The sequence below is a fragment of the Parvibaculum sedimenti genome, assembly GCF_009184905.1.
Lineage (GTDB): Bacteria > Pseudomonadota > Alphaproteobacteria > Parvibaculales > Parvibaculaceae > Parvibaculum > Parvibaculum sedimenti.
In genome coordinates, this window is record NZ_WESC01000005.1 from 169678 (window position 1) to 225489 (window position 55812).

54 protein-coding genes, 1 tRNA gene and 1 riboswitch (2 of these 56 cut by a window edge) are annotated in these 55812 nt (G+C 62.2%); of the genes, 35 read left to right on the top strand and 20 right to left on the bottom strand.

Going from position 1 to position 55812, the window contains the following annotated elements; all coding sequences use genetic code 11:
• The 12 genes from ruvA to F2P47_RS07160 all read left to right on the top strand — a co-directional run.
• Nucleotides 1–490, top strand: the 3' portion of a protein-coding gene (ruvA, locus tag F2P47_RS07105; protein ID WP_152215648.1) for a Holliday junction branch migration protein RuvA. The gene continues 140 nt to the left of window position 1, outside the view; only the last 490 of its 630 coding nucleotides appear in the window; its start codon lies beyond the left edge, outside the window; the stop codon is at nt 488–490.
• Complete coding sequence (gene ruvB / locus F2P47_RS07110; protein WP_152215649.1) at nt 487–1530, top strand: Holliday junction branch migration DNA helicase RuvB; 1044 nt, start codon at nt 487–489, stop codon at nt 1528–1530. The genes ruvA and ruvB overlap by 4 nt, the downstream gene beginning before the upstream one ends.
• Nucleotides 1527–2000 carry a YbgC/FadM family acyl-CoA thioesterase gene (locus F2P47_RS07115; RefSeq protein WP_152215650.1) on the top strand — a complete coding sequence of 158 codons (474 nt, stop codon included), beginning with the start codon at nt 1527–1529 and terminating at the stop codon, nt 1998–2000. Before ruvB ends, F2P47_RS07115 begins: the two co-directional genes overlap by 4 nt.
• Before the next feature lie 220 nt (nt 2001–2220).
• Complete coding sequence (gene tolQ / locus F2P47_RS07120; protein WP_152215651.1) at nt 2221–2967, top strand: protein TolQ; 747 nt, start codon at nt 2221–2223, stop codon at nt 2965–2967.
• Nucleotides 2968–2970: 3 nt separating this feature from the next.
• Entirely contained in the window at nt 2971–3435 is a 465-nt protein-coding gene (gene tolR, locus F2P47_RS07125; protein WP_152215652.1) for a protein TolR, read from the top strand.
• A gap of 8 nt (nt 3436–3443) precedes the next feature.
• Entirely contained in the window at nt 3444–4298 is an 855-nt protein-coding gene (locus F2P47_RS07130) for a hypothetical protein (protein WP_152215653.1), read from the top strand.
• Nucleotides 4299–4461: 163 nt separating this feature from the next.
• Nucleotides 4462–5769: a Tol-Pal system beta propeller repeat protein TolB gene (tolB, locus tag F2P47_RS07135; protein ID WP_152215732.1), complete on the top strand. Its 1308-nt coding sequence runs from the start codon at nt 4462–4464 to the stop codon at nt 5767–5769.
• Nucleotides 5770–6100: 331 nt separating this feature from the next.
• On the top strand, nt 6101–6601 hold the full coding sequence (pal, locus tag F2P47_RS07140) for a peptidoglycan-associated lipoprotein Pal (RefSeq protein ID WP_152215654.1): 501 nt from the start codon (nt 6101–6103) through the stop codon (nt 6599–6601).
• 217 nt (nt 6602–6818) lie between these two features.
• Nucleotides 6819–7742, top strand: a complete 924-nt coding sequence (gene ybgF / locus F2P47_RS07145) for a tol-pal system protein YbgF (RefSeq protein WP_152215655.1) — start codon at nt 6819–6821, stop codon at nt 7740–7742.
• A gap of 43 nt (nt 7743–7785) precedes the next feature.
• Complete coding sequence (gene tilS, locus F2P47_RS07150) at nt 7786–9102, top strand: tRNA lysidine(34) synthetase TilS (RefSeq protein WP_152215656.1); 1317 nt, start codon at nt 7786–7788, stop codon at nt 9100–9102.
• Between the two features lie 194 nt (nt 9103–9296).
• Entirely contained in the window at nt 9297–11213 is a 1917-nt protein-coding gene (gene ftsH, locus F2P47_RS07155; RefSeq protein ID WP_152215657.1) for an ATP-dependent zinc metalloprotease FtsH, read from the top strand.
• A gap of 64 nt (nt 11214–11277) precedes the next feature.
• Nucleotides 11278–12030 (top strand): GDSL-type esterase/lipase family protein, encoded by a 753-nt coding sequence (locus F2P47_RS07160; RefSeq protein ID WP_152215658.1) that lies wholly within the window; start codon nt 11278–11280, stop codon nt 12028–12030.
• Between the two features lie 62 nt (nt 12031–12092).
• Here F2P47_RS07160 and F2P47_RS07165 read toward each other — a convergent pair whose 3' ends face one another.
• Entirely contained in the window at nt 12093–12416 is a 324-nt protein-coding gene (locus tag F2P47_RS07165; protein ID WP_152215659.1) for a 2Fe-2S iron-sulfur cluster-binding protein, read from the bottom strand.
• Between the two features lie 22 nt (nt 12417–12438).
• Nucleotides 12439–13698: a cytochrome P450 gene (locus tag F2P47_RS07170; RefSeq protein WP_152215660.1), complete on the bottom strand. Its 1260-nt coding sequence runs from the start codon at nt 13696–13698 to the stop codon at nt 12439–12441.
• 179 nt (nt 13699–13877) lie between these two features.
• Here F2P47_RS07170 and F2P47_RS07175 point away from each other — a divergent pair, with 179 nt between their 5' ends.
• The 4 genes from F2P47_RS07175 to thiD all read left to right on the top strand — a co-directional run bounded on the left by F2P47_RS07175 (nt 13878) and on the right by thiD (nt 17644).
• Complete coding sequence (locus F2P47_RS07175) at nt 13878–14501, top strand: TetR/AcrR family transcriptional regulator (RefSeq protein ID WP_185680995.1); 624 nt, start codon at nt 13878–13880, stop codon at nt 14499–14501.
• Nucleotides 14502–14546: 45 nt separating this feature from the next.
• Nucleotides 14547–15365 (top strand): dihydropteroate synthase, encoded by an 819-nt coding sequence (gene folP / locus F2P47_RS07180; RefSeq protein ID WP_152215662.1) that lies wholly within the window; start codon nt 14547–14549, stop codon nt 15363–15365.
• A 105-nt stretch (nt 15366–15470) separates the two neighbouring features.
• Complete coding sequence (glmM, locus tag F2P47_RS07185; RefSeq protein WP_152215663.1) at nt 15471–16817, top strand: phosphoglucosamine mutase; 1347 nt, start codon at nt 15471–15473, stop codon at nt 16815–16817.
• Nucleotides 16814–17644: a bifunctional hydroxymethylpyrimidine kinase/phosphomethylpyrimidine kinase gene (thiD, locus tag F2P47_RS07190; RefSeq protein ID WP_152215664.1), complete on the top strand. Its 831-nt coding sequence runs from the start codon at nt 16814–16816 to the stop codon at nt 17642–17644. Before glmM ends, thiD begins: the two co-directional genes overlap by 4 nt.
• Nucleotides 17645–17650: 6 nt before the next feature.
• Here the strand turns inward: thiD and F2P47_RS07195 are convergent, their stop codons facing one another.
• A complete protein-coding gene (locus F2P47_RS07195) occupies nt 17651–18130 on the bottom strand; it encodes a GNAT family N-acetyltransferase (protein ID WP_152215665.1) in 480 nt (159 codons plus the stop codon).
• A 114-nt stretch (nt 18131–18244) separates the two neighbouring features.
• A complete protein-coding gene (locus F2P47_RS07200) occupies nt 18245–19669 on the bottom strand; it encodes an aminotransferase-like domain-containing protein (RefSeq protein WP_185680996.1) in 1425 nt (474 codons plus the stop codon).
• A gap of 129 nt (nt 19670–19798) precedes the next feature.
• Here F2P47_RS07200 and F2P47_RS07205 point away from each other — a divergent pair, with 129 nt between their 5' ends.
• On the top strand, nt 19799–20599 hold the full coding sequence (locus tag F2P47_RS07205) for a PhzF family phenazine biosynthesis protein (protein WP_152215667.1): 801 nt from the start codon (nt 19799–19801) through the stop codon (nt 20597–20599).
• Nucleotides 20600–20680: 81 nt separating this feature from the next.
• Here the strand turns inward: F2P47_RS07205 and F2P47_RS07210 are convergent, their stop codons facing one another.
• On the bottom strand, nt 20681–22384 hold the full coding sequence (locus F2P47_RS07210; RefSeq protein ID WP_152215668.1) for an ABC transporter ATP-binding protein/permease: 1704 nt from the start codon (nt 22382–22384) through the stop codon (nt 20681–20683).
• A gap of 231 nt (nt 22385–22615) precedes the next feature.
• Here F2P47_RS07210 and F2P47_RS07215 point away from each other — a divergent pair, with 231 nt between their 5' ends.
• Both F2P47_RS07215 and serA read left to right on the top strand, forming a co-directional pair.
• Nucleotides 22616–23788 (top strand): phosphoserine transaminase, encoded by a 1173-nt coding sequence (locus F2P47_RS07215; protein ID WP_152215669.1) that lies wholly within the window; start codon nt 22616–22618, stop codon nt 23786–23788.
• Between the two features lie 133 nt (nt 23789–23921).
• Nucleotides 23922–25499 (top strand): phosphoglycerate dehydrogenase, encoded by a 1578-nt coding sequence (gene serA / locus F2P47_RS07220; RefSeq protein ID WP_152215670.1) that lies wholly within the window; start codon nt 23922–23924, stop codon nt 25497–25499.
• 88 nt (nt 25500–25587) lie between these two features.
• Here the strand turns inward: serA and F2P47_RS07225 are convergent, their stop codons facing one another.
• Together F2P47_RS07225 and F2P47_RS07230 are read right to left on the bottom strand one after the other, a co-directional pair.
• On the bottom strand, nt 25588–26172 hold the full coding sequence (locus F2P47_RS07225) for a hypothetical protein (protein ID WP_152215671.1): 585 nt from the start codon (nt 26170–26172) through the stop codon (nt 25588–25590).
• A gap of 7 nt (nt 26173–26179) precedes the next feature.
• Nucleotides 26180–27097 carry a pirin family protein gene (locus F2P47_RS07230; RefSeq protein WP_152215672.1) on the bottom strand — a complete coding sequence of 306 codons (918 nt, stop codon included), beginning with the start codon at nt 27095–27097 and terminating at the stop codon, nt 26180–26182.
• Between the two features lie 200 nt (nt 27098–27297).
• Between F2P47_RS07230 and F2P47_RS07235 the strand changes: the two genes are divergently transcribed.
• On the top strand, nt 27298–28590 hold the full coding sequence (locus tag F2P47_RS07235; RefSeq protein WP_152215673.1) for an adenylosuccinate synthase: 1293 nt from the start codon (nt 27298–27300) through the stop codon (nt 28588–28590).
• 47 nt (nt 28591–28637) lie between these two features.
• Here the strand turns inward: F2P47_RS07235 and F2P47_RS07240 are convergent, their stop codons facing one another.
• Together F2P47_RS07240 and F2P47_RS07245 are read right to left on the bottom strand one after the other, a co-directional pair.
• Nucleotides 28638–29042 (bottom strand): MAPEG family protein, encoded by a 405-nt coding sequence (locus F2P47_RS07240; RefSeq protein WP_152215674.1) that lies wholly within the window; start codon nt 29040–29042, stop codon nt 28638–28640.
• 79 nt (nt 29043–29121) lie between these two features.
• A complete protein-coding gene (locus tag F2P47_RS07245) occupies nt 29122–30186 on the bottom strand; it encodes an NAD(P)H-dependent flavin oxidoreductase (protein WP_152215675.1) in 1065 nt (354 codons plus the stop codon).
• A 101-nt stretch (nt 30187–30287) separates the two neighbouring features.
• Between F2P47_RS07245 and F2P47_RS07250 the strand changes: the two genes are divergently transcribed.
• From F2P47_RS07250 to F2P47_RS07260, 3 genes are all read left to right on the top strand, one after another.
• Nucleotides 30288–30806: a hypothetical protein gene (locus tag F2P47_RS07250; protein WP_152215676.1), complete on the top strand. Its 519-nt coding sequence runs from the start codon at nt 30288–30290 to the stop codon at nt 30804–30806.
• 35 nt (nt 30807–30841) lie between these two features.
• A riboswitch (TPP riboswitch) is annotated at nt 30842–30950 on the top strand.
• A 37-nt stretch (nt 30951–30987) separates the two neighbouring features.
• Nucleotides 30988–32856, top strand: a complete 1869-nt coding sequence (thiC, locus tag F2P47_RS07255; protein ID WP_152215677.1) for a phosphomethylpyrimidine synthase ThiC — start codon at nt 30988–30990, stop codon at nt 32854–32856.
• A 119-nt stretch (nt 32857–32975) separates the two neighbouring features.
• Nucleotides 32976–33479 carry a mismatch-specific DNA-glycosylase gene (locus F2P47_RS07260; protein ID WP_152215678.1) on the top strand — a complete coding sequence of 168 codons (504 nt, stop codon included), beginning with the start codon at nt 32976–32978 and terminating at the stop codon, nt 33477–33479.
• Here the strand turns inward: F2P47_RS07260 and F2P47_RS07265 are convergent.
• The 3 genes from F2P47_RS07265 to F2P47_RS07275 all read right to left on the bottom strand — a co-directional run bounded on the left by F2P47_RS07265 (nt 33469) and on the right by F2P47_RS07275 (nt 36863).
• Nucleotides 33469–34239, bottom strand: coding sequence for a sulfite exporter TauE/SafE family protein (locus tag F2P47_RS07265; RefSeq protein ID WP_152215679.1), 771 nt, complete (start codon nt 34237–34239; stop codon nt 33469–33471). The genes F2P47_RS07260 and F2P47_RS07265 overlap by 11 nt on opposite strands.
• 68 nt (nt 34240–34307) lie before the next feature.
• Nucleotides 34308–36038, bottom strand: a complete 1731-nt coding sequence (locus F2P47_RS07270; RefSeq protein WP_152215680.1) for an N-acyl-D-amino-acid deacylase family protein — start codon at nt 36036–36038, stop codon at nt 34308–34310.
• 27 nt (nt 36039–36065) lie between these two features.
• Nucleotides 36066–36863 carry a TetR/AcrR family transcriptional regulator gene (locus F2P47_RS07275; protein WP_152215681.1) on the bottom strand — a complete coding sequence of 266 codons (798 nt, stop codon included), beginning with the start codon at nt 36861–36863 and terminating at the stop codon, nt 36066–36068.
• Between the two features lie 131 nt (nt 36864–36994).
• Between F2P47_RS07275 and msrA the strand changes: the two genes are divergently transcribed.
• Nucleotides 36995–37666: a peptide-methionine (S)-S-oxide reductase MsrA gene (msrA, locus tag F2P47_RS07280; protein ID WP_152215682.1), complete on the top strand. Its 672-nt coding sequence runs from the start codon at nt 36995–36997 to the stop codon at nt 37664–37666.
• A gap of 118 nt (nt 37667–37784) precedes the next feature.
• Entirely contained in the window at nt 37785–38639 is an 855-nt protein-coding gene (locus F2P47_RS07285) for a hypothetical protein (RefSeq protein ID WP_152215683.1), read from the top strand.
• A 56-nt stretch (nt 38640–38695) separates the two neighbouring features.
• Here the strand turns inward: F2P47_RS07285 and rpoH are convergent, their stop codons facing one another.
• Together rpoH and F2P47_RS07295 are read right to left on the bottom strand one after the other, a co-directional pair.
• Complete coding sequence (rpoH, locus tag F2P47_RS07290) at nt 38696–39598, bottom strand: RNA polymerase sigma factor RpoH (protein WP_152215684.1); 903 nt, start codon at nt 39596–39598, stop codon at nt 38696–38698.
• 137 nt (nt 39599–39735) lie between these two features.
• Nucleotides 39736–40803 (bottom strand): RluA family pseudouridine synthase, encoded by a 1068-nt coding sequence (locus F2P47_RS07295; RefSeq protein WP_422561930.1) that lies wholly within the window; start codon nt 40801–40803, stop codon nt 39736–39738.
• Between F2P47_RS07295 and F2P47_RS07300 the strand changes: the two genes are divergently transcribed.
• From F2P47_RS07300 to F2P47_RS07315, 4 genes are all read left to right on the top strand, one after another.
• Complete coding sequence (locus F2P47_RS07300; RefSeq protein WP_152215685.1) at nt 40802–41206, top strand: hypothetical protein; 405 nt, start codon at nt 40802–40804, stop codon at nt 41204–41206. The genes F2P47_RS07295 and F2P47_RS07300 overlap by 2 nt on opposite strands.
• Nucleotides 41206–41682, top strand: coding sequence for a M67 family metallopeptidase (locus tag F2P47_RS07305; RefSeq protein ID WP_152215686.1), 477 nt, complete (start codon nt 41206–41208; stop codon nt 41680–41682). Before F2P47_RS07300 ends, F2P47_RS07305 begins: the two co-directional genes overlap by 1 nt.
• 504 nt (nt 41683–42186) lie before the next feature.
• Nucleotides 42187–42262 (top strand) — tRNA-Glu (locus F2P47_RS07310).
• 443 nt (nt 42263–42705) lie between these two features.
• On the top strand, nt 42706–43428 hold the full coding sequence (locus tag F2P47_RS07315; RefSeq protein ID WP_185680997.1) for an outer membrane protein: 723 nt from the start codon (nt 42706–42708) through the stop codon (nt 43426–43428).
• A 125-nt stretch (nt 43429–43553) separates the two neighbouring features.
• On the opposite strand, the gene F2P47_RS18035 is transcribed toward F2P47_RS07315, so the two are convergent.
• Both F2P47_RS18035 and F2P47_RS07325 read right to left on the bottom strand, forming a co-directional pair.
• Nucleotides 43554–44957 carry a DUF5666 domain-containing protein gene (locus F2P47_RS18035; protein WP_152215688.1) on the bottom strand — a complete coding sequence of 468 codons (1404 nt, stop codon included), beginning with the start codon at nt 44955–44957 and terminating at the stop codon, nt 43554–43556.
• Nucleotides 44944–45762: a DUF6502 family protein gene (locus F2P47_RS07325; RefSeq protein ID WP_204886565.1), complete on the bottom strand. Its 819-nt coding sequence runs from the start codon at nt 45760–45762 to the stop codon at nt 44944–44946. Before F2P47_RS07325 ends, F2P47_RS18035 begins: the two co-directional genes overlap by 14 nt.
• A gap of 215 nt (nt 45763–45977) precedes the next feature.
• On the opposite strand from F2P47_RS07325, the gene F2P47_RS07330 reads away from it, so the two are divergent.
• From F2P47_RS07330 to corA, 3 genes are all read left to right on the top strand, one after another.
• Nucleotides 45978–46748: a transporter family protein gene (locus tag F2P47_RS07330; RefSeq protein ID WP_152215689.1), complete on the top strand. Its 771-nt coding sequence runs from the start codon at nt 45978–45980 to the stop codon at nt 46746–46748.
• A 29-nt stretch (nt 46749–46777) separates the two neighbouring features.
• Nucleotides 46778–47206, top strand: a complete 429-nt coding sequence (locus F2P47_RS17660; protein WP_185680998.1) for a hypothetical protein — start codon at nt 46778–46780, stop codon at nt 47204–47206.
• Nucleotides 47207–47499: 293 nt separating this feature from the next.
• Nucleotides 47500–48504, top strand: a complete 1005-nt coding sequence (corA, locus tag F2P47_RS07335; RefSeq protein ID WP_185680999.1) for a magnesium/cobalt transporter CorA — start codon at nt 47500–47502, stop codon at nt 48502–48504.
• A 6-nt stretch (nt 48505–48510) separates the two neighbouring features.
• Here corA and glsA read toward each other — a convergent pair whose 3' ends face one another.
• Nucleotides 48511–49497, bottom strand: coding sequence for a glutaminase A (gene glsA / locus F2P47_RS07340; protein WP_152215691.1), 987 nt, complete (start codon nt 49495–49497; stop codon nt 48511–48513).
• Nucleotides 49498–49747: 250 nt separating this feature from the next.
• On the opposite strand from glsA, the gene F2P47_RS07345 reads away from it, so the two are divergent.
• Both F2P47_RS07345 and F2P47_RS07350 read left to right on the top strand, forming a co-directional pair.
• Entirely contained in the window at nt 49748–51169 is a 1422-nt protein-coding gene (locus tag F2P47_RS07345) for an MBOAT family O-acyltransferase (RefSeq protein ID WP_152215692.1), read from the top strand.
• Nucleotides 51170–51172: 3 nt separating this feature from the next.
• Nucleotides 51173–52285: an alginate O-acetyltransferase AlgX-related protein gene (locus tag F2P47_RS07350; RefSeq protein WP_152215693.1), complete on the top strand. Its 1113-nt coding sequence runs from the start codon at nt 51173–51175 to the stop codon at nt 52283–52285.
• Between the two features lie 3 nt (nt 52286–52288).
• Here F2P47_RS07350 and F2P47_RS07355 read toward each other — a convergent pair whose 3' ends face one another.
• The 3 genes from F2P47_RS07355 to cysQ form a co-directional block, all read right to left on the bottom strand.
• Nucleotides 52289–53152 (bottom strand): hypothetical protein, encoded by an 864-nt coding sequence (locus F2P47_RS07355; protein ID WP_152215694.1) that lies wholly within the window; start codon nt 53150–53152, stop codon nt 52289–52291.
• 130 nt (nt 53153–53282) lie between these two features.
• Entirely contained in the window at nt 53283–53915 is a 633-nt protein-coding gene (locus tag F2P47_RS07360) for a DUF1134 domain-containing protein (RefSeq protein WP_152215695.1), read from the bottom strand.
• Nucleotides 53916–54298: 383 nt separating this feature from the next.
• Complete coding sequence (gene cysQ / locus F2P47_RS07365) at nt 54299–55108, bottom strand: 3'(2'),5'-bisphosphate nucleotidase CysQ (protein ID WP_152215696.1); 810 nt, start codon at nt 55106–55108, stop codon at nt 54299–54301.
• A 103-nt stretch (nt 55109–55211) separates the two neighbouring features.
• Here cysQ and chpT point away from each other — a divergent pair, with 103 nt between their 5' ends.
• Nucleotides 55212–55812, top strand: the 5' portion of a protein-coding gene (gene chpT, locus F2P47_RS07370; protein WP_152215697.1) for a histidine phosphotransferase ChpT. It continues 53 nt past the right edge of the window; 601 of the gene's 654 nt are visible here — the first part of the coding sequence; it begins with the start codon at nt 55212–55214; the stop codon falls past the right edge of the window.

Here is a 55812-nt window from a genome sequence, read left to right on the forward strand (position 1 = left end):
TTCCATCGAAACAAAGGTGAGCGAAGACGCGATCCGCCTCGTCGGCTTCACCTCCGATCTCGAACGCGACTGGTTCAGGCTGCTGCTGAGCGTGCAGGGTGTCGGCACGCGCGTTGCGCTGGGCGTTCTCGGGACGTTGACGCCTGCCGACCTCGCCCGCGCCATCGCGCTGGAAGACAAGAAGGCTGTGTCCGCCGCGCCCGGCGTTGGCCCCAAGGTCGCCGCCCGCATTGTCGCGGAGCTGAAGGACAAGGCGCCCGCGTCGACCAGTCTCAATGCGGTTCTTGATGTCGGCGCGCCCCTCGGTGTCGAGGAAAGTGCCGCCCGCAATCATTCGGTCGCCATGCGCGACGCGATTTCGGCGCTGGTCAATCTCGGCTATCCGCAGGTGCAGGCGGCATCGGCCATTTCCGGCGCCGTGAAGAAGCTTGAGAGTGGCGCCACGGCGGAGCAGCTTATCCGGCAGGGCCTGAAGGAGTTGGCACGGTGACGGATCGCCTTATCGGCGCACGCAAGAAGGACGAGGATGAAGCCGAGCGTTCGCTCCGGCCCTTGGCGCTTGCCGATTTCGTAGGGCAGGCGCGCGCCCGCGAGAATCTCGCCGTCTTCATCGAAGCCGCCCGCTCGCGCGGCGAAGCACTGGACCATGTGCTTTTCGCAGGCCCCCCCGGCCTCGGCAAGACGACGCTCGCCCAGATCGTCGCCCGCGAATTGGGCGTCAATTTCCGCGCGACTTCGGGGCCGGTGATTTCCAAGGCTGGCGATCTTGCCGCGCTGCTGACCAATCTCGAACCGCGCGACGTGCTTTTCATCGATGAAATTCATCGGCTGACACCCGCAGTGGAAGAAATCCTCTATCCCGCAATGGAGGATTTCCAGCTCGACCTCATCATCGGCGAAGGCCCCGGCGCGCGCTCTGTGCGCATCGACCTCGCACCCTTCACGCTGGTCGGCGCGACGACGCGGACAGGCCTTCTGACCACGCCGCTGCGCGACCGTTTCGGCATTCCGGTGCGTCTGCATTTCTATGAGGTTGCCGAACTCGAACTCATCGTGCGGCGCGGCGCAAGGCTCCTTGGCATCGAGATGACGGCGGACGGCGCCCATGAGATCGCGCGCCGGGCGCGCGGTACGCCTCGCGTTGCCGGGCGGCTGCTGCGGCGTGTGCGCGACTTCGCGGCCGTCGATGGCGTGAAAACCATCGATGCCAAAGAGGCTGATCGCGCCTTGCAGCGGCTGGAGGTCGACGAGCGCGGCCTCGATGCGCTCGACCATCGCTATCTGCGCTGCATCGCCGTCAGCTTCGCGGGCGGACCGGTCGGCGTTGAAACGGTCGCGGCCGCCCTTTCGGAGCCGCGCGACGCCATCGAGGAGATTATCGAGCCCTATCTCATCCAGCAGGGCTTCGTGAACCGTACCCCGCGCGGACGTGTGCTCACGGCGGCGGCCTTCGGCCATCTGAGCCTCCCGGTGCCTGCCGGCGGCGTGGCCGGGCAGGGGGCGCTCTTCACAGGCGAGGATGAGGCATGAGCGCGCGCGAATGGCCGGACCTTGCAGGCCGAATCGAGGGGCAGACACATATCCTGCCGGTCCGCGTCTATTACGAGGACACGGATTTCTCCGGCATCGTCTATCACGCCAATTATCTGCGCTTTGCCGAGCGTGGCCGGTCGGACTTCCTCAGGGTCGTGGGCATCAGCCACACCGAACTCTTCGATGGCGAGGACCCGCTCGCCTTCGCCATCCACCGGATGGAGATCGACTTCGTGAAGCCCGCCCGCATCGACGAGCTGCTTGAGGTCCACACGCGCTACACGCGCGCAGGCGGCGCGCGACTCGAAGCGGAACAGGCGATCTACCGGCAGGCGGCCGGCGAACTCGATCCGATCTGGCGGGCGAAGGTTTTCGCGGCGGTGATCGACCTCAAGGGAAGGCCGCGGCGCATGCCTGCCGAGGTGCGCGATGCGTTGAAAACCTATGTCCAACCGGCGGTTCAATGAGCGGTTGTGCTCGCCAGGCAACAACTCGCTTTCTAAGCTCTTGAATCCGTGAGATATCCCACAAAGTGCCACCGTTTCGACATAATTCGTGGACTAACTTCGGCTTCAATTCGGAAGCAGATTTGTGGGACGAACGCGTGCCGGTGCAGCAAGCCTGGCATGAAAAGTCGGACGCAGAACGCCGCTCCGATAAAGGCCCGTGATTTCGGAGAGGCAAGGAATGGATCCGACGACCCGTATTGATACCGGCGTGAACACAGCGCAGGTCATCGCCAACCAGACCGTGAATGCGGCGCCGGTGGACTTTTCCATCTTGGGCCTGTTCATGCATGCCGACCTCATTGTGAAGGTCGTGATGCTGGGCTTGCTCTTCGCCTCCGTCTGGTCCTGGGCGATCATTTTCGACAAGTGGTGGCGCTTCAGCCGGGTCGAGCGTCTCGCCGACCAGTTCGAGCGCACCTTCTGGTCGGGCCGCTCGCTTGATGACCTCTATCAGGAGATGGGCCACCGCCCCGGCCACCCGCTCTCGGCGCTTTTCATTGCCGCCATGCGCGAATGGCGCCGCTCGCAGGAAATCGTTACCGACAGCTTCCTTGGCCTCAAGGAGCGTGTCGACAAGGTGATGCAGGTGACGATCAACCGCGAGATGCTGGGCCTCGAAGGCCGGCTCCTCTTTCTCGCCACGGTTGGTTCGGTTTCGCCCTTCGTCGGCCTTTTCGGCACCGTCTGGGGCATCATGAACAGCTTCCAGTCGATTGCCATCAGCCGCGACACCAATCTGGCCGTCGTTGCACCGGGTATCGCCGAAGCGCTGTTCACCACGGCGCTCGGTCTTCTCACCGCCATCCCCGCAGTGGTCGCCTATAACCGCTTCTCCAGCCAGGTAGGCCGTTTCGGCACGCGCCTGGAAAGCTTCGCGGACGAGTTCTCGGCGATCCTGTCCCGTCAGCTCGACGAGCGGGGCTGAACCATGGCTTTTTCCGTTAGCGGCGGCAGGGGAGGCGGGCGCAGCAAGTACAAGCGTGCGCCCATGTCCGAAATCAATGTGACGCCGATGGTCGACGTCATGCTGGTGCTGCTCATCGTTTTCATGGTGGCGGCGCCGCTGCTCACCGTGGGGGTGCCGGTCGATCTTCCCAAGACGCAAGCCGCCGCGCTGTCCGGAGACAACGAGCCGCTCACCGTCACCATCAATGCCAGCGGCCAGGTCTTCCTGCAGGAAACGCCCGTCGAGCCTGATGAGATCGTGGCGCGCCTTCAGGCGATCGCGCAGAACGGATATGAGCAGCGCATCTTTATCCGGGCCGACAGCGGTATCGATTACGGCCGCGTGATGGATGTCATGAGCCGCATCAGCTCCGCGGGTTACAGCAAGGTCGGTCTGGTCACGGATTCAGCTACCGGGTCGAAGCCTGCAAAGGGCAAAGCGAAATAACCAGTTCGATGATGCGCAACAGGCCGCTTATTTTTTCCGCCGGGCTTCACGCTCTGGTGCTGATAGCGACCGTGGTGGTGCTTCCTTCGCCGAAGGAGCTGCCGCCTGTGCCCATGCGCGTCCTGCCGGTCGAGTTGCTGACCGTCTCCGATGTGACGAACCTGAAGCGTCAGGCGAAGAAGAAGGTCGAACAGCCCAAGCCGGTCGAGAAACCGGCCGTGAAGCCCGAGCCCGACAAGCCGAAGCCTGTGCCGCAGCCGGAGCCTGAAAAGGCAGAGCCCAAGCCCGCTCCGCCGCAGCCGGACCAGAAGGCCGAACCCATTCCGGACAAGAACGCGCCGAAGAAAAAGGAAGAAAAGAAGGAACCTCCGAAGCCGGAGACGAAGAAGCCCGTCGTCGAAAAGAAGGAAGAGAAGAAGCCGCCGAAAAAGAAGTTCGACCCGAAGAACATTGCGGCGCTTCTGAACAAGATTCCCGACTCAGCGACGCAGCCCGACGAGGCGAAGGACACGAAGGAAAAGGCCGACGCGGCGGAGACCGACAATCCCGACCTGCCCATGACGGGCAGCGAGATCGACGTCATTCGTCAGAAGGTGTCGCAGTGCTGGAATGTGAGCGATCTCGCCGGCACGCCGGACGCGAACAAGCTCTATGCGCGCGTCACCTTCTCGCTCAACCTCGATGGGTCGCTGGCCGGACGGCCTGTCATAGAAGAGTCGGGTGGAGGCAGTATATCGAGGCTCTTCGCCGAGCGGACGGTGCAGGCGATCCTGAAATGCGCGCCTTATGATTTTCTGCCGGCGGAGAAATTCAATACGTGGCGAGACATGGATATCAAGTTCTCGCTGCCCGACGCATTGTGATGTGAAGTCGAGTTGGGTGATTTGAAAGCGAGTTGGCGCGCGCCAGGCGTCCGGTCGTGCGTATGTGTCCTGACGCTGAGCGATTGACCTTTTTGAAGGAGAGACGGCGATGTTTGATTTTCGTGAGCTCGGCCGCGCGGTTTTCGGCTTGAGACGGGCATTGATGCGGCTTCCTCTCGCGCTTGTTCTGGTCGCGACCGGTCTTTTCGCCGCCCCGGCGCAGGCGGCGCTGCAGATCGACATCACGCAGGGCAATACCGAGCCGATGCCGATCGCCATTACCGACTTCCTCGGCGCTCCGGGACAGGAAGCCTCGGCCGGCGCGGATATCTCGACGGTTGTGACCAACGATCTCGAGCGTTCGGGCCTCTTCCGTCCGCTTTCCAAGGCGTCCTTCATCGAGAAGATGACCGACATCAATGTGCCGCCGCGCTTTGGCGACTGGCGCGTCATCAATTCGCAGGCCCTCGTCACCGGCCAAGTGAAGATGGAGTCCGATGGCAGGCTTCGCGTGGAGTTCCGTCTCTGGGACGTTTATGGCGAGCAGCAGCTCACGGGCCTTCAGTTCTTCACCACGCCCGACAACTGGCGCCGTGTCGCCCATCTCGTCGCTGACGCGATCTATCAGCGGCTCACCGGCGAGCAGGGCTATTTCGATACGCGCATCGTCTACGTGGCTGAGAGCGGACCGAAGAATCGCCGTGTGAAGCGCCTCTCGATCATGGATCAGGATGGTTACAACCCGCATAGCCTGACCAATGGTGCCGAACTCGTGCTGACGCCACGCTTCAGCCCGAATTCGCAGGAGGTCACCTATCTCTCCTACCACAACAACAATCCGCGCGTTTACCTGCTCGACATCGAGACCGGCCAGCAGGAAGTCGTCGGCGATTTCAAGGGTATGACCTTCGCTCCGCGCTTCTCGCCCGACGGCCAGAAGGTTGTGATGAGTCTGCAGCGTGGCGGTAACGCGAACATCTACACGATGGATCTTCGCAGCCGGCAGGTGACGCGCCTGACCAGCACGGCGGCGATCGATACCGCGCCGAGCTATTCGCCCGACGGCACGAAGATCACCTTCGAATCGGATCGTGGCGGTTCGCAGCAGATCTATGTGATGAACGCCGATGGTTCGAATCAGCATCGCATCAGCTTCGGCCAGGGCCGCTATGCGACGCCGGTCTGGTCGCCGCGTGGCGACCTTATCGCCTTCACCAAGATGATCAGCGGCCAGTTCGTCATCGGCGTCATGAAGCCGGATGGCTCGGGCGACCGCGTTCTGACGGAAGGCTTCCATAATGAGGGCCCGACCTGGGCGCCAAATGGCCGTGTTCTCATGTTCTTCCGCGAAACACGTGGCGCGCAGGGCGGCCCCCACCTTTGGTCGGTCGACCTGACCGGGCGCAACGAAAGGCAGGTGCCGACCCCGACTTTCGCTTCCGACCCTGCCTGGTCGCCCCGAATTCAGTAACGCGAGAATGGCCGGACACGATCAAAATGGACCGTGTCCGGCAAAAACGATGCAAAAATATCACGCCGCCCATGCCGAAAAGACGCAGCCATCCCAAGGCCCTTGCGGACATTTGGGGGCACAGCTAATATTTTGTTGCGGTACGGCAACCCCAGCGTCGGCCAATTTCTGGGCGGCGTGTCATGGTTCGGATGAGCTTCGGGCCACTTTGTAGAGCCTCGACTTCCCGGCAAAGGAGGAATCCTCTTTTGCCAGGATGTTTGGCATGCAACAGCAAATAAGGGAACGCTGAGGCACCTTTGGCCGCAGAGATTAAAAGGAGAGCACCCGAATGAAGTCCCCGTATGCAGGCCTCCGGTTCGCCACCGTGGCCGCAGCCTTTTTGATGGTCGCCGCTTGCAGCTCGACCGACACGGCCAGCAACGCCGGCGGCGCTGGCACCAGCACCTCGACGGTCCAGCCCGGCACGCAGGCTGACCTGGTTGCCAATGTTGGCGACCGCGTTTTCTTCGACCTCGACAAGTCGACGTTGAAGGACGAAGGCAAGGCCACGCTCCAGCGTCAGGCCGCCTGGGCGCAGAAGTACCCGAACCTGACCTTCACGATCGAAGGCCATGCCGACGAGCGTGGCACGCGCGAATACAACCTCGCGCTGGGCGGCCGTCGCGCCACCGCCGCGAAGGACTTCCTCGTCGCCAATGGCGTCGATGGTTCGCGCCTGAAGACGATCTCCTACGGCAAAGAGCGTCCGGTGTGCCTCGAATCGAACGAGGATTGCTGGGCCCAGAACCGTCGCGCTGTGACGGTTGTTGCCGAAGGCGCCGGCAGCTAATCGCTGACGCAGCCGAATTATCGGGAGCGCTCTTCCGCGATTGCGGGAGGGCGCTTCTGTGTTTCAGGGGCAAGCCTTCGGCGTGAAACCGGGTCGGGTTCAAACCGGAAGAAGAGGCGCCCCATTTTGGTCGCAGTTCTCGTTACGATGGCTCGTGGGCAGGTGCTTCGTCAGGAGTCTTGCCTCCCATCGTCCGAAACCTCTTGAGGCGGATCAGGTGACAAAAGCGAACTTCCTCGTCATGGCGGGTTTTACCGCCCTCGTCGGAATGCCCGTTCTGGTGCCCTTGAGCGCCGCAGCCGATGATTCGGATCTGCGCGCCATCAACAATCGCCTCGACAGGCTGGAGCGTTCCGTAAACGACATGCAGGGCGGTGGCTATTCAGGTGATGGCGGGTCGAGCGGCGGCGGTAGCGCGCCCTCGGCGGATACAACCGTCAGGCTCAACGACATCGAAGACCAGATTCGCACACTCACCGGCCGCGTCGAGGAATTGAGTCACCGGATCGACCAGACGTCGCAGGACCTTCAGACCTTCAAGGCGGACGTCGATCTGCGCTTCCAGGATATTCATCAGGGTGGCGGCGCTGCTGCTCCCGCCGCCGGGCAGGGTGCGGCGGCAGCGCCAGCGACCGGCCCCATCATGAATGACGACACCGCTCCCGCAGGCGCGAGTGCGCCGAGGCAGCTGACGCCGCCGGGTGCCGCAGCCCCTGCGCAGCAGCCTGTTGCTGCGCCAGCCGCCGTCCTCCCCAACGGGACGCCGCAGGTTCAATATGATTTCGCCATCGACCTTCTGAAGCGCGGCCAGTTCCCGCAGGCCCGCGATGCGCTGAAGCAGTTCCTCGCCGAGCATCCCAAGGACGCGCTGGCGGGTAACGCGCAATATTGGCTTGGCGAAACCTATTACGTGCAGGGTCAGTACAAGGACGCTGCCGACAGCTTCCTCAAGGGCTACACCACTTATTCAAAGAGCGCGAAAGCGCCCGACAGCCTGTTGAAGCTCGGCATGACGCTGAACCAGCTCGGCCAGAAGGACGCGGCCTGCGCTACCTTCGGTCAGTTGAAGGAGCAGTTCCCGCAAGCGGCTCCCGCCGTCGTCGCGCGTGCGAAGCAGGAGCGCCAGAAGTCCGGTTGCTGATCCAGCATTGGCCTTCGGCGCGCACCCGCGCCATGATCGGCGCATGAGCGCATCTCGCATCACTTGCAAAGAGCCCGTGAGCGCGGCGGAATTCGCCGCGAGCCTCGGCGCGCTTGCGCCATCGCACGGGCTCGCCGTCGCGCTGTCCGGCGGCCCCGATTCGCTGGCGCTGCTTTTTCTCGCCGCGCGCTGGGCCAAGCGAAAGCCCCGCATGCGGCTCCTCGCCTTCACCGTCGATCATGGATTGCGGCCGGAGTCGGCCAGGGAAGCGCGTCTCGCTGCCCGCATGGCGAAGTCGCTTGGCGTGGAGCACCGCATCCTCGTCTGGGAGGGAGAGAAGCCCTCGTCCGGCATTCAGGCGGCGGCTCGCGCAGCGCGTTATCGACTCCTTGCAGAAGCGGCCCGCGCGGAAGGCGTCGAAGATATTCTTGTCGCGCATCATCAGGACGATCAGGCCGAAACCTTTCTGCTTCGGCTTGCCCGCGGGAGCGGCGTCGATGGGCTTGCCGCCATGGCACCCCTGCGCGAGATGCCCGGCGCGCCTGGCATTCGTCTGCTGCGCCCGCTGCTCGGCTTTTCCCGCGCGCGTCTCGCGGCGACGCTTGAGAAGGCAGGCCTCGAAGCGATCCAGGATCCAAGCAACGAGAACACGCGCTTCGATCGTGTGAAGGCGCGGCGCATGTTGAAGGAACTCGCAGCTCTCGGCCTTGGTCCCGAACGCCTGGCCGACACGGCGGCGAACATGGCCCGCGTCCGCGCCGCGTTAGAGGCGGAGACGCATGCGCTTCTTGCCACCCATGCGCGGCTCGCGCCGGAAGGCTATGTCGAAGCCGACATCTCGGCACTTTTGAAGGCGACCGAGGAAATCGCCCTCCGCGCGCTGGCTGAAATCCTGAAATGCGTCAGCGGCTCCGATTACCCGCCGCGGCTCGATGCGTTAGCGGCGCTCCACAAGGCATTGGACGCCGGCAAGCTCGGGCGCACGCTCCATGGCTGCAAGCTCACACGCGACGGCACCAGGCTTCTCGTGGTGCGCGAGGTAGCGTCCGCTGCAAGGGCGCTGCCGCTTCGCCTGAAGCCGGGAGAGGCCGCCATCTGGGATGGACGCTTCGAAATTACGGTTCGTGCCCTGCCGCGCGGGGGAGCCGGGGCGGAGTGGCGGGCGCTTGGCGCGGAAGGGACGACGATCCTGAAAAAGGAGGATCTGCTGCCTGCCGGCGTGCCGAAATCCGCGCTTCCCGGCTTGCCCGCGCTCTGGAAGGGAAAGAGCCTTCTCGCTGTGCCCCACATCGGGATTGGCATGGCTGGCCTTGAAACAGGCCTGAAGCTCTTCAAAACCGGGCTCTTTCAGGTTCCGTAACCCGGCCTTTACGCCCCGATGCGACATTTGAAGGGGTCGATTGAGGGAAACGGCTCTTGGTAAACCTTTGGAAGGTCCCTATCTTCCAATAGATTAGAAGGCCTCAAGAGCAGGAGCAGCCAACCGCGCCGACTGGCACGGAGCCTGCTTGAACGCCTTACTCGAATGCCGTCAGGTGACAAAAGGTCAAGCCGTTGTCCAATTACAAGAATCTAGCGCTGTGGGTGATCATCGGACTGCTTCTGGTTGCGCTGTTCAATCTCTTCCAGAGCCCAGTCCAGCAGAACGCCTCCACCGACATCAATTTCTCGCGTCTCCTCTCTGAGGTCGACGGCGGGAATATCCGCGATGTGACCATCGCCGGTGACAATATTTCGGGCCACTACACGGATGGCCGCGCCTTCCGCACCTACGCGCCCGCCGATCCCTCGCTTGTGAACCGCCTCTACGACAAGGGCGTGCAGATCACGGCGAAGCCGGTCGAGGAAAATGTTCCCTGGTTCATCAGCGCGCTCGTCTCCTGGTTCCCGATGCTGCTGCTTATCGGTGTGTGGATTTTCTTCATGCGCCAGATGCAGGGCGGCGGCGGCAAGGCCATGGGCTTTGGCAAGTCCAAGGCGAAGCTCCTGACCGAACGCCATGGCCGCGTCACTTTCGATGACGTTGCTGGCATCGACGAGGCGAAGGACGATCTCACCGAGATCGTGGAATTCCTGCGCGACCCCGCGAAGTTCCAGCGCCTTGGCGGACGCATCCCCAAGGGTGTGTTGCTCGTCGGCCCGCCCGGCACCGGCAAGACGCTGCTTGCGCGCGCCATCGCGGGCGAAGCCAATGTTCCCTTCTTCACCATCTCGGGTTCCGACTTCGTTGAAATGTTCGTCGGCGTCGGCGCCAGCCGCGTGCGCGACATGTTCGAGCAGGCGAAGAAGAACGCGCCCTGCATCATCTTCATCGACGAAATCGATGCGGTGGGCCGTCATCGCGGCGCCGGTCTCGGCGGCGGCAATGACGAGCGCGAGCAGACACTGAACCAGCTGCTGGTCGAGATGGACGGCTTCGAGCCGAATGAGGGCATCATCCTCATCGCGGCGACGAACCGCCCCGACGTTCTCGATCCGGCGCTGCTGCGTCCGGGCCGCTTCGACCGTCAGGTCGTGGTGCCGAACCCGGATGTCGTCGGCCGCGAAAAGATACTCAAGGTCCACATGAAGAAGGTGCCGTTGGCGCCCGACGTCGAGCCGCGCACGCTCGCGCGGGGCACGCCCGGTTTCTCCGGCGCCGACCTTGCGAACCTCGTCAATGAAGCGGCGCTGATGGCGGCGCGGCGCGGCAAGCGTCTCGTCACCATGGTCGATTTCGAAGACGCCAAGGACAAGGTGATGATGGGCGCCGAGCGCCGCTCCATGGTCATGTCCGAGGAGGAAAAGCGTCTCACCGCTTATCATGAAGGCGGGCACGCGCTCGTGGCGATGAACCTTCCGGCGTCGGATGCGATCCACAAGGCGACGATCATTCCGCGCGGCCGCGCGCTGGGCATGGTCATGCGCCTGCCGGAACGCGACCAGCTTTCGGTGACGCGCGAAAAGCTCAAGGCAGACCTTGCCGTCGCCATGGGCGGACGCATCGCGGAAGAAGTGATCTTTGGCCATGAGAAGGTGACGTCGGGCGCGTCTTCGGACATCTCGATGGCGACCAAGATGGCAAAGGCCATGGTCACGCGCTGGGGCATGAGCGACAAGCTCGGGCCGCTCGCATACCACGAGAACGAGGAAGAAGTTTTCCTCGGCCACTCCGTCTCGCGCCAGCAGAACATGTCGGAAGAGACGCAACGCGCCATCGACGGCGAAGTGCGCCGCATCGTCGAGGAAGGCTATGCGACGGCGAAGCAGATCATCACCGATCATCTCGACCAGTTGCATACCATCGCCAAGGGCCTGCTCGAATACGAGACGCTCTCGGGCGATGAGATCAAGGGCCTGCTCAAGGGCGAGCCGCCGGTGCGCAATCTCGGCGAGCCGCTGAAGCCGGAGGGCCCCGTCTCCTCCGTGCCTCAGACCGGCCGTCCCGCCGAGCCGGGGCCTGGCGCGACGCCCGAGCCGCACGGCGCCTGAGTGCAGGCGTAAGACAAGATCGAAGGGAGGCTTAACGGCCTCCCTTTCCTTTTGGGGGAGACGCATGCGCGCATTATCCGCACTCACGCTGATTCTCATCCTGCTTGGCGGGTGTGTTTCCGCGCCGCCGCCGGTAGCCGCGCCCGTCGCGGTGGAAGCGCCGTTCGTCGTGCAGCCGGAACGTATGGCGGCGAAGCGCGTGGCGGCTCTCGCTGGCCCCGTCGATCTCGTCTTCATCGGCGACTCGATTACGCAGAATTACGACCGCGTTTCTGAAAAGGTCGAAGAGAATTACAAGCCCGTCTGGGATGCCTTTTATGGGTCTCGCCACGCGCTCAATCTGGGTTACGGCATGGATACGAGTGCCGCGACGCTCTGGCGTTTCGCACATGGCGAACTCGACGGCATTGCACCGAAGCTTGCCGTGATCCTCATCGGTACCAACGACACCAATCTCGGCCATAGCGCGCGGGAGACTTTTTCAGACGTCGAGGTGGTTGTGAACGCGGCTCATGAGCGGATGCCGCACGCAAGGCTTCTGCTCATCGGCATTCTGCCAAGCGACAAGTCGACCGCAAAGAGCAAGGCGGATGCGGAGGTGAATGCGCTTCTCGCGGCGCGTTATACCGCGAGCGAGTTTGTCACCTTTATCGACATCGCGTCGGTGTTCAGGAAAGAGGGGCAACTCGACCGCTCGCTCTATGTCGAAAAAGGTCCGCATGAGGCGCTGCATCCCAATGTGAGTGGTCAGGCGGTCATGGCGAGGGCGATAGAGCCGACGGTTGCGCGCCTTCTGGGCGAGCCCTCTCTCAAATAAAAAGGGAGGCCTCGCGGCCTCCCTTTCTCCTCGGCGCCTCCCGATTCAGCGCAAGGTCCGGTTCAGTGCTGCTTCTCCGGCAGTCTCAGAACCAGCCCATCGAGTTCGCTTGTGAGTTTGATCTGGCAGGCGAGGCGGCTGTTCTCGCGGACATCCTCGGCGAATTCGAGCATGTCCTTCTCCATGCCTTCGCCTGCGGCGCCGGTTTTCGCGAGCCAGGCCGGATCGACATAGACATGGCAGGTCGCGCAGGCGGCTGCGCCACCGCAATCGCCGTCGATGCCCGGCACGTTGTTCCTCACCGCCGCTTCCATCGCCGAGATGCCGCTATCGGCCTCGACCGCATAGGTCGTTCCAGTGACCTCGACAAAGCTGACTTTTGTCATTCTTCTTTTTCCTCTTTTTACGTCAGGCGTGAATGCGGACCGGCAGTGTCGTGTAGCCGCGCACGAAGTTGGAGCGGACGCGCTCAGGCTCGGCCAGAACCTCGATGCGCTTGAAGCGCTTCAGGATCTCTTCCCAGAGAATGCGAAGCTGCAATTCAGCGAGGCGGTTGCCGACGCAGCGATGAATGCCGAAGCCGAATGAGAGATGCTGGCGCGGACGCGGGCGGTCGATGATGAAGTCGTCGGGCCGCTCGATCGTAGTCTCGTCGCGATTGCCGGAGAGGTACCACATCACGACCTTGTCGCCCTTGCGGATATTCTTGCCGCCCAGCTCCGTGTCGCTCAGCGCGGTGCGGCGCATATGCGGCAGTGGCGTCTGCCAGCGGATGATTTCCGGAATGGTGCTGTCGAGTAGTGCAGGGTTCGCCCGAAGCTTCGCCAACTGGTCGGGGTTCTCGTGGAAAGCGAGAACGCCGCCCGTCATCGAGTTGCGCGTCGTGTCGTTGCCGCCGACGATGAGGAGAAGGACATTCGCAAGATATTCCGTCTGCGTCATGTTTCGCGTCGCGGGCGAATGAGCGAGCATGGAGATGAGATCGGAACCCGGCTCCTTTGCATTTACGCGCTCGTTCCAGAGATTCTGGAAATAGCCCGCGCACTCCATGAGTTCCTGCGTGCGCTGTTCCCAGCTGTCGACGATGCCGCTGCCGGGCGCTGCCGTCGCCACGTCGGACCAGCGCGTCAGCTTGCGGCGCTCATCGAAGGGAAAGTCCATCAGCGTCGCCAGCATCTGCGTCGTCAGCTCGATCGAGACACGGTCGACCCAGTTGAACGCCTCGCCCACGGGCAGCCCATCGAGAACGCGGCATACGCGTTCGCGGATCGTGCCTTCAAGTTTGGCGAGGTTCGCCGGGGCAACGATTGGGCTCACCGCCTTGCGCTGCTCGTCATGCCGCGGGGGATCCATGGCAATGAAGTTCGGCAGGTCGATGCCACCCTCTTCGGCGATCGAGAGCGCGTTGTCGATCGTGATTCCGCCGAGGCTCGCTTCCGAGGAGAAGATCTGGTGGTTGGTGTCGACATGCATGATGTCGTCGTATTTCGTGATGGACCAATAGGGCCCATAGGCGCTTTCGGCGCAGTAGTGGACCGGGTCCTCAGCACGCAGGCGCTTGAAATAGGCCTCGATGGTGTCGTTCTGATAGAGGTCCGGATTGCTCACATCGATCTTGTCGAGCGGCAGGGCATAAGCGCCCTCCGCCGCCAACGCGGCTACGGCCATGATTTTCCTCCCGGGTTTTCGAGACCGGCTCCCGACCGGTTTGCTATTGAGTAAAGTATCAATAGTAAAAGGCCACGGAGTCAACATTTCTGTTGCGGGTATCGGCAGCGCTCCGGCAAATTCGGCTTTCCGCCTATACTCCGGTCCAGATTCAGTCCTTCGAGCAGAGAGCCGCCCTCGTGACGCCAAAATCCGGGAATCCGAAAAACCACCAGAAACAGCGGACCCGCCTTCTGCCTGAGGAGCGCCGGGCGCAGCTACTCGCCTGTGCAGTTGCAGCATTCGCCGAGCATGGCGTCGCCCGCGCCACCCATTCCCATGTGGCGGAGCGGGCCGGCGTTTCCGTCTCGGCGGTTCATTCCTATTTCCGCACCCGCGAGGATCTCGTCGCGGCCGTGCTGGGCGAGGTGGAGGCCTTTCTTGTCGCGACCACCTCGGGCTCGCTCGTGCCCTCCTTGACGGTCCAGGAAGCGCTGGTGACGCTTGCGCGGCGTTTCGCCAGAGCAGCCACGGAACAGCCGGATATGATCAAGGTCTGGCTCGACTGGAGCACGGGTGTTCGCGCCGATGTCTGGCCACATTACATCGAGATACTGGAGCGGCTTCATGACCTGGCGCAGAAGGTGTTCGCGCGCGGCAAGCGGGAAGGGCTGATGCCCGAAACGCTCAACGTGAAGGCGGCGGCGCGGCTCTATATCGGCGGTGGACACACCGTTGCGCTGATGCAGTTCGCAGGCGCGGGGCGGCGCGAGCTGGATATCTTCATCGAACAGCTTGTGCGCGGCTTCATGGTGCCGAACTGACGAGACTGAACTGACACGCCGTTCTGTCCCATGATAGAAATGCCCATGCAGAAAAGCCCTGTCCGCATTGTCGGCATCGTCAACATCACGTCGGATTCATTTTCCGACGGGGGGAAGTACCTTGCGCCGGAAGCCGCTATCGCGCAGGCGCGGAGGCTTGTCGAGGAGGGCGCCGAGATTGTCGATCTGGGGCCTGCCTCCAGCAACCCCGATGCGACACCCGTTTCGGCCGAGGAGGAAATCCGTCGCCTTGCGCCCGTGCTCGATGCGCTGCTGGCAGACGAAATTGAAATCTCGGTCGACAGCTATCTCCCGCAGACGCAGGCTTACGCTCTGTCACGAGGTATTCACTGGCTGAACGACATCAAAGGGTTTCCCGATCCTTCGCTCTACCCAACGCTCGCGGAATCGGATGCGAAGCTCATCGTCATGTATTCGATCCAGCAGGGGCAGGCCGATCGCCGCGAAGCGCCCGAAGGCGACATTGTCGGTCATATATGCCGTTTCTTCGACGAGCGGCTTTCCGCCCTCGAAGCGGCGGGCGTGAACCGCGCGCGCATTGTCCTCGATCCCGGCATGGGCTTTTTCCTCGGATCGTCGCCGCAAACCTCATTCGACGTGCTGGCGCGGCTCGGCGAGATCAAGGGCCGTTTCGGCTTGCCACTTCTCGTTGGCGTGTCGCGGAAGTCATTCCTGCGCGCGGTAACGGGCAGGGCGCCCGACGAGGTCGGCGCCGCCACGCTCGCGGCCGAACTTGTTGCTGCCATGAAAGGGGCCGATTTCATTCGTACCCATGAGGCCGCGCCTCTCAAGGATGCTCTGGCCGTTGCAGCTGCGCTGAAAGATTTCGCAAGAAATCGTTAACTGCGCCAAAACCATAAGGCCCTATATTTGCTGCGCGCCTTGGGAGGGGGAGGCCGCGCCCGCAAGGTGTGGCCGATTTTGAGACAAACCGGGATTATATCTTTCATGTCGCGTAAATACTTCGGAACCGACGGCATTCGCGGAACTGCAAACCAGGGCGCGATGACCGCCGAGACAGCGCTCAGGGTCGGCATGGCCGCGGGCCGCGTCTTCCGCCGGGGCGAGCACCAGCATCGCGTCGTGATCGGCAAGGACACGCGGCTCTCGGGCTATATGCTCGAACCGGCGCTGACGGCTGGTTTCACCTCCATGGGCATGGATGTTTTCCTTTTCGGACCGCTGCCGACGCCCGCCGTGGCGATGCTCACGCGCTCGCTCCGCGCCGATCTCGGCGTGATGATTTCGGCGTCGCATAATTCCTTCGAAGACAATGGCATCAAGCTTTTCGGGCCCGATGGCTTCAAGCTCTCCGACGATGTCGAGCTCGAGATTGAGCACTACATGGATAATGGGCTCGCCGACAATCTGGCAGGGCCCCGCGAGCTCGGTCGGGCCAAGCGCATCGACGATGCGCAGGCGCGCTATATCGAGCACACCAAGCACACATTTCCGAAGGACCTGACGCTGGACGGTCTGCGCATCGTCATCGATTGCGCGAACGGCGCCGCCTACAAGGTCGCGCCCGCCGTTCTCTGGGAACTCGGCGCCGATGTCGTCGCTATCGGAACGGAGCCCAACGGCTTCAACATCAATGACGAGTGCGGCTCCACCTCGCCGGAGCGCATGTGCGCCACGGTGCGCGAGCGCCGCGCCGATATCGGCATTGCGCTGGATGGCGATGCCGACCGCGTCATCATCTGCGATGAGAACGGCCACATCATCGACGGCGACCAGATCATGGGCCTCGTGGCGCGCTCCTGGAAGGAAGCCGAAAAGCTCTCCGCGCCGGGTATCGTTGCGACAGTCATGTCCAATCTCGGTCTTGAGCGCTATCTCGCCTCGCTGGGCCTCGGCCTCGCGCGTACGCAGGTTGGCGATCGCTACGTCGTCGATTACATGCGCCAGAATGGCTACAATGTGGGCGGCGAGCAGTCTGGCCATATCGTGCTGAAGGATTTCTCGACCACTGGCGACGGCCTCATCGCCGCGCTTCAGGTTCTCGCCGTTCTCAAGACCGGCAATGCGCCTGTCTCCAGGCTCTGCCACCTCTTCGATCCGCTGCCGCAGCTTCTGAAGAATGTGCGCTTCAAGCGCGGCGAACCTCTGGACGAGAAGGAGGTCGTGGAGGCGATCCGCGAAGGTGAGGCGCGTCTCGGCCAGAAGGGCCGTCTTGTCATTCGCAAGTCAGGCACCGAGCCTCTCATCCGCGTCATGGCCGAGGGCGACGACGCTTCGCTCGTCAAAGCCGTTGTCAATGACATCGTCTCCGTCATCGAAAGCCACGCAGCATGAGCGGCGAAGACCAGGGCCGCGTCTTCATTGTGGCGGGTTCGGATTCAGGCGGTGGCGCAGGCATTCAGGCCGACATCAAGACCGTGACGGCGTTGGGCGGCTTTGCCGCGACGGCGATCACGGCGGTCACCGTTCAGGACACTCTCGGTGTCCACGCCATCCATGAAGTGCCGCTCGACATCGTGCGGGGCCAGATCCGCGTCGTGCTCGACGATATCGGCGCTGATGCGATCAAGACCGGCATGCTGCATTCCGCCGAGATCATCGAGATGGTGGCCGACGAGATCGGCCTTCGCGCGCCGGACGCCGCGCTCATCGTCGATCCGGTGATGATCGCAAAGGGCGGCGCATCGCTGCTTCAGGCCGATGCCGTCGTTGCGCTGAAGCGGGCGCTCATCCCACTCGCGACCCTCGTCACGCCCAATGCGCCGGAGGCCGCAGCGCTGACGGGGCGGCGCATCGAAACGCTGGAAGATCAGAAGGCCGCCGCCGATGCGCTGATCGGCCTTGGCTGCGAAGCCGTGCTCATCAAGGGCGGGCATATTCCCGGCGACACGATCTTTGACGTGCTGGCGATGGAAGAGACGATCGAGGTCATGTCCTCGCCGCGCATCGACACGCCGCACACGCATGGTACGGGTTGCACACTTGCTTCCGCCATCGCGGCTTTCCTTGCCCAGGGTGCCGATCTTCGCGAGGCGGTCGAGGCGGCGCGCGACTATGTGCATATGGCCATCCTCACGGCGCCCGGCTTTGGCAAGGGCCACGGGCCGCTCAACCATGCCTGGACGGTTCAGTCGCTCGAAGAGGACGAATACGAGCAATGAGCGGCTCTAGAACCGCAGCTCCATAAGCGGCAGCTTTCGTCCGGCAATCGATCCGGAAGGAACATGGCCGCGCTGCCTGAATCCTTCGCGCTCGTAAAAACCGGCCGCGTTCGGGTCCGCCTCGACATGCACGAGGCGGATGCCGTGCCGTCGCGCATGTTCGAGAAGATCGGACATCAACCTGTGCCCTACGCCGAGATGCGCGAAATCGGGATTGACGACGAGGTGCTGCAGAAGCGCTCTGGCTTCGCGTACCCTCACACATGAGAAGCCCGCGACTTTCTGCCCGCACTGCGCGACGCGAAAATGCTCCGAGCCTATGTGCCAGGGCGTCACGGTAAGTTCGGCTTGGCATCGCGCCATGAAATCTTCGTCATAACCCCATTGTGCCTTGGCTTTCATCGCCAGCGCGGACAAGGCGGGGCCTTCGTCGGGCCATGCCGGACGAAGCAAGAGGGCGGGCATTCGCCGATGCGTTGATCCCATGATCTTGTCCTCCAGCCGTTAGGTTAGCACGCAGCCGGAAAACTTATCCACAGGAGTCTCGCGCTTGTCGTGATACGTGATTTATCGGTGAACGGAGTATTTCAGTCTGGCGCGTCAGGCTAGCGATGCAAGCTCGGCGGGCGCGCTGTCGAGGAGCGAGGCGATGATGGAGAGTCCGTGGCGCAGGGCTTCGCGGCTTTGAGCCTGACCAAGCGCGATGCGCACATGACGGGCCGCGCGATCGGGCCGCCCCACCATGAAATCCTCGCCCGCGGCGAGGGCGACGCCGCGCTGCCGCGCCGCTTCGACGAAGGAATGCGCTCGCCATTCTTCCGGCAAGCGTAGCCAGACATAGAGCGCGGCAGGGTGGCGGCGCATGTCGTGGTGACCGAGAAGTTCCATGGCGATGGCTTGCCGGGCCAGCATTTCCTTCCGCTGACGCGCGACAAGTTCGTCCGCTCCTCCGCTGACAATGAGCGATGTCGCAAGTTCCGCCATGAGAGGAGGCACGGTCTGTCCTTGTCCGTGCAGGATGGCGCGGGCGCGGTCGAGCTTGTCCGCAGGCGGGATCAGATGGCCGATGCGGAGCCCGCAGCCGAGCGACTTCGCCAGGCTCGTCGCGTAATAGGTGCCTTCGGGGTAGTGATGCGCGATGGGTTCGGGGCGGGAGCCAAGAAGTGTGCCGTATATGTCGTCCTCGATCACGGCGACGCGATGCGCCCGCGCGATCTCAGCGATCCTGATGCGCCGCGCTTCGCTCATGATCGATGTCGTCGGATTGTGGATCGTCGGCACGACGAAGATGGCACGCGGCTTTTGCTCGATGATGGCGCGCTCCAGCGCTTCGGGCACAAGCCCTTCCGTGTCGATGTCGACCGGCGCGATGCGGAAGCCCATGAGCGAGGCCTGCGCGATCATGGCGTGATAGGTGAGCGCCTCGGTGAGCACCAGATCGTGGGGCTCGCAAGCTGTGAGAAGCGCGGTGAGGATCGCCTGCTGCGTGCCCGAACAGAGAAGAATCTTTTCCGGCGAGGGCGTAAACTCGCCATAGGCAATCCACCGTGCCGCCGCTGCGCGTTCATCCTCCGTGCCGCCGGGCGCGAGATAGGTGTTGAAGAGCGACGGCCCTTCGCGCGCGGGCAGTTGGTCGAGCAGTTCGCGCAGCGCCGCGCTCATGATTTCGGTTTGGCCGACGGGAGCGGCGATCGCCTGCTTCATCGGCACCTCGACACCCTCCGCCGCCGCATGGAACGCCGCAGAGCCAACGCCCTGCATGGGCTCGCGGGCGGCGCGCGCCAGCACATAGGTGCCGCGTCCGACCTCGCCCGCGACAAGGCCACGGCTCGCCGCCAGCGCATAGGCTCGCGCCACCGTGCCGACGGTGACGCCGAGCTCATAGGCGATGTCGCGCAGCGCCGGCAACCGTTCGCCGGGTGCGAGCCGCCCATCCACGATCGCCTCGCCGATGAGGTCCGCCATAACCCGGTAGCGGGGACCGGGCCGCTGTTCTTTCAGGAGTTTGGTCAGTGAAAATGTCATGGTCACAATAAAACAATTGAATCCTAACATTGGCGGAATAGAGTGCCTTTGATGGATACAATAGTTGAAAAAGGCGCGAATAAAAGCAAAAACGCGCTTTAATTGTATCGATACAATATGGAGCCGAGAATGAAAGTGCAGCTTTTTCAGGTCGATGCTTTTGCCGACAAGCCATTCGAGGGCAATCCGGCAGCCGTTGTGCCGCTCGACGCCTGGCCGGAGGATTCGGTGCTTCAGGCCATCGCGGCAGAGAACAATCTCTCCGAAACCGCCTTCTTCTCTCCTGAAAATGGCGGCTTCCGGCTCCGCTGGTTCACGTCTGCGGTCGAGGTCGATCTCTGCGGTCATGCGACGCTTGCGACCGCTCACGTCATCTTTACCGGGTTCGGTTGCGCGGCATCGTCCATCTATTTCGAGACGCGCAGCGGCCGCCTCGCGGTGAAGCGCGAGGGAGACATTCTCGCCATGGATTTTCCGGCGGCGATCGCCAAGCCGATGCCGGAGCCGGAGGGGCTTGTTCGCGCGCTCGGCGCAAAGGCGATCGTCTATGCCAAGACGTCGAACATTCTGGCGCTGTTCGACAGCGCGGCGGAGGTTGCCGCGCTCGCACCCGATTTCTCGGCGCTGAAGCAGGTGCTGGTTGCGCAGGGCGATGCGGGGCTCATTTGCACGGCTCCGGCCGATGAAGGCACCGGCTTCGATTTCGTCTCGCGCTTCTTCGCGCCCGCCCATGGCATCGACGAAGACCCGGTGACTGGCTCGGCGCACTGCACCAGCGTTCCCTATTGGGCGAAGAAGCTCGGGCGCAGCGATCTCATCGCGCGCCAGATATCGAAGCGCGGCGGAACGCTCTGGTGCACGGACGCCGGGGAGCGTGTGATTATCCGCGGGCGCTGTGCCGACTATCTCCATGGCGAGATTTCGATATGACGTCCGGCATGTCGACACTCGCGACGCTTTTGCCGAGGCCGCAGAGGGGGGACGGCGTTGCGGTGGTTCTCGCCCGATCTCTCAGGCGAGCGCTGCGGCAGGCTCGCCCATCTCGAAGACAGTGTCGTGCAGCGATTTTAGCGTCGACCGGTGTCCGACCGAAACGATGGTTGGTTTTTCCGGCATCGCTTCGATGAGGCGGTAGAGTTCGGCTTCCGACGCTTCGTCGAGCGCCGCCGTCGCTTCATCGAGGAAGATCATGTCCGGTTTCTGGATCAGGACGCGCGCGAAGGCGAGGCGTTGCTGCTCACCAACGGAAAGGCGCTGCGCCCAGTTATCTTCCGCGTCGAGTTCTGCCGTGAGCCGTTCGAGGCCCACCGCTTTCAGCGATGCCGCGACCTCCGCGTCCTGCACTTCGGCTGGCCTGTAGGGATAGAGCATGGCGTCACGTAGCGTGCAGAGGGGGATATAGGGCTTCTGCGGCAGGAAGAGCGGATGTTTTGCCGAGGTTGCAATGCGGCCGTGCCCGAAGGGCCAGAGGCCGGAAATGGCGCGAAGCAATGTCGATTTGCCGGCACCCGTTGGCCCCATGATGAGAAGGCTCGAGCTTGGTGGAACATCGAGATGCAGCCCTGCACGCAAGGGCGCGCCATTCGGCAGGTCGAGATCCAGACCGACAATGGTGAGCCCGCCGCCCGGCTCTGGCTCGACTTCGATCGATGGCTTGAAGCTCTCGAGTTCGCGTGCGCGATGTTCGAATTGCGTCAGGCGGGACATGACGGCCTGAAGCTCGGCAATGTCCGAATAGGAATTGACGATGAAGGAGAGCGACGTCTGCACCTGATCGAAGGAATTTGCGATCTGTTGTACGCCGCCGAACTGGATCGCCTTGCCGAAATATTTGGGTGCGGCGACGAGGTAGGGAACGATGATCGCAATCTGAGAATAGCCGGACGTCATGATGATGAGCTGCATGCGCCGCTTCAGCAGAGCGATGAAATTGGCAAAGACGTTGCTAAAGCGCATATCGAGCACATGGGTTTCGTGCGGTTCGCCCTTATAGAAGGCGATGCTTTCCGAATTCTCGCGCAACCGCACGAGGCTGTAGCGGAAGTCGGCTTCGAAGCGTTGCTGGTTGAATGTGAGGCCGATGAGCGGCCGCCCGATCCTGACCGTTGCCCATGTGCCGATCGCCGCATAAAGAATCGCGCCGATCGCTGCATAGCCCGGAATGGTAATGGAGCCGAGTGCGCCGAGCGGAACCGTCAATGGGCCGGACAGGGTCCAGAGAATGAAGATGAACGAAAAGAAAGTGACGACCGAACTGAGCAGGCCGACGGAAAGGTTGAGCACCTGATCCGTGAAGAGGCGCAGATCGTCGGCGATGCGCTGATCCGGATTGTCCGTGTCTCCTGCAAGCTGCATTCTGTAATAGGCGTTATTGGCAAGCCAGCGCGTGATGTAGCGCCCGGTAAGCCAGCGCCGCCAGCTGATCTGCAACATCTGCGTAATGTAGAAGGTGAGGAGCGCCGTCGAGAGGTAGACGATGGCGAAGCCGCAAAACATCCACAACTCGCGGAAGAAAAGGGCGCGGTCATAGTCCTGAAGCGCATTGTAGAAGGTCCCATACCACTGGTTCAGCCAGACCGTGAGATAGACCTGAAAGAGATTGAGGACGACTATGCCGATTGAGAGCAACCAGGCACGTCGCCGCTCCTCCGAGGTCCAGTAGGGCCTGGTCAGTTCCCAAGCGTCGCGGAAGAAGCGGGCATTGATCTTCGGCATTGCGATTCTCGTCTTAAGCGGGGCGGCGCCCGCGAGGCTCCTGAAAGCTTTAACGAGACAATGCCTTAGGGAAAGCCGTCCCAACCTTACATTTCGGTCACGGGCAAGGGGTCGGCACGGGCAGGGAGGGCGCGCCAAATCGTCATTTGACAGGCATCACCCCTCGGGCCTATATCGGGCCCGGGCCACCTCCCCCCACCGGGAGGCATCTATCTGGAAGGGTAGTCAAAAATGACCGCCACTGAGCGTCCGGCCGCACGTCCGGCCAACCCGCATTTCTCCTCCGGTCCCTGCGCCAAGCGCCCGGGCTGGTCCCTCAAAAATCTCGAAAAAGCGCTTGTCGGCCGGAGCCATCGCTCGAAGCCGGGTAAGGCGCGCCTCGTTGAGGCCATCGAGAAAACCCGCACAATTCTCGGCGTTCCCGCCGACTACAAGATCGGTATCGTGCCGGCGTCGGACACGGGCGCGGTCGAAATGGCGCTCTGGTCGCTGCTCGGCGCGCGTGGCGTCGATATGCTGACCTGGGAGAGCTTCGGCGAAGGCTGGGTCACCGACGTCGTCAAACAGCTCAAGCTGAAGGACGTGCGCACGCTGAAGGCCGATTACGGCAAGATCCCGAATCTCGCCGAAGTGAACTTCAAGAACGACGTCGTCTTTACCTGGAACGGCACGACCTCGGGCGTCCGCTCGCCGAACGGCGACTGGATCCCGGCCGATCGCGAAGGCCTGACCATTTGCGACGCGACGTCTGCCGCTTTCGCGCAGGATCTGCCTTGGGCCAAGCTCGACGTCGTCACCTTCTCCTGGCAGAAGGCGCTGGGCGGCGAAGCGGCCCACGGCATACTGATCCTCAGCCCGCGCGCCGTCGAACGCCTCGAAACCTACAAGCCGGAATGGCCGCTGCCCAAGATCTTCCGCATGACCAAGGGCGGCAAGCTCATCGACGGCATCTTCAAGGGCGAAACGATCAACACGCCGTCCATGCTCTGCGTCGAGGACTATCTCGATGCGCTGAACTGGGCGGAATCGATCGGCGGCCTGAAGACGCTGATCGGCCGCGCCGATGCGAACACCGCCGTCATCGCCGAGTGGGTGCAGCGCACGCCCTGGGTGGACTTCCTCGCGGAAGATGTGGCGACGCGCTCGAACACGTCGGTCTGCATCAAGATCGTCGATCCGACGATCACGGCGCTTTCCGAAGACGATCAGGTCGCTTTCGCGAAGAAGATCGCCGACATGCTCGACAAGGAAGGCGTTGCCAATGACATCGCGGGCTATCGCGATGCTCCGGCCGGCCTTCGCATCTGGGCGGGCGCGACGATCGAAGTTGCCGACATGACGGCGCTGATGCCCTGGCTCGACTGGGCCTTCGCGGAAGCCAAGGCGTCGCTCGCGGCAGCGTAAGGTTCTTAAATCCTATCCTTATTTTCGTCATTGCCGGGCCTGACCCGGCAATCCAGGGCTTCAATCACCGAACAAGCCATCTGGATGCCCGGGGCGAGCCCGGGCATGACGAACAAAACAGACGGAGGCTTCCATGCCCAAGGTTCTGATTTCCGACAAGCTGTCGCCCGCCGCCGTGCAGATCTTCAAGGATCGCGGCATCGAGGTCGACGTGAAGACCGGTCTCGATAAAGACGAGCTCATCAAGATCATCGGCGACTATGACGGCCTCGCCATTCGTTCGAACACGAAGGTCACGCCTGCCGTCATCGAAGCGGCGAAGAATCTGAAGGTCGTCGGCCGCGCCGGCATCGGCGTCGACAATGTCGATCTGCCTGCTGCCACGGCGAAGGGCATCATCGTGATGAACACGCCTTTCGGCAATTCGATCACGACCGCCGAACACGCCATCGCCATGATGTTCGCGCTTGCCCGCGATATTCCCCAGGCCAATGCCTCGACGCATGCCGGCAAGTGGGAAAAGTCGAAGTTCATGGGCGTCGAAGTGACGGCCAAGACGCTCGGCATCATCGGCTGCGGCAATATCGGCTCGATCGTCGCAGAGCGCGGCATCGGCCTCAAGATGAAGGTCATCGCCTTCGACCCGTTCCTCACGGCTGAACGCGCCGCCGATCTTGGCGTCGAAAAAGTCGAACTCGACGAGCTTTTGAAGCGCGCCGACTTCATCACACTACACACGCCGATGACGCCGCAGACGAAGAACGTCCTCAATGCGGCGAACCTGGCGAAGACGAAGAAGGGCGTGCGCATCATCAATTGCGCGCGTGGCGGCCTCATCGTCGAGGCCGATCTCAAGGCGGCAATCGAATCCGGTCATGTGGCGGGTGCGGCCCTCGACGTGTTCGAGGAAGAGCCTGCCAAGACCAACATCCTCTTCGGCATGGAGCAGATCGTCGCGACGCCGCATCTCGGCGCCTCGACCAATGAAGCGCAGGAGAATGTCGCGCTTCAGGTTGCCGAACAGATGTCGGACTATCTTCTCGACGGCGCAATCACCAACTCAGTCAACGTGCCGTCGATCTCGGCTGAAGAAGCACCGAAGCTGACGCCCTTCGCCGAACTCGCCCAGCAGCTCGGTTCCTTCGCGGGCCAGCTCACCGAGGAAGGTATCAAGGAAGTCACGCTCGAATATGAGGGCGACGTTGCCGAGATGAACACCCGCGTGCTGACCAATGCCGCGCTGACGGGTCTCCTGAAGCCCCAGCTCGAAGATGTGAACACGGTCTCGGCGCCGGTCATCGCCAAGGAGCGCGGCATCCAGGTTTCCGAAGTGAAGCGCGAGCAGCGCGGCGCCTACGAAACCTATATCCGCCTTACCGTGAAGACGGCTGAGCGCGAGCGTTCGGTTGCCGGCACCGTCTTCTCCGACGGCAAGCCGCGTCTCATCCAGATCAAGGGCGTGAACATGGAAGCGGCCCTCGGCCACCACATGCTCTACGTCACCAATCAGGACAAGCCGGGCTTCATCGGCGCGCTGGGGTCGATCCTCGGCAAGGCCTCGATCAACATCGCCAACTTCAACCTCGGCCGAGAAGCCGCGGGCGGCGATGCGATCTGCCTCATCGAGGTCGATGGCGATGTGCCGGAAGCTGTGCTCAAGGAAATCCAGGCCCTGCCGCATGTCGTGCAGGCGAAGGCGCTGACTTTCTGAGCTTCCTACTTGCTCGTCATGGCCCGACTTGATCGGGCCATGACGAAGGGGAAGAACGAAACAAGGGCGGCGCTTTCTGGAGCGCCGCTTATTTCTTTTCTGCCGCCGCCTCCAGTTCCGCGATACGCTTTCGATAGGCTTCAGCGTCTCCGAAGGCGACGAAGCTCATATATTTTTCATGCGCGCCAATCGCCTTCTTCGCGTGTTTGATCGGGCACCAATAGGCTTCCGTTCGCGCGGCGATCTCACGCACATAGGCGATGAGGCCGTTGGCATATGAGCAATAGGCGCAATTGAGTTTTTCCAGCGCATTGAGATAGGCGAGGTGCCCGCGATCGAAGATCAGGTAATCCGCGCGCTTCACCTTCTCGATGCCATAGGCAGGGAAGCAGACCGTCTGATAGACGCTGACGAAAATATCGAGCAGAACCAGCGGCAGGATCAGCGAATAGATGACCGGCGCGGTGAGCGCGATGGCAGGCTTCGCATTGAGCACGTAGCGAGAGAGCCTCGTCTGCAATTCGCGGTGACGGCGCAGGATTTCCGCCTCGAAGACCACGCGGCCATGTTCGACCCCATATCGAAGCTCCGCGCTTTGCCTTGACAGTTCCGCCTCGAGCTCCAGCTCGAGCCCCTGAATGCGAGCCATCAACTCTTCGATCTTCGCGTTCATCCCGTTCCTACTTTTCCGGCAACGGAATGAATTCCGTTTCGCCGATCACCTTGTCGAAGCGGCCTTGCTTCCAGTCTTCCTTCGCCTGTTCGATGCGCTCCTGACTGGACGACACGAAGTTCCACCAGATGTAGCGCGGGCCTTCGAGTGCCGAGCCGCCGAGCAGCATCATGCGCGCGTCGCGTGTCGCCTTGATGGTGATGCGGTCGCCAGGACGGAAGACAAGGAGGCGCGACGCCTCGAAACGCTCACCCCCAATCTCGATCTCGCCTTCGCAGAGATAGATGGCGCGTTCCTCGTAATCCGGGTCGAGCGGCGCCGTCGCGCCCGCGCCGAGTGTGAGGTCGACATAGAACCACTCGGACAGCGTCGTCACATGCGACTTCGCGCCGAAGGCCGAGCCGGCGATCACGCGGGCGCGGATGCCGCCGTCCTCGACGATTGGGAGGCCCTCCGCGGCGAAATGCTGAAATGTCGGCGCCGTTTCTTCATGCGCCTTGGGAAGTGCGACCCAGCTCTGGATGCCATAGAGGCGCTGGCCGTTTTGGCGCTGAAGGTCGGGCGAGCGCTCGGAATGTGCGATGCCGCGCCCTGCGGTCATCAGGTTCATCGCTCCGGGGAGAATCTCCTCGACATTGCCGAGGCTGTCGCGATGCATGATCGTGCCGTCGAAGAGATAGGTGACGGTGGCAAGGCCGATATGGGGGTGAGGCCGCACATCCATGCCGATGACCGGCGCCATGTCGGCAGGGCCCATCTGGTCGAGAAAGCAGAAGGGACCGACCATGCGGCGCTTCACATAGGGCAGGGCGCGCTGGACGGTAAAATTGCCGATATCGCCCATCCGGGGCACGACTACGAGTTCGAGCGCGTCGCAGGATTTCCGGTCGCCCGGCTCCGGATCGTTGGATGGTAGCCAGCTCATGTTCAGGTGCCTCCGTTCCGGCTGTCGCGACCGGGAACAGGTTAGCTCATTTGCGTGATTATTGAACGAAGGCGCGGCGGCAAATCCCTTCCCTTCCCATCACCAATCCGTTAGAAACTGCGAAAGCCCCCTGCCGAAAGGCATGGGGGCTTTTGGCTTGTTTGGGCATTCGTGTCCCATCTTCCTAAGGCATTGAAATCATGGCGAATGTGGTGGTTGTCGGCTCTCAGTGGGGTGACGAGGGCAAGGGCAAGATCGTGGATTGGCTCTCCGAGCGCGCCGATGTCGTGGTGCGCTTTCAGGGCGGCCATAATGCCGGCCACACGCTCGTCATCGACGGCAAGACCTACAAGCTCTCGCTGCTGCCCTCGGGCGTGGTGCGGCCCGGCAAGCTGTCGGTCATCGGCAATGGCGTCGTGGTCGACCCCTGGGCACTTTGCGATGAGATCGGCCGGCTGAGCGAGCAGGGCGTGAAGGTTTCGCCCGAAACGCTGCGCATCGCCGAAAATGCGGTGCTCATCCTGCCGCTCCACCGCGAACTCGATGAAATCCGCGAAAGCTCCACCTCCGGTACGCGCATCGGCACGACCAAGCGCGGCATCGGGCCTGCCTATGAAGACAAGGTCGGCCGCCGTGCGCTGCGCGTCATGGATCTCGTCGATCTTGAAGCGCTGGAAGACAAGGTCGAGAAGCTGCTCGCCCATCACAATGCGCTGCGCAAGGGCCTCGGCAAGGAACTCGTGGACGGCAAGGCGCTGACGGCGCAGCTGAAGGAAGTGGCGCCGAAGATTCTGCCCTACATGGACACGGTCTGGCGTCTGCTCGACGATCTGAAGCGGCAGGGCAAGCGCATCCTGTTCGAGGGGGCGCAGGGCACGCTGCTCGACATCGACCACGGCACCTATCCCTATGTCACATCGTCGAACACGGTTTCGGCGCAGGCGGCGACCGGCTCGGGCATGGGGCCGTCCTCGATCCACACTGTGCTCGGCATTACCAAGGCCTATACGACGCGCGTGGGCGAGGGCCCGTTCCCCTCGGAACTCACTGACGCGGTGGGTGAGAAGCTCGGCGAGCGTGGCCGCGAGTTCGGCACAGTCACGGGTCGCAAGCGCCGCTGCGGCTGGTTCGATGCTGTGCTGGTGCGTCAGGCGATCAAGACGTCCGGCATCACCGACGTCGCGCTGACGAAGCTCGACGTTCTCGATGGCTTCGATGAAGTGAAGATCTGCGTCGCCTACAAGCTCGACGGCAAGACGATCGACTATCTCCCGGCGTCCGCCGCTCTGCAGGCGCGTGTCGAGCCCGTCTACGAGACGCTCGAAGGCTGGAAGGAAACGACCTTCGGCGCGCGGAGCTGGGCCGATCTTCCGGCGCAGGCGATCAAATATGTCCGCCATGTCGAGGAACTCATCGAAGCGCCTGTGACGCTTCTTTCGACCTCGCCAGAGCGCGACGACACGATCCTGATGAAGGATCCCTTCGAAGATTGATGAAGATGTGAGGCTCCGCGGCCTTCGTCGCGGAGCCTCCTTTTTCGTCAGGCGGCAGGAACCGCCCTCGCGATTTCGATCAGGATCATCGCCATGCCGATCACGCTCGCCAGCCATGCAAGCGTGCGCACATAGGTGATGCCGAGATAGTAGAGAGCGGCATAGGCGATGCGGCCCCAGAGATAGAGCTGCGCACCGAGCGCGGCATTGGCGGTATGAATATTCGCCACATGCGCGCCCAGCACCAGAATGATGAAGATCGGCAGCGTCTCCAGCATGTTGTGATAGGCGCGGCTCGCGCGTCCCGCCCAGCCTGTCGAGGGCGCGGCCTCGTCGCGATTGCCTGCGCTCCAGGCGAGACCCTTGTTGAGCATATTCGCCGTCGCCGCGATGGCAATCATCACAAAAAGCAACGCGCCGCTGCAAACGAGCGACCAGAGTTCGACGGTCATGGTTTTCCTCCCCCTGACTTTCCGTGGCACCCGGAATCGAGTCGCCACCAGATAGTCTAGCGGTTGACGCGAAGCTGCGTCAGCCGCGCATCAGGGCGGCGGCCTCGCGCATCAGGCGCGCGGTCTTTTCGCCTGCGGGTTCGACCTTGGCGAGCCTTGCTGCCTGTCCCGACCAGATCTGCATGAATTCGGCCTTTTCCGCGCGGGCGCTCGCGGCGATGAGTGGGGCGAGCATGGCGCGCTGCGCGGGGAAGGGGGCAGCCTCGTCTTCGAGCGAATGGAGCTCCTGTGTGAGCCTGTTGTGGATCGCGCGGGCGGGACGACCCGAAAAGAGCTTCGTCACTACCGTCGCGTGATCGGAGGCCTCGGCCAGCGCCTTGCGGTAGAGCGCGGAGGTGCCGGCCTCCGGGCAGACGAGATAGGCCGTGCCGAGCTGCACGCCGCTCGCGCCCAGCATGAAAGAGGCGGCGATCCCTCGCGCGTCGCCAATGCCGCCTGCCGCGATCACGGGAACGCTCACCGCGTCGACGACCTGCGGCACCAGCGCCATGGTGCCGACGGTGCCGAGATCGACATGATCGAGAAACGTGCCGCGATGGCCGCCCGCTTCATGGCCCTGCGCGATGATTGCATCAGCGCCGTCGCTTTCGAGGCGTTTTGCTTCCGCCACCGTCGTCGCACAGCCGAGGATCTTGATGCCTTTGGCCTTCAGCGCGGCGATGGCATGGGCATCCGGCATGCCGAAATGAAAGCTGATGACTGGCGGTGCGAGTTCGAGCGCCAGCGCCAATGTCTCCTCATTGAAGGATGGCGAGTGAACCGCAGGCTCCGGCACCGGGCCCAGTCCGAACTCCGCGTAATGCGGCGCAAGAGCTGCCTGCATGGTCCTCGCGTCATAGCCATCGAGATCGGGTTCGCGATGCACGAAGAAATTGAGGTTGAACGGCTTGTTCGTGAGTGCGCGGAGCTTTGCCACCGCATCGCGCAACTCGGCGGGCTTCATCATCGCGACGCCGAGCGAGCCCAGCCCGCCTGCATTGGCGACAGAAGCGGCAAGCTCCGGCGTGGCCGATCCGGCCATGGGCGCCTGGATGATAGGAAGCTCGATGTTGAGGAGAGTGGTCAGCTCGGCGGGAAAGGTCATGGCTCGGCTCCGGATTTTTCTCACAGATGAACCTGTCGCGGGTGGAATTCAAGCGTGTCATAAAAAGGCGTCAGAGCGAATGCAGAGAGCCCGATAGAGACATGCCGACAGAAGAAGATGATTTCAGGGAATACGAGGGCTTTCTGAACCTCCTGCCGCTTTCTCCCGCCGAGCGGCAATCGGCGCTTTCGCATCCGCTCTTTCTTACCAGCGCACGCACGGGGCCGCGCCGTGAAGCCGTGGCGCATCTGCCTCTCGGCAAGGGCCAATACGCCTATGTCTCGCAAGGGGGCGGTTCGCTCGTCGATGGTGGCGTGGTGACCATGTCTCGCGACCAATATGCAGCCTTCGCCGCGAGCCGGAGCCTCGCTCACATTCCGCCCGTGATGGTCCAGCTCATTCTCGAACATGGGGCCATACCGGCGGCGGATGAGATGCCCCGGTGTCCGCATAATGTCGTGGTGTGGAAGGACGGCTTCGCCCTGTCCTTTCGCAATGAAAGCGACTTCCGCCATGCATGCCTCAAGGCGGGGCGGCCCTTCATTCCGGGCAAGAACGCGCCGAGGCCCTGGATTCTGCCGATCACCGCTTCGCTGCCGCTCAAGGTGCTCGGCGCTTAAAGCACTTTACGCAGCAGGCTCAAGGCGTAAACTCGCGCCATTCCGAGGGGTGTCCGAATTCGTTCGGGCTGAGATGGCCGAAAAGCCGAACCCTTTGAACCTGATCCGGGTCATGCCGGCGAAGGGACGGACAACCATCCCCCGCTATCCCCGGATTTCCGAAACCTGACGGAGATCCAAGATGAACATTCACGCGAAACCCAGCGTTACCACCGGGCCTCTTCCGGCCAGCGAAAAGATCCACACATCGCCGGAAGGCTTTCCCGATGTGAAGGTGCCCTTCCGCGAGATCAGCCTTCACCCGAGCGCGAAGGAGCCGCCCGTCCGCGTCTATGACACGTCGGGCCCCTACACCGATCCAACGGCGCGTATCGATGTCGAGAAGGGCCTCGTCCGCATGCGTGAAAGCTGGATCGCGGCGCGCGGCGGCACGGAGATCTATCAGGGTCGCGAGATCAAACCGGAAGACAATGGCAATGTCGGCGAGAGCCATCTTGCTCGCGTCTTTCCCGTGACGCATGCGCCGCGCAAGGGCATCGCCGGCAAGCCCGTGACGCAGATGGAATATGCGCGCGCCGGCATCGTCACGGCGGAAATGGCCTATATCGCCGAGCGCGAAAACATGGGCCGCAAGAAGGCGCTTGAAAACGCCGCGCACAAGCTTGCCGAAGGCGAGAGCTTCGGTGCCGATATTCCCGAATTCATCACACCCGACTTCGTGCGCCGCGAAGTCGCCGAAGGCCGCGCCATCATTCCGGCGAACATCAACCACCCGGAACTCGAGCCGATGATCATCGGCCGCAACTTCCTGGTGAAGATCAACGCCAATATCGGCAATTCGGCGGTTGCCTCGTCTGTCGCGGAAGAAATCGACAAGATGGTCTGGGCGATCCGCTGGGGCGCCGACACGGTGATGGACCTCTCGACGGGCCGCAACATTCACAACACGCGCGAATGGATCATCCGCAATTCGCCGGTGCCCATCGGCACTGTGCCGATCTATCAGGCGCTCGAAAAGGTCGACGGCATTGCCGAGAACCTGACTTGGGAAGTCTTCCGCGACACGCTGATCGAACAGGCCGAGCAGGGCGTCGATTACTTCACGATCCATGCAGGCGTGCGCCTCGCCTATGTGCCGCTGACGGCGAAGCGCGTGACGGGCATCGTCTCGCGCGGCGGCTCGATCATGGCGAAGTGGTGCCTCGCGCATCACAAGGAGAGCTTTCTCCACGAGCATTTCGACGAGATTTGCGACATCATGCGCGCCTATGACGTCTCCTTCTCGTTGGGTGACGGATTGCGTCCCGGTTCGATCGCGGATGCGAATGACGAAGCGCAGTTCGCCGAACTCGAGACGCTGGGCGAGCTGACGCAGATCGCCTGGGCGAAGGGTTGTCAGGTGATGATCGAAGGGCCAGGTCATGTGCCGATGCACAAGATCAAGGTCAACATGGACAAGCAGCTGAAGCATTGCGGCGGCGCGCCCTTCTATACGCTTGGGCCGCTGACGACGGACATCGCACCCGGATACGACCACATCACCTCCGGTATCGGTGCGGCGATGATCGGCTGGTTCGGCTGCGCCATGCTTTGCTATGTGACGCCGAAGGAGCATCTGGGCCTGCCCAATCGCGCGGACGTCAAGGAAGGCGTCATCACCTACAAGATCGCGGCGCACGCGGCAGACCTTGCGAAGGGCCACCCGGCGGCGCAGCTTCGCGACGATGCGCTTTCCCGCGCGCGTTTCGAATTCCGCTGGGAGGATCAGTTCAACCTCTCGCTCGATCCTGAACGCGCCAAGGAGTTCCACGACCAGACGCTGCCGAAGGATGCGCACAAGGTCGCGCATTTCTGCTCCATGTGCGGCCCGAAATTCTGCTCGATGAAGATCACGCAGGAAGTCCGCGACTATGCCGAAAGCGGCATGGCGGAAATGTCGGACAAGTTCCGCAATTCGGGCGCGGAGATTTATCTGGAAGAGGAAAGCGCTGCCGTGAAGGAGGCGAACAAGGCTCTGGGTGGGACGCGGCGAGAGAACCCGATTCCGTAATGAGTCCTTCTCCGAACATCGTCATGCCGGACTTGATCCGGCATCCATCCTGCTTCCGTATGCGGCGCAAAGATGGACCCCGGGTCGAGCCCGGGGTGACGGTTGGGAGCTAGGCGTCAATGACGGAAAAGCTGCCCGATCTGCTGTCGGAAGGCCTCGACGTCGTTTTCGTCGGCACGGCGGCGGGGCATCGCTCGGCGGCGGAGGGCGCTTATTATGCGCATCCGGGAAACCGCTTCTGGCGGACATTACATGAGGTTGGCCTGACGCCGAGGCTCTATGCGCCGCAGGAGTTTCCCAAGCTCATCGAGCTGGGCATCGGCTTCACCGACATGTCGAAGGTGGGCTCTGGCATGGATCATGAGATCGCGCCCGAGCATTTCGATGCGACGCTTTTCGAAACGAAGATGCGCCGCTTCCGGCCTCGCGCCGTTGCCTTCACCAGTAAGAAGGCGGCGAGCGTCTGGCTCGGCGTGCCCACGGGAAAGATCGCGCTCGGACGGCAGGCGAAGACGCTCGCGGATTTTCCCGAGGTCTTCGTACTTTGCTCGCCTTCCGGCGCGGCGACGCGCTATTGGGGCATTCGTCCGTGGCGGGAACTTGCGGACTGGCTCAGGGTGTGAGCGCCTGCGTCATCGTTACCACGGCGATGAGCGCGAGCAGGGCGAGCGTGATGCGGCGGTAGTGGTGCTCATGCGCGAGGCCGAAGAGCCGATGGCCGAGGAAGTTGCCGATCACGAGGGCGGGGCTTAGAAGCAGCGAGAGAAGGATCGTGTGGCTTGAGACGAGGCCCGAAATGAGGCCGACGGTGATCGATCCGACATCGGTGAAGAAGAAGAACATCAGCAGCGACGAACGGTTGATCGCGGCACTGGTCGGGCGGGCGAGAAAATAGATCATGACCGGCGGTCCGGGCATGGCGACGCCGCCCGAGAGGAGACCCGCAACGCCGCCGACACCGAGCACGGCGGGCACGGGCAGGCGAAGCGGAAGCCGCGCGCCGCTGGCCATCAGCGCGACCGTCGAGAGCAGGATGAAGCTGATGCCGACCTTGAGGACATGTGGTGAAACGGCGCCGAGCACATAGATGCCGAAAGGAATGGCGACGAAGGCGGCGGGCACGAGAAGCCGCAGCGAATGCCAGTCGGCCTGTTTGCGTGCCATCGGAACGAGCTGTGTCGAGCCGATGAGATCAAGCATCAGCGACATGGGCACGGCGACCGCTGGCGGAAGCACGAGCGAGAGCAGCGGCACGACGGCGAGACCGAAGCCGAAGCCTGAAAAAGCCTTCATTGTTGTCGCGAAAAGAACTGCGGCGAAAGCTGCTGCGAAATCCGGAGCAGGCAGCATGACGCCTGCGAAAAGCTCGTGCAGAGAACTCATGGATCAACTCGAAAAAGAGGCGCAGGCCGGGAAGGCCTGCGCCTTGAGAGAAAAGGGATTGCGACCGCTCAGTGCGAAGGTGCGGCCTGCGCCCCGCGGATGAGCTGGCCGGGCAGCGCGCCTGTGGGCTCCCCATCGCGATAGACGATTTTGCCGCTGACGATGGTGGCCTTGTAGCCATTGGCCCCCTGGAAGAGGCGGCGGCCGCCGGCGGGAAGGTCGAAAACCATCTCGGGCTTGGGAAGCGAGAGGTTCTCGAAGTCGATGACGTTGATGTCGCCTTTCATGCCCGGTGCAATGACGCCACGATCAAAGAGGCCATATTGCTCCGCCGTGTCTTTCGTTTGCAGGCGGACGATATATTCGATCGGCAGCTTCTGCCCGCGCGTACGGTCGCGCGTCCAGTGCGTGAGCATGAAGGTCGGTGTGCTGCCGTCGCAGATCGCGCCGACATGAGCGCCGCCATCGGCGAGGCTGAGGCCGGTCTGCGGATGGAGCAGCGATTCCTCGATGGCCGTGTAATCATTGGTCGAATAGCCGAAGAGCGGGAAGTAGAGGAAGCCCTTGCCGTCATTCGCCATCATCTCGTCATAGGCGACTTCGGCGGGCGCCTTGCCGAGGCGCTTGGCGATGCGGGCGGCGGAGTCCTCGGGCGCGGGCTCATAGTTTTCGCGCTCGTTCATCGGATACATCTTGTGGAAGCCGTTGAGTATCCCGTCGATGAAGTCGCCAAGGCCGGTGGGGTTCGGCTCGGCGAGGATGCGGGCCTTCACCTCCGGGTCGGCGAGCTGCTTCACACGCTCCTCAAAGGGAAGGGCGGCGATTTCGCCATAGGCCTTCTTCAGCAGGAAGGGATGGGCGGAAGTTTGCCAGCCCATGAGGATGCCGACGGGGCGGCCCGAATGCTGGCCCCGAATATTGGTGATGCCTGCCGCGCGCGCTTCGTCGAGCAGGCCGAGCATCTTCTTGTAGAGGTCGGGGCGCTCGTCGATCTGCTGCAGGTTGAAGGTCACCATGCGGCCGGTGTCCTCGGCGATCTTGCGCATCCACTCGAATTCCTTGTCCATTTCCCGATGTGTCGCGGAAATCTGGAAGACGCCGGAGCCGTGGACCTGCAGCGCGTCCGCAATGCCCATGAGTTCGTCCTGAGCGGCCATGGTGCCGGGCACCGGCTCGCCCTTCTTGGTGTTGTGAATGTCGGTGCGCGAGGTGGAGAAGCCGAGCGCCCCCGCCTTCAACGCTTCGAGCGTCAGCTCGCGCATGCGGGCGATGTCTTCCGGCGTCGCGGGCTCGTTATCGACGCCGCGCTTGCCCATGACATAGACGCGAAGCGCGCAATGCGGCATCTGCGCAGCGAGGTCGATGGCAAAGGGGCGCTTGTCGAGCGCGTCCATGAATTCGGGGAAGCTCTCCCATTCCCACTTGATGCCTTCATGCATGGCAGCGCCGGGAATGTCCTCGACGGCCTCCATGAGGTCGATCAGTTCGCTGCGCTGCTCGGGCTTCACCGGCGCGAAGCCGACGCCGCAATTGCCCATGACGGCGGTGGTGACGCCGTGAAGCGAGGAGGGCGTGAGATAGGGATCCCAGGTCGCCTGCGCGTCGTAATGGGTGTGAATGTCGACGAAGCCCGGTGTAACGAGAAGGCCGGTCGCGTCGATCTCTTCGCGGCCCGTGCCTTCGACCTTGCCCACGGCGGAAATCTTGCCGCTGTCGATGGCTACATCGCCGATGAAAGCTGCATTGCCCGTGCCGTCGACGATCTTGCCGCCGCGGATCACCAGATCATGTGTCGTCATGTTTCGCTCCCGTCGCGTCGAGCGCCTTCACGGCGCTTCGGATTCATTTGTTTCGGTCTCATGCAGTAGATCGCGCACCTGCCGCTCGGCGGAGGCGAGTTTCTTCGTGCGGATGGCATCCGCGAGTTCGCCGACGACCGCGGTGTCGGCGCCCCAGCCCGCAAGCAACGCGCGCATGGTCGTATCGGGCAGGCTTTCGGCCAGGCCCCAGGCGCCGCCGCGCCGCGTGAACTTCAGGAGCTGGATGACGCCTTGCAGCGCCCCCCAATGCATCAGCGTCCGCTCTTGCGCATCGCCCGGTGTGATCGCGCCCGTGGCTTGCGCGGCCGCGATGTCGGCCGCCAGCATGCCGAGGGCCTCGCGGGCGACCTCGAAGACAGCCTGCGCATCGCGCTCGGGCAGCCCGTAGCGCGCGTTGCCGAGGTAATGCGTGACGAGGCCGAACTCTGCCGGTGCATCCTGCGCGAAGAGTTCATAGGTCTGGGCAGCGCCGATGAGGAGCGCGAGGGCGCGAGCGCCTTCGCGCAAGCCCTGTCCGGCTGACCAGGCGTCTATGCGGCCTGCCGTATCGGCGGAGATAAGCCGGATATGTGTCGCGACCAGTCGTTGCAGCTCGCGCACGACCGCCTCCTTCGAGGGGTAATAGCGGTAGACCGCGGCCACCGAGCGACCCATGCGGGCGGCCAGCGCGTGCAAGGTCAGATTGTCGAGGCCGCCCTCGCAGGCGAGGTCGAGCGCCGAGGACAGGATTTCGCGCATCTTGCGCGACCTGTTCTGGGCGACGGCAGGCGAGAACTCGCCACTCTCGGAAAAAACGTGAACCATGTTCACGTTTTTAGGGGGCGCGGCGAAAAAGCGCAAGACCGGTTTCAAGAAGGCGTGAACGGGGGGCGAGCGGGCTCGAAGCTGGGCCGGGGAATGGTTATGTTGGCATCGAGCATCGACAGGAGGAGCCCATGTTCGGACTGCGCAAGAAGATCGAAATGCCCACGCCTGAGGAGGCGCTGAAGGGCCGCGACTTTCCGCTGCCGACGGCGGAGCGGCACTTCGTCAATGGTTCGCCGCTCAAGGGGCCTTACCCGGCGGGCAGCGAGATGGCTATCTTCGGCCTCGGCTGCTTCTGGGGCGCGGAGCGGAAATTCTGGACTGTGCCGGGCGTCTTGGTGACGGCGGTTGGCTATGCGGCGGGCTATACGCCGAACCCGACCTATGAAGAGGTCTGCACCGGCAAGACCGGGCACAACGAAGTCGTGCTGGTCGTCTTCGATCCGAAGACGGTCGCCTATGACGAGCTGCTGAAGACCTTCTGGGAGAACCACAACCCGACGCAAGGGATGCGCCAGGGCAATGACATTGGTACGCAGTACCGCTCAGGCATCTATGTGACGAGCGAGGCGCAGAAGAAATCCGCCGAGGCCTCGAAGACGGCTTACGAGGCGGAACTCCTGCGGCAGGGCTACGGCGCGATCACGACCGAAATCCGCGACGCGCCGGCGTTCTATTTCGCCGAGGACTATCACCAGCAATATCTGGCGAAGAACCCCGCCGGCTATTGCGGCCTTGGCGGCACCGGCGTGAGTTGCCCGATCGGCCTCTTTGATTCAAAGGAGGGTGTCGCGGCGGAGTAACGTTCCCCCTTTTCTCGCGTTATGGCCTGGCGAGCCGGGCCATGACGATTGGGAGATCGGGATTGTTCTTTGTTCCGAATTTGAGGATCATGGCCCGGGCGACGGCGCGGGGGGCGATATGTGGCGAGCTATAATCTTTCTGCTGTGTGTCTGCTTCGTCGCGAGCGGATGTGGTTCGAAGGATTACGAAAAAGGGGATCGCCGGGATTTCGCTCAGAAGATTCTTCAAGAAATCATTCGCCGCGACTCTTTGGCGCTTTCACAAGAGCTGGCTGAGGAGGTCGATACTCTCGACAACAGAGCAGCGCTCCGCTCGGCCTTCGAACTGTTGCCGCGAGAGCCCCTCAAGGGTTCCAAATTGGTTGCGGAGACCCAAAAGGGCGGAGATACGCAATTCGTCTACAGATTGGATTATTCCGATCGTGCCGTTTTTGCGCTCGTGACGGTTAGAGACCAGCCCCCGCGAAACTATGAGGATTCATTTGAAGTCGTCGGCGTGTATCTGGCTCCACGCAGCGCAAAGGATCTTGATGCCAATTCGTTTGAGCTGAAGAATCTGAGGATCGGGCAATACCTGATTTTTCCGCCTTTTGCGGTCGTGCCAATTTTTGTTGCGTTGTGTTTCTTTGCCTGCCTTTTTTCTTCGTTGCCTTGGAAGGCCAAGGTTGTCTGGTTGCCCTGCATGCTGGTCGGCCTCTTTCAGATCAACTATGTGTGGGCGACAGGTTTCGTTCAGATCAATCTTCTGGCGGTGCAGTTTCCAACTGTGAATGTGGCCCGTGTCGCACCGTGGGCAAACTGGGTCGTTCAACTAAGTTTGCCGCTCGCAGCGATCATCTTCTGGCGCAGATATCCGAACGATGTCTGGCGAGTCTTGAGCTTTCTTGGTTCTCTTCCGGTGCGGAATGGAAAGGCCCAGGGTTTGAATGCCAAGCTGACGGATAGCCGGGGAGACGACGGAGGCACGGGCTGAACAAAAAAGGCCGCCCTTTCGGGACGGCCTTTCGATTTCGTGCCTTGCAGCATGGGTCACGCGTTGGCGATCGCTTCCTTGCGCGCATCCGACTGTTCGCGTGCAGCGGCGCGCATGGCCTTTTGCAGTTTCTCGAAGGCACGGACCTCGATCTGGCGGACGCGCTCGCGGCTGATGCCGTATTCCTGACTCAGATCTTCCAGCGTCGCGGGCTCGTCCTTCAGCCGGCGTTCGGTCAGGATGTGCATCTCGCGTTCGTTCAGCGTCTGCATCGCCTGCGCGAGCATTTCGTGGCGAAGGCCCATTTCTTCCTGATCGCCGAGCGTGGTTTCCTGATCGGCGGAATCGTCCACCAGCCAGTCCTGCCACTCGCCGCCCTCAGAATCCTGGCGCAGCGGCGCATTGAGCGAATTGTCCGGGCCTGACAGGCGGCGGTTCATCGAGGTGACTTCTTCCTCGGTGACGCCGAGACGGTCGGCGATATAGGTCACATGCTCGGGATGCAGGTCGCCTTCCTCGATCGCCTGAATCTGGCCCTTCACCTTGCGGAGGTTGAAGAAGAGCTTCTTCTGCGCCGCCGTGGTGCCCATCTTCACGAGCGACCATGAGCGCAGGATGTATTCCTGGATCGAGGCGCGGATCCACCACATGGCATAGGTCGCGAGGCGGAAGCCCTTTTCGGGCTCGAACCGCTTCACGGCCTGCATGAGGCCGACATTGCCTTCGGAAATGACTTCGCCGATGGGGAGGCCGTAGCCGCGATAGCCCATGGCGATCTTCGCCACGAGACGCAGATGGCTCGTCACGAGCTTGTGGGCAGCCTCGGAGTCCTCATGCTCTTTCCACCGCTTGGCGAGCATGTACTCTTCCTGCGGTTCGAGCATGGGGAACTTGCGGATCTCCTGGAGATACCGCGAGAGACTTCCTTCCGGGCTGGGTGCCGGCATGAGTTTGGACATATCACTACCCCTCTTAGGCAGGCCAACCCCCTGAAGGCCGCATGCCTGTTCGGCGCAATTTCATACTACGCCGCTCGGACATTGGGTTTCTATATAGGAGCCGATTGCGGCCAAAAAAGGCCCCTCACATTAATATTTTATAAGCCTTCCAAACTGGCCAGCAGGTCGGCCATGTCGGGAGGCAGGGGTGCATCGAAATCCAGCCGTTTCTTCGTCACCGGGTGCTCGAAGCCGAGGTGATGGGCGTGAAGCGCCTGCCGGTTGAGCCGTTCCAGCAATCCTTGAGCCTCTGGCGGGAGCTTCGCCTTGCGGGTCTTCTGGCTGCCGCCATAGGTCGGATCGCCGAGCACCGGATGGCCGATCGCGGTCATATGGACGCGGATCTGGTGCGTCCGGCCGGTTTCGAGCCTGCACTCGACCAGCGAGACGACAGGTGGCTCGCCGAAGCTTTCCAGCACCGTGTAATGGGTGATGGCCTCCCGCCCCGCCGTCTTTACAGCCGCCATCTTGGAGCGGTTATGCGTCGAGCGGGCGATATTGGCCTCAATGGTGCCGCGCCGGGGCTTCGGCTCGCCCCAGACAAGCGCCCAATAGGCGCGGGTGAGCTTGCCGTCGCGGCCATGGGCTGCGAACTGGGCAGCAAGGCCCTGATGCGCGCGGTCGGTCTTCGCCACAACGATGAGGCCGCTCGTATCCTTGTCGAGGCGGTGGACGATGCCGGGCCGCTTCTCTCCGCCGATGCCCGACAGACTGTCCCCGCAATGGGCAATAAGCGCGTTGACCAGCGTCATGTCGGGCGAGCCCGCAGCCGGGTGGACGACGAGGCCCGCAGGCTTCATCACCACGATAAGCTCCTTGTCCTCGTAAATGATGTCGAGCGGGATTGCCTGGCCCAGTGGCTTTGCGGGCGCAGGGGCCGGCACGTTGACCGTGAAGGCGTCGCCGGGCTTCACCTTGTAGGAGGCGTCAATGATCGGGCGCGTCTTGCCGTTCGCCTCCGTGGTCACGCGCCCCTCGGCGATGAGGGCCTGAAGCCGGGCACGCGAGAGCGTGCCTTCGCCTTCGGGTGCCTTGCCCGCAAGTGCGTCAGTGAGATACTTGTCGAGACGGATGCCGCCCGCTTCGGGAGGCACCGTCAGGGCGTGAGCCTCCCCCGCATCAAGGGGGGTGCCAGGCTCAGGCGATTCTTTCAATGAGGACATCATGTCTGACGATACAGCCGCGCCTCTCTCCGGGGAACCGGCAAAGCCGCCTTTGTCGAATAGCGTTAAAGCCGCGATCCTGATGCTCGTCACCATGGGCCTTGTTCTCGTGGCGGGTTTCATCTTCGTGCTGGTGGTGGTGGTCAAACGCAGCCACCAACCGTCCGAGCAGGCGGCGGGCTTCGCCGGACGCTTCGGCGTCAGCGATATCCATGTCGCGCCGGGCGAGACGGTGAAGAGCGTTACCATGGCCGATGGCCGTATCGCCATTCAGATTGCCGACGACAAGAATCAGGAAATCATCATCGTCAGCCCCAAGACCGGGCAGGAGATCGGACGCATTCGCCTGCGGCCCTTGAGCGATCTGGCTTCCCGCGAATTTGTACCGCCGCAAGACGGGAACTGATGCATCGCCCGCGCAAGCTTCTCGAACTGACGCTTGCGCGGCGCGCGCGCCTTCTCATCGCTGCCGATGCGCGGGCCCGCTTCCCCGAGGAGTGCTGCGGTCTTCTCATCGGCGTGCTGCGCGCAGGCAAGGCCCATGTGACGCGGGTTGTTCCGGCGGCGAATGTCGCACCACCCGCAAGGCGCAGACGCCATTTCGAAATAGATCCCGGCGCGCTTTTCGCCGTCCGGCGCACCCTGCGCGAGAGCGGGGCGACGCGGCATCGCGAAGCGATTCTCGGCTATTTCCATTCGCATCCCGGCGGAAATGCGCTTCCGTCGGGTGCAGATCTCGCGGGCGCGCATGAAGTGGGGCTGGTGACGCTGATTGCGGCGCCGCCGCGCAAGGCGGGTGTGGTGCCGCTGCGCGCCTGGCTGCGACTCGGCGGCGGGCCCTCGAGCCGCTTCCGGCCGCTGAAGATCACAACAGATCTCTGACGCGCAAACGAGAGGCTGCGTCCGGTCGTTTCGGCAATGTGGGGGGGAGGGTGCCGCCTGTGCCGGGGGAGGAGGGAGGAGGGCACAGGCGGCAACTACTGAAAGCCTTCGATCGGGGAGGAGATCGATCGAACTTTCGTAGGTCTTGTATCGCGCCTTCATGACAAAATGTCAAAGCTAAAAATGGTGCGATGCAAAATGCTCCCCGTGCTGAGTGGTGCCGGGGTATACTTGATAAGTCATTGTTATTAAATGGGTTAACGCCGTTATTTGAAAATAGGACTAATACACCTACTTAAAATCTGCGCCCGTTTGCCGCAGTTCATAAATGAAAATATTGATTTCAGCGACCAGCGGACGACCGCTTGCAACGTGCCCGCAGAGACGATTTGCCACCGGCGTCCGCCGTTCCGCCTGGCCGCCTCGCTTCCCTGCCTGCCATGTAGCCGATTGGGCTTGATCGTCACGCGCAACCGTCCTATACGGAGCGCCCGAACTGGTCACGTCCCCATCGTCTAGTGGCCCAGGACGTCGCCCTCTCACGGCGAAAACAGGGGTTCGACTCCCCTTGGGGATACCAATCCGCCGCTAAGGCGTTGATTGGCCAGCCATTCGGCATAACTCCTTATGCGGAATATCTGTGTTGCGGCTGAGGCACAGTTTTGGCTTTTCACAGTGCCAATACCCGAGAAAAACAATTCATTTAGCAAGGTTGGAAAGCGGACGCGGTTGTGGTCGGCGTCGTGAGGTTTTGCACTACCCGCTTGTCCAGCGGATGCCGCAGAAACGGGGCCACAAGCATCGGAATTTGGGCCTATTCCCGTGCCCCTCACCGTCTGTCGGCGGTGCGAGTATTACTCAATCAATACTGAGCCACTCATTGGTAAAACGTTTCAAAGTCACACCATTTTACTGTGTATAAGTTTCAGAATGAACCAATTAACCAGCGTTAATTGGCTTGAAATGCCCATAGATTGAGGTGAGCTTTTAAATAGAAATTCACGGTTGATGGAGGGTCGATCGATGCGGAAGGTTCTCGCGGCGGTGGGGTTGATGGGTTCGCTCGTCATGGGTGCGCCGTCCTATGCAGCTGAACTCGGACAGATCAGCGGTCCCGGCGCAACACACATGTGGGGCGGCTTTTATGTCGGCGTGAACGCCGGATATGGCTGGGGTTCCAGCGAGTGGCCGCAATTGGACAAGAATTACAGCGATGACGGCTGGCTCGCGGGTGCGACGGGCGGCTTCAATATCGACAGCGGAGACTGGATCTTCGGATTCGAGATGGATTACGACTGGACTGGTATGAGCGGTAGCCAGACGGGCTATCCGTTTTATGAGAGCCCCCGTTACTACGACCAAAGGCATGTCAGCACAGACCTGGAAACGCTGGGCACGGCCAGAGTTCGCGCGGGATATGATGTTGGCGATGCGACCAATCCCCTGTTGCTCTATGTGACGGGCGGCTTGGCCTTCGGCAATGTGAAAGCTTCCCTGCACGAAACCTATTGCGATGGGGAAACCTGCAGCACTTACGGCGGCAGTGACAGGAAGGTCCAGTTTGGCTGGGCCTATGGTGCGGGCGCCGAATATGCATTCGACGACAGCTGGTCGGCAAAGCTCGAGTATCTCCGCGTCGATCTGCGCGACCACACATACTCAATTCCGAACGTCGACCAACCGCCGCTCGACGTATCGGTAGGGCCGATCGATATCGTGCGCGTGGGCTTGAACTATCACTTCTAATCGCGGTCGATTTCCAGAACGTCATTCCGGCCCCGGTGGAGACACCGGGGCCGTTTTGCTTTGGTAGCGGCGAGCCGGCGATGACGAACCGTACAGCGATCAGGCTCGCGAACTGGGGACGGCGACTAGGGACTGGGTTCCGGGGTTTCTATTTCCGGCGGCGCCACCTCGGGGGCTTCTATTTCCGGTGTCGAAATGTCGGGGGTAGATACCTCAGGTGTCGAAACGTCGGGCGTGGCGACATCGGGGGTAGAGATCTCCGGTGAGGCGACATCGGGGCTTTCAACCTCCGGCTGCTCCACTTCCGGGTGCTCCGCCTCCGGTTGAATGGCTTCCGGCTGTTCGCCCTCTTGGGTAGATTCGGTGCCCTGACCGCCTTCGCCGGAATTCTGGTTTTCGTTGCCCTTTCCATTTTCGCCGCGCTTCTGTTCGGGCTCGACCGTATTTGGATATTCGATGCCGTTGATACGGATCACGCCCGGCTGCGCGACGGTGCCGATAACGACCACCGCCTTGTCGGTGGCGACAGGGATGTGCCCTACCGCACCGCCTTCGATCAATGCGGTGACGCCGTTCGCGGTGATAGCCGATGCACCCGTCGAAGCGGGGGAATAGAAGCCCAGCATCTCTACGCGGGTGCCCTTTTGGCCCAGATCTAGTGCCGTGGGGCGGATCGACTCCGCCTTCAGCCCCTGCGGTGTGTAGACGCCCTCGACGCGGACCAGTGTTCCGGGTTCGATCGGTGAGGGGGCGGACGCTGGACTAATATTCATTGTCGCACCGGCGATCTGAAGTCTGGCCTGCAACCGGTCCCACGCCGAGACGGTGCCTTCGAGGACGAAGTGCTGGACGGCCGGCGCCGCGCTAGCCCCCGCCACGCGGTCGAGGCGCTGCGCCATCCAGATACCATCGGCACGTTGCAGGGCACTGACAGCGACCAGGTCGCCGGTCTTGACGTCAGCGAGAGACAGCGCTTTGTCCTTCTCATCACTGATGCGAATGCCTGGGGCGGCAAAAACCCTCTGTCCAAGGATCGTTAGTTGCGAGCCGTTGGCATTGACCGTCTCGATGCGACCGACGAGCGCATGATGGATGTCGATTGAGGCGGCCGATCCGCTGCGAGCGGTCTCTCCGGCCACTCCGTGAACGAGCACGATCTCGCCTAGCTGGAGGCTTGCACGCGTAGCGGGGACGCCGTCGACCCGAATCATCGTATTGGGCTGGATCGCATATTCGCGTCCGTTGACAAAGATGCTTCCGAAAGCCTGGATCGCGCCATAACCGGTAATTCCGGTGCCACCGATTCCGCCACCTTCGCCATTGCTGATGCCGGTGCCGCCAATGCCGCCACCGGGCCGGTCGCTGATGCCCGTGCCGCCAATGCCGCCGCTCTCGGCGCCGTTTATGCCGGTGCCGCCAACGCCGCTTCCGCTATTGGTGGTTCCGCTCTCCGCCGCCGTTATCGTGATGCCGAAGAAGATGAAAGCCGCGACGTAGAGCGCGTACGCGCCGATTCTAATTTTCGTCATCACTATCTGCTTCGTAGTAGAAGACGCCGAGACGCATGCGCTTGCGGGGCCCGGGCTTGGTTTCCGTACCAATGGTATTTGCGCCCATGAGGCGTTGATTGGCGTTCTTCAGAAGGTCTTCAGCAAGCTTCAGGATTTCCGGCCGCGCGTCGTCGAGTTGTTCCTGCGAGATTGTGTCGTGATAGAGCGCGCGCTCCAGCATGGGGTCGTCGGGCGACGACAGATTGTGAAGTGCACTGCGCAAATGGTCGCCCACATTGGCCGCCAGGAACAGCATCTTTTCCTTGGGTTGAGGGCTGACATAGGCAGTTCGCACAAGTCGAACTTTGTCATCGGAATCTTTCTCGACCGCGCCGACACGGATGAGGTCGTCCAGTACGGCCTTGGCCCGCATGTCCGCACGTGCGGCCTGAACCAGAGTCTCGAAGCTCGCAATGCCGTCCGGTGCCCGCAGCGGCAATATACGAGGGGAACCCTGCTCGAGATATTCCACTGAGGAAAGCCAGGTTGCTATGACGCGCGCGCCGGCGTGCCTGCCGGCGAATTGATCTTCAGCGCTCTCGCCCGCTTCCAGTTCCTCGCGAAGCCGCTTGACCTCTTTGCGGTGAATGCCGGTCAGGAGACTGATATGGCTGTCAGTAGGTTCTCCGACGGATACCTCCCGCAGCTGCCTTTCGGCCTCGGCGACATAGACGACCTTTAACAAGTCGCGCAATGCCACGTAGTCCCAGCCGCGCCTGATCAGATACCCGACCAAGGGTCTGAGAAGTCGGACAAGCGTCGTTTTCAGCGCGGGGTCGATCATTCGGTCCTGTGCGGTCTGGCGCGCATTTTACTTTTTTTAACGCCATCGGCATATTTTTATTGATTGTGGGAAAAAATCCCACGAAATTGTGTGTGGTCGTTATATGCCGTTAAAAAAAGAAGATAAATATCAAAATTATTGAGGGAATAACTCCCTCTTACTCCAAAAAGGCGCTGCCTCCCGGGAGGCGCCAGGGCGAAAGGCAAGAGATAAAGATGAGACGCAGTTTGATGGGTCTGACACTCGCGGCGGCCATGTTCACGGGTGCGGCCGCGCTAGCGGCTGATGGTGGAACGGTGAGCATAGGCGCTCAGCCATCCTATTTTGAGGGCGATTATGGCACGGGGAACACGGTCAAGATGACCTATGTCCCCGTTTTCCTCAAGTATGCGATCGACGATGCGACCTTCAAGATCACGGTTCCCTATATTGCCGTGCGAAGCAGCGGCGTGCTCGTCTCCGGCGGCACTGTCATCGGCACCTCGTCTGGCCACGGATCGCATAGCGGGCTTGGCGATATCTGGCTTGAGGGCAAGTACAAGCTTCATACGGCAGACGGCGTCATCCCCAATCTCGTGCCCTATGCCAAGGTCAAGCTTCCGACGGCTTCCAAGAGCGAGGGGCTCGGCACCGGCAAGGCTGACTACGAACTCGGCAGCGGCTTTGAGTGGGCAGTCGACAAGACCGTGTTTCCCTTTGCGAAGGCTGGCTACCGATTTGTAGGCAAGCCGTCGAACCGCAATCTTCGCAATGTTCTTACGTATGAAGCTGGAAGCACCTTCGTCGTCGCTCCCGAGAACTATCTCACACTTATGTATTCCGGCCATCAGGCGATCCAGCGCGGGTTCTCGTCCGCATCGGATGTACTCGCCGCGTGGGACTTCAATGTCGCGGAGGGAGTTGGCCTTCAGTTTTACGGCGACAAGGGGCTTAGCCATGGCAGCCCCGATTACGGCCTCGGCCTTGGTGCAACCGTGAAGTTCTAAACACGATCCACTATCAGCAGGAGTCAAACATGAAGAAGCAGATTTTCGTCTGGGCGACCTTGTCGCTCGCATTTTTCGCTACGCCGACGCTCGCGGCGGACGCGGCCACGAATGACGACTCAATTGTGGTCTCCGGGAGCCCCGATGCTTCCGGAACGGGTCAGGTCAAGGCCGACGACGCCGAAGACTTGAATGATCAGGCGACCAAAACCGACGGCAACGTGATCGCTATTGCGGATGTGCAGAGTGTTGGTGCGCCGGAAGCGGCGGAGGCTCCCGAGGCGGCGGAGGTTCCCGAGGCGGCGGAGGCTCCCGAGGCGGCGGAGATTCCCGAGGCGGCAGAAGTTCCAAGCGTCGAAACCCCGGAGGTGTCGACGCCCGACGTTTCGACGCCTGAGGTCGAAGCGCCTGAGGTGACCACGCCCGAAGTCGAGACGCCTGACGTCAGCGGCAGGTAAGTATCGACTGCTTTATCGCGCCCCCGCCCTCAATATCGGCGGGGGCGTTTTTATGACCTGCGTTTTCATGGTTCTGGCAGCGGCCTGCTGCCGGCGCAACATCGTTCTCCCCCGTCTAAATAACTGATCTATATAGTTCTTAAATACTCCGAGGAATATGTTGGGCGCCGTTTTCTGCTTGGGCCGAGCCGCGACATTGCGGAGGATTCGTGCAGCCCGGCGGCAGTCTCGTCCCGCATTGCGCCCTCGCTGATGCTATCGTGACGCGCGAGAATCGGCAGAGGTGGATGGTCATGGACTTTGAGTCGCTCACCAATGAATACGGCCACCCCATGGTGGTCGCCTGCGGGCTTTATCGCGACGGGAAGCGCGTAGCCGATCTGAAGCTCGCCGAGGCGAAGCTCTCGGAGACGGGGGATGCCGGTTTTCTCTGGATCGGGCTTCATGAGCCCTGCGAAGACATACTTCAGCATATTCAGCGCGAGTTCGGCCTGCATCATCTGGCGATTGAGGATGCGCACCGCGCCCATCAGCGTCCGAAGATCGACGTTTATGACGATGCAATATTCGTCGTCGTGCGGACGGCCCAGCTGCAGGGTGCGGAGATCGTCTATGGCGAGACGCATATCTTCGTCGGCAAGGGTTATGTGATTACCGTGCGCCACGGTGCGTCGAGTTCCTATGCGGAGGTACGCCAGCGCTGCGAGCGCGAGCCGCGCATGTTGGCGCATGGCGAGGATTATGTGCTCTACGCGCTGCTCGATTTCGTGGCCGATCACTATTTTCCGGTGATCGACCAGATCGTCGAGGAGGTAAACGAGATCGAGGGCCACATCGTCGCGCATAGTTTCACGACACCGGAGATCGACCGGATCTATGAGCTGCGGCGCGAATTGACCACCTTCCGCCGCCGCGTGACGCCGATGCTCGAACTTTGCAACCGGCTCGAGCGCTACGATCTGCCAATGATCGACCGCGAAATACATCCCTATTATCGGGACGTTTACGACCACGTCACACAGGTGAACGAGTCGATCGATAGCCTGCGGGAATCGCTTCTCGCGGCATATGAAGCCGCAGTGATGATTTCATCGTCCAGCCAGAACGAGGTGACGAAGAAGCTCGCGGGCTGGGCCGCCATCCTTGCCATTCCGACCGCCATCGCCGGCATCTACGGCATGAACTTCGAAGACATGCCCGAGCTGAAATGGGCCTATGGCTATTTCGTCGTGCTGGGCGGAATGGTGGCCATATGCGGCTATCTCTACTACCGCTTCCGCAAGGCAGGCTGGATATGATCCGCGTCAGACGATGAGCGTGCTGACGAAGGACGACCCCATATTCGTGCAGTCGAAGGCGTGGAGGCCCAGTTCGTCGGCAAGCGTTTCGAAGCTTGCGATGCCGCGGACGGAGTTGCCCTTCACGTCGAGGCGGGGCGAATAGGTCGCGATGCCGAGCTGGCGGTTTACAACGCCGAGAATGCCACCTGCGACGCCACTTTTTGCAGGTACGCCGATGTCATAAGCCCAGTGGCCGGCATAATCGTACATTCCGCAGGTGAACATGACGGCCTGCGTATTGCGCACCGCGCGAAGCTCGAACGCTTCGGCGCCTGTCGCGGGATTCTCACCCATATTGGCGAGGGTCGCGCCCATGCGGGCAAGATCGCTCGCGGTGACGCTGATCGAACATTGGCGATAATAGAGATCGAGCGCTTCGTCCGGCGAGACCGTCAGCGCCCCGTTAGCAAGCAGCAGATAGGCGATCGCCCTGTTGCGGTGGCCGGTTTCGCTCTCGGAGCGATAGACCGCGTCGTCGAGCGTGAGGCGCCGTCCGGCTGCGGCCGACAGGCGGTCCATCACGAAGTCGAAGGCGCCGCTACCGAGTTCTTCACATAGAAGTCCGGCGATCGTGATCGCGCCGGCATTGACCATCGGATTGTAGGGCCGGTTTGTGGCGGGGTTGAAAAAGATCGCGTTGAAGGCGTCGCCGCTCGGCTCGACCCCGACGCGCGCGAGCACGGCGCTGTGGCCGGCGACTTCAAGCGCCAGACAGAAGGTGAAGGCCTTCGAGATGGATTGAATGGTGAAGGGAGCTTCAGCATCGCCCGCCGTGTAGAGCTTGCCGCCGATCGTGGCCATGGCCAGGCCGAAGTGCTCCGGAGACGCCTTGCTCAGTTCGGGGATATAGCTTGCGACCTCGCCCGCGTGATTGTCGCAGTGCATGAGCCGGACGCTTTCGAGCAATGTCTCGAATTCGTGGGGTTGGTCCGGGCGGCTTTCTAGCGCCATTTTCTGCACGGCTCCCTCGTGCGGCCCTTAAAATGGGCAGATGCCTAAACGGAGTGCTGTTCTTGCTCTGCTTGCGGCCAAGATGCTCGTAAAGCGGGCTGGCAATTCCGCTCCAGCCTTGCATCGCAAGGAGTGCGCCAATCGGATGGGCATTTGTGGGGGCGTCCGCGCGGGCGCGGCGACCCGAATTTGACATTGATCCGAAAAGACACGACCGTCACCGGCTGCGCCGCCTTTCGCACAAGAAATCATGGTTTTTTCGTCGGTCCCGTTCCTCTTCTACTTCCTGCCGCTTTTCATTCCGCTCTATTTCCTGCCGCAAACCACGCGCAGCCGGAACGCGGTTCTGCTGGCTTTTTCGGTGGTCTTCTACGCCTGGGGCGAGCCGTGGTTCGTGCTCGTCATGCTGGCCTCCATCGTCTTCAACTGGCGTGCCGCGCTTGTCATCGAGCGGACGGGGCCGGGGCGGCGGCGTTGGGCGACGGGGGCGGCGGTCACGGCCAATCTGCTGCTGCTCGGCGTCTTCAAATATGCCGATTTCGTGGTGTCAAACCTCGATCAGGTTCTGGCCCTGTTCGGCAAGTCGGTGCCCGTGCCCGAGATCGGCCTGCCGCTCGGCATTTCATTCTTCAGCTTTCATTCGATTTCCTATCTCGTCGATGTGCATCGCGGCAGCGCGAAGGCGGCGCGGCGTCTCGGCAATATCGCGCTCTATATCTCGATGTTTCCGCAGCTCGTGGCCGGTCCCATCATCCGCTACAAGACGGTTGCCCGGCAGATCGACAAGCGGCGCACGACATGGGGGCGGGCGGGCGTCGGCGCGCGCATCTTCGTCATCGGCCTTGCCCAAAAGGTGCTGATCGCCGACGAGGTGGCGCGGATCGCGGACGCGGCATTCGATCAGGTGGTGCGGCCCACCCTGGTTGAGGCCTGGCTCGGACTTTCGGCCTATACGATCCAGATCTATTTCGACTTCGCGGGTTATTCCAATATGGCGATCGGCTTTGCCGTGGCCTTTGGCTTCACCTTCCCGCGCAATTTCCGCCTGCCCTATACATCGCGCTCCATTACCGAGTTCTGGCGGCGCTGGCATATGAGCCTGTCGACCTGGTTTCGCGACTATCTCTACATTCCTCTCGGCGGCAATCGTGGCTCGGCTTTCGCCACCTATCGCAACCTCGTGACGATCTTCCTGCTCTGCGGGCTTTGGCATGGCGCGAGCTGGAACTTCGTCATCTGGGGCGCCTATCACGGCGCGCTGCTCGTCATCGAGCGGGCAGGCTTTGGGCAGGTTTTGAAACGGATGCCCGACAAGTTCGCCTGGGCCTATGCGCTCATCGCCGCGATGTTCGGCTGGGTGTGGTTCCGCGCCGTCGATCTGCCGCATGCGTTGAACATGTTCGCCGGTCTCTTCGGACTGCATGGGGCCGGGCCCATGGATGTGCGCGTTCATCTCGCACTTTATCCGACGACCGTGGCGGCGCTGATGGTGGGCGTGGCGCTCGCGCTTCTGCCGCGCTCCAACGGAACGCCGCCGCGGCAGAATGCGCTTGCGCTTTGGTGGCGGACGAAGAGCGTTCCCGACCTCGCCTTCATGAGCGCGGTGATTGTCCTGTCGGTTCTGTCGGTGACCAGCGGCACCTACAGCCCCTTCCTTTATTTCCGGTTCTGAACCATGGGGTTGATCTCAAGACATCGTCGCATCTGGCTTCTTCTGGCCTTGCCCTTCCTCTTCATGCCTGCGCTCGCCAATATTTTCGGCATTGCGCGCCCGACCGAAGAGGATGCGCCGATCCATACGCCGCAAAGCACGGCCGAGTGGCTGTCTTTGCCGCGCGCGGTCGATGCCTGGCTCAACGGCAATTTCGGCTTTCGCGCGGCGATGCTGCGCGGCAATTCACAATTGCGCTTCGCGCTGCACTCGCCGACGACGTCGCGTGCGGCCTATGGCGAGAATGGCTGGCTCTACCTAACCGACGATGCGGTCTTCCAGCAGTCGATGGGGCTTCGCATGCGCGTGCCGCTGGTGACGCAACTCGCCGATATTGCCGGTCGATTGCAGGCGGAACTTGGGATGCGTGGCGCGCGCGTCGTCGTGGCCGTGCCGCCGAATTCCCAGAGTATCAAGCGGGAGACGCTGCCGCGCTGGGCGAGAGTGGACGGCGTTCGCACGGAATATGATGTGCTCCGCGATGCGCTGGCCGAACGGAAGATCGCCTTCGCCGATCTCCGCACGCTGCTCCGCGAGGAAGAAACGAGAGCAGAGGTCTACCTCAAGACCGATACGCATTGGAACAATCACGGCGCGCTCGTCGCTTTCAACGAAGTGATGAGGGCGGCCGGGCGCGCCGGCTGGACGGTTGATCCGTCGCGCGTCGAAACGGGCATGGAGGACGTGAAGGAAAACGGGCTGGCGCGCATGATCGGGCTCGAAGGCGTTCTATTCGACCGACAACCCGTGATCGATCTCACCTCCTATGCGCCGACGCCCTACAGGATCGAGAACCTCGCCGATCGCACGGAGCAGCCGACCTATGTCGCGACCAGCGAGGGCAATGCGGGCGGCCCGACCGTGATGGTCATTGGCGACTCCTTCACGCGCTACTATTTCCGTGAATTTCTGATGCTGAAAGCGTCGCGTCTCATCTGGACGCATCACGACCAATGCGCCTTCGACTGGGCGTTGGTCGAACGCTACAAGCCGGATCTTCTGATCCTCGCCCCGACGGAACGCTATGGGCTTTGCGCGCCGGGGCGCGCTCCCAGAAACGAGCCGGCATTGCGTTAGAAGCTAGGAGGTGACGCCCGCTTCGAGCGCCTTGATGCGCTCGGCAAGGATCATTTCGCCCGGCAGGCCATCCTCGTCGCCATCGTCGAAATCGGTTGGCGCGACAGGTTCGAATGTCGAGGAGAGAGACGCCTTGATAGCGCTGAGTTCTTCAAAGCCCGCACCCAGTTCATCGGCGGGGAAGGGCGTAAGTTTTGAGGTCGGCTGCGCTTCAGTCGTGACCTGCCCGGTCGCTGGCTCCCGTGTCAGCTCCGGCGTCGGGGCGCTGATGGCGGCCTGAAGCACGGGTGCTTCCGCGACATGTGCGAAGGCCTCATTCATTTCATAGACAAGCCGTGCCGCCTTTTCGCCAAGCGACTTCAATTGTTGTTCCAGATGGGACTGGCGATCGACCTCGGCTGTGGCTGCCTGTTCGAGCTCTGCAACACGCTGGCGCAACGCATCCGCATGGGCGTGCAGGTTCGCAAGCTCCTGCGACTGACGATCGGCCTGCGCGCGCGCGGCCTCATGTTGCGTCTGAAGCACGGCAATGTCCCGGCGCAGCGTCTCCGCCTCATGGGCGGAGGTTTTGCGCTGTGCTTCTGCCGCTTCCGCGGCGACGACTGCTGCCTGTTCAAGTTCTGCATTGCGATCCGCGAAGGCGGAATTGCCCGAGGCGAGCTCGGCGATCTTGGCCTCGAGCGCCGCAATCCGGGCGGCGGAGGCGGCTACCTCCTCATGCGCGCGTTCGTCCGCGCCTTTGAGTTCCTGCGTCACGCGCACCGTCGTGACCGCCACGGCCCGGCGCCGGACGAGCTGGATCGCGATGATCGCAAAGAGCGTTGCGGTCAAAAACCCGAGCGCAATCAGCATGAGGCTTTCAGCCATGGGTTCCTCTCAGGCGGCGAACGACGGGGCGGGCAGGCGAGTGGCTGGCAGGACGGAAAAAGCCTGCCAGAAAAGAAAATCGGGTTCTACCGTTGAAACACACAGAGCCGGATGTTTGGCCCTTGGTGCGTCAGAACGGCAACCATTCACGGCTCTTCGTGTATTTCAGATAGCCGACCGAGGCACCGAGGCGCAGGCCGACGCCGGAGCGCATGGGCGCGAGAATGACATTGCCGCGCTGCTGATAGTTCACGCCGATTCCGCCCACCAGATAGGCGCTGCCTTCGACGCCCGGAAAGCGCTGATAGATCGTCTGTTTATTGGGCAGGTTATAGACGAGGGTAAAGACCTTCACGGCATTGCCGCCAAAATCCCAGCCTGCGCTCGGCCCCTGCCAGAAGACGCGGGCCTTGTCGCCGCGCTTCGTGAACAACGTTCCGGAGCCATAGCGAAGACCAACGACAATGGCGCCGCTCGCCTCCTCGCCTTTGATGTAACCGTTGGGCTCGCCATATTTCTTGAAGACGCTGTGCACAGCGTCCGCCATGCCCTGAGCCGCGCCGCCAAAGACGTCGCCCGCCTCATGGACGATTTCCTGCTCACTATAGGTATCGTTGGAATGGCTGCGGACAGCAGGGGCTTCCTGGTTCGCTTCGGCGGCCTGGGCGGGGAGTACGGCGGTGCCTGCCGAGATCAGAAGGGCAAGGCCCGTGGCGAGGGCGGCTCTGCGGTGCTTGCGCGGAAAGGTTTCGGTCGTCGTCATCGTCTCTGGCTCCTTTGCGCGCGGGCGGCGCTTGCCGGTCGACGCCCGGCTGATTCTCTTTGCCGGAGTTTAGCTGACACAAGGGGGCAGGATCGTGGCGCTTTGGATCAATAATCAGGAAAATAATATATCGCGGGACAGAGGGCGAGCGCCGGGCCGCATTTCCGTGCCGTTTCGACCCGAAAAAGGGACTTTTCTGCTGGCACAGTGATTGCTCTTACAAGGGCACAGCGTTGCCGCCGCCGATTGCTTGGCAGGCGGGGCCGGCGCGGGCACCGAGGGTCGGGGGGGCCTTATCGGAGCAGCGCCGGTCGCTCGTTACAGTCCGTGGCCTCGACAGCACATCGGATGCGGCGCTCCCTTCGGGGAGCGCCGTTTTCTTTTCAAGCGCCACCGCGAGCGAGGAAATAGGGGTTGTCGAGCCCACGCTCGGTCTTGCCATAAAGAAGCGGTGCGCCGTCAAGCAGGGTGACTGCGCCGCCCGCTGCCGCAAGCACGGCATGTCCGGCTGCCGTGTCCCATTCCATGGTGCGGCCATGGCGCGGATAGAGATCGGCCTCGCCCGCCGCGATCATGCAGAATTTGAGTGAGGAACCGGCGACGAGAAATTCCTTCACCTGATAGAGGTTGAGATATTCCTCGGTCTTTTGGTCGCGATGCGTGCGGCTGACGATGACGACAAGGCCGTCGGCCGCAGGCTGCCGCACGGCAATGCGGTGCGGCGGGGAAGATCCAGCGATTGGGTCATTCGTGTACGGAGAGACGGCTTGTTCGTAGGCCTCGCCCGGTCCGAAGGCGTAGAAGAGCCGGTCCCTGGCGGGCGCATAGACGACGCCAGCAACGGGCGTTCGATCTTCGATGAGGGCGATGTTGACTGTGAATTCGCCATTCCTGCGCAGGAATTCCTTCGTGCCGTCGAGCGGATCGACGAGAAAGAAGCGCCGCCCGATGGCAGGAACATGTCCTGCCGCGGCCTGTTCTTCCGCGACCACGGGGACATCGGGCGCGATGCGGGCGAGGCCCGCGAGGATGATGCGCTCGGCATCGTGATCGGCGATGGTGACGGGGCTCTTGTCCTCCTTGACCATCGCTTCGACGGTGGATTCGTAATGCGCCATGATGGCGGCGCCTGCTTCCACGGCGAGCCGCCGCAGCTCGTTCACCAGCACCACAAGATCACGTTGGTCGTTCATCACATCGTCCTTGAAGGGCGCCGGAGCGCGCCCGGGGCTGGAATCCTGTCGAGCTGAATGGTATCAGCATTATGGGGCTGAAAAGTGAGCGGGGCGAATAGTCATGAGTGAAGCAGGCGATGTGTCGGCGCTTGAACTGGGGGCGCTGCTTTGCAGCCGCGTCTGCCATGACGTGATCAGCCCGGTCGGCGCGATCACCAACGGGCTCGAGGTTCTGGCCGACGATGACGATCCCGAGATGCGGGTTCACGCCATGGAGCTCATCACCAAAAGTGCGGCGCAGGCATCCGCCAAGCTGCAATTCGCGCGTCTTGCCTTCGGCGCGGCGGGTTCCGCAGGCGCGCAGCTCGATCTTGGCGATGCGAAGGCCGTGGCCGAAGGTCTGATGAAGAGCGAGAAGGCCTCGCTCACATGGGAAGCGCCACATGCCACCATCGGCAAGGACTATGTGAAGCTGCTGCTCAACATGCTTCTGATCGGCATTTCCTCGATCCCGCGCGGTGGAGAAATATCGGTCGTGGTCGCAAGCGATCTCACCAGGCCGCATCTCACCGTGCGGACGAAGGGGCAGGCGGCCCGCATCCCCGACGAGACCGCAAGGTTCCTTGATGGCCGCGATCTCGATGCTTTTCTCGACGCCCGCGCGGTCCAACCCTATTTCACCGGTCTCGTTGCGCGCTCGTTAGGCATGCGGCTCGAAGCCC

Bases quoted from the DNA above. Each gene is read 5' to 3' on its own strand.
- F2P47_RS07115 (WP_152215650.1), top strand. From the start codon at position 1,527: ATGAGCGCGCGCGAATGGCCGGACCTTGCAGGCCGAATCGAGGGGCAG.
- tolQ (WP_152215651.1), top strand. From the start codon at position 2,221: ATGGATCCGACGACCCGTATTGATACCGGCGTGAACACAGCGCAGGTC.
- tolR (WP_152215652.1), top strand. From the start codon at position 2,971: ATGGCTTTTTCCGTTAGCGGCGGCAGGGGAGGCGGGCGCAGCAAGTAC.
- F2P47_RS07130 (WP_152215653.1), top strand. From the start codon at position 3,444: ATGATGCGCAACAGGCCGCTTATTTTTTCCGCCGGGCTTCACGCTCTG.
- tolB (WP_152215732.1), top strand. From the start codon at position 4,462: ATGCGGCTTCCTCTCGCGCTTGTTCTGGTCGCGACCGGTCTTTTCGCC.
- pal (WP_152215654.1), top strand. From the start codon at position 6,101: ATGAAGTCCCCGTATGCAGGCCTCCGGTTCGCCACCGTGGCCGCAGCC.
- tilS (WP_152215656.1), top strand. From the start codon at position 7,786: ATGAGCGCATCTCGCATCACTTGCAAAGAGCCCGTGAGCGCGGCGGAA.
- F2P47_RS07160 (WP_152215658.1), top strand. From the start codon at position 11,278: ATGCGCGCATTATCCGCACTCACGCTGATTCTCATCCTGCTTGGCGGG.
- F2P47_RS07165 (WP_152215659.1), bottom strand. From the start codon at position 12,416: ATGACAAAAGTCAGCTTTGTCGAGGTCACTGGAACGACCTATGCGGTC.
- F2P47_RS07170 (WP_152215660.1), bottom strand. From the start codon at position 13,698: ATGGCCGTAGCCGCGTTGGCGGCGGAGGGCGCTTATGCCCTGCCGCTC.
- folP (WP_152215662.1), top strand. From the start codon at position 14,547: ATGCAGAAAAGCCCTGTCCGCATTGTCGGCATCGTCAACATCACGTCG.
- glmM (WP_152215663.1), top strand. From the start codon at position 15,471: ATGTCGCGTAAATACTTCGGAACCGACGGCATTCGCGGAACTGCAAAC.
- thiD (WP_152215664.1), top strand. From the start codon at position 16,814: ATGAGCGGCGAAGACCAGGGCCGCGTCTTCATTGTGGCGGGTTCGGAT.
- F2P47_RS07195 (WP_152215665.1), bottom strand. From the start codon at position 18,130: ATGGGATCAACGCATCGGCGAATGCCCGCCCTCTTGCTTCGTCCGGCA.
- F2P47_RS07200 (WP_185680996.1), bottom strand. From the start codon at position 19,669: ATGACATTTTCACTGACCAAACTCCTGAAAGAACAGCGGCCCGGTCCC.
- F2P47_RS07205 (WP_152215667.1), top strand. From the start codon at position 19,799: ATGAAAGTGCAGCTTTTTCAGGTCGATGCTTTTGCCGACAAGCCATTC.
- F2P47_RS07210 (WP_152215668.1), bottom strand. From the start codon at position 22,384: ATGCCGAAGATCAATGCCCGCTTCTTCCGCGACGCTTGGGAACTGACC.
- F2P47_RS07215 (WP_152215669.1), top strand. From the start codon at position 22,616: ATGACCGCCACTGAGCGTCCGGCCGCACGTCCGGCCAACCCGCATTTC.
- serA (WP_152215670.1), top strand. From the start codon at position 23,922: ATGCCCAAGGTTCTGATTTCCGACAAGCTGTCGCCCGCCGCCGTGCAG.
- F2P47_RS07225 (WP_152215671.1), bottom strand. From the start codon at position 26,172: ATGAACGCGAAGATCGAAGAGTTGATGGCTCGCATTCAGGGGCTCGAG.
- F2P47_RS07230 (WP_152215672.1), bottom strand. From the start codon at position 27,097: ATGAGCTGGCTACCATCCAACGATCCGGAGCCGGGCGACCGGAAATCC.
- F2P47_RS07235 (WP_152215673.1), top strand. From the start codon at position 27,298: ATGGCGAATGTGGTGGTTGTCGGCTCTCAGTGGGGTGACGAGGGCAAG.
- F2P47_RS07240 (WP_152215674.1), bottom strand. From the start codon at position 29,042: ATGACCGTCGAACTCTGGTCGCTCGTTTGCAGCGGCGCGTTGCTTTTT.
- F2P47_RS07245 (WP_152215675.1), bottom strand. From the start codon at position 30,186: ATGACCTTTCCCGCCGAGCTGACCACTCTCCTCAACATCGAGCTTCCT.
- F2P47_RS07250 (WP_152215676.1), top strand. From the start codon at position 30,288: ATGCCGACAGAAGAAGATGATTTCAGGGAATACGAGGGCTTTCTGAAC.
- thiC (WP_152215677.1), top strand. From the start codon at position 30,988: ATGAACATTCACGCGAAACCCAGCGTTACCACCGGGCCTCTTCCGGCC.
- F2P47_RS07260 (WP_152215678.1), top strand. From the start codon at position 32,976: ATGACGGAAAAGCTGCCCGATCTGCTGTCGGAAGGCCTCGACGTCGTT.
- F2P47_RS07265 (WP_152215679.1), bottom strand. From the start codon at position 34,239: ATGAGTTCTCTGCACGAGCTTTTCGCAGGCGTCATGCTGCCTGCTCCG.
- F2P47_RS07270 (WP_152215680.1), bottom strand. From the start codon at position 36,038: ATGACGACACATGATCTGGTGATCCGCGGCGGCAAGATCGTCGACGGC.
- F2P47_RS07275 (WP_152215681.1), bottom strand. From the start codon at position 36,863: ATGGTTCACGTTTTTTCCGAGAGTGGCGAGTTCTCGCCTGCCGTCGCC.
- msrA (WP_152215682.1), top strand. From the start codon at position 36,995: ATGTTCGGACTGCGCAAGAAGATCGAAATGCCCACGCCTGAGGAGGCG.
- F2P47_RS07285 (WP_152215683.1), top strand. From the start codon at position 37,785: ATGTGGCGAGCTATAATCTTTCTGCTGTGTGTCTGCTTCGTCGCGAGC.
- rpoH (WP_152215684.1), bottom strand. From the start codon at position 39,598: ATGTCCAAACTCATGCCGGCACCCAGCCCGGAAGGAAGTCTCTCGCGG.
- F2P47_RS07300 (WP_152215685.1), top strand. From the start codon at position 40,802: ATGTCTGACGATACAGCCGCGCCTCTCTCCGGGGAACCGGCAAAGCCG.
- F2P47_RS07295 (WP_422561930.1), bottom strand. From the start codon at position 40,803: ATGATGTCCTCATTGAAAGAATCGCCTGAGCCTGGCACCCCCCTTGAT.
- F2P47_RS07305 (WP_152215686.1), top strand. From the start codon at position 41,206: ATGCATCGCCCGCGCAAGCTTCTCGAACTGACGCTTGCGCGGCGCGCG.
- F2P47_RS07315 (WP_185680997.1), top strand. From the start codon at position 42,706: ATGCGGAAGGTTCTCGCGGCGGTGGGGTTGATGGGTTCGCTCGTCATG.
- F2P47_RS18035 (WP_152215688.1), bottom strand. From the start codon at position 44,957: ATGACGAAAATTAGAATCGGCGCGTACGCGCTCTACGTCGCGGCTTTC.
- F2P47_RS07325 (WP_204886565.1), bottom strand. From the start codon at position 45,762: ATGATCGACCCCGCGCTGAAAACGACGCTTGTCCGACTTCTCAGACCC.
- F2P47_RS07330 (WP_152215689.1), top strand. From the start codon at position 45,978: ATGAGACGCAGTTTGATGGGTCTGACACTCGCGGCGGCCATGTTCACG.
- F2P47_RS17660 (WP_185680998.1), top strand. From the start codon at position 46,778: ATGAAGAAGCAGATTTTCGTCTGGGCGACCTTGTCGCTCGCATTTTTC.
- corA (WP_185680999.1), top strand. From the start codon at position 47,500: ATGGACTTTGAGTCGCTCACCAATGAATACGGCCACCCCATGGTGGTC.
- glsA (WP_152215691.1), bottom strand. From the start codon at position 49,497: ATGGCGCTAGAAAGCCGCCCGGACCAACCCCACGAATTCGAGACATTG.
- F2P47_RS07345 (WP_152215692.1), top strand. From the start codon at position 49,748: ATGGTTTTTTCGTCGGTCCCGTTCCTCTTCTACTTCCTGCCGCTTTTC.
- F2P47_RS07350 (WP_152215693.1), top strand. From the start codon at position 51,173: ATGGGGTTGATCTCAAGACATCGTCGCATCTGGCTTCTTCTGGCCTTG.
- F2P47_RS07355 (WP_152215694.1), bottom strand. From the start codon at position 53,152: ATGGCTGAAAGCCTCATGCTGATTGCGCTCGGGTTTTTGACCGCAACG.
- F2P47_RS07360 (WP_152215695.1), bottom strand. From the start codon at position 53,915: ATGACGACGACCGAAACCTTTCCGCGCAAGCACCGCAGAGCCGCCCTC.
- cysQ (WP_152215696.1), bottom strand. From the start codon at position 55,108: ATGAACGACCAACGTGATCTTGTGGTGCTGGTGAACGAGCTGCGGCGG.